Annotated in this window: 58 protein-coding genes, 1 tRNA gene and 1 other RNA gene (1 of these 60 cut by a window edge); 38 read left to right on the top strand and 22 right to left on the bottom strand. The window is 67.8% G+C overall.

The window, feature by feature from the left end:
* The 3 genes from pgm to crcB all read right to left on the bottom strand — a co-directional run.
* On the bottom strand, positions 1-291 hold the beginning of the coding sequence (pgm, locus tag AB0F41_RS21535; RefSeq protein ID WP_357426433.1) for a phosphoglucomutase (alpha-D-glucose-1,6-bisphosphate-dependent). Its footprint begins 1,350 nt before the window's first position; the window shows 291 of its 1,641 coding nt (coding positions 1-291); it begins with the start codon at positions 289-291; the stop codon falls past the left edge of the window.
* A gap of 47 nt (positions 292-338) precedes the next feature.
* Positions 339-725, bottom strand: coding sequence for a CrcB family protein (locus AB0F41_RS21530; protein ID WP_357426431.1), 387 nt, complete (start codon positions 723-725; stop codon positions 339-341).
* Between the two features lie 82 nt (positions 726-807).
* Entirely contained in the window at positions 808-1,239 is a 432-nt protein-coding gene (crcB, locus tag AB0F41_RS21525; protein WP_357426429.1) for a fluoride efflux transporter CrcB, read from the bottom strand.
* A gap of 147 nt (positions 1,240-1,386) precedes the next feature.
* On the opposite strand from crcB, the gene AB0F41_RS21520 reads away from it, so the two are divergent.
* Complete coding sequence (locus tag AB0F41_RS21520) at positions 1,387-2,079, top strand: helix-turn-helix domain-containing protein (RefSeq protein ID WP_357426427.1); 693 nt, start codon at positions 1,387-1,389, stop codon at positions 2,077-2,079.
* Positions 2,080-2,136: 57 nt separating this feature from the next.
* On the top strand, positions 2,137-3,465 hold the full coding sequence (locus AB0F41_RS21515; RefSeq protein ID WP_357426425.1) for a D-arabinono-1,4-lactone oxidase: 1,329 nt from the start codon (positions 2,137-2,139) through the stop codon (positions 3,463-3,465).
* Here AB0F41_RS21515 and AB0F41_RS21510 read toward each other — a convergent pair.
* Positions 3,430-4,173, bottom strand: coding sequence for a Sir2 family NAD-dependent protein deacetylase (locus AB0F41_RS21510; protein WP_357426423.1), 744 nt, complete (start codon positions 4,171-4,173; stop codon positions 3,430-3,432). The two genes, AB0F41_RS21515 and AB0F41_RS21510, sit on opposite strands and share 36 nt — an antisense overlap.
* A 518-nt stretch (positions 4,174-4,691) precedes the next feature.
* Here AB0F41_RS21510 and AB0F41_RS21505 point away from each other — a divergent pair.
* From AB0F41_RS21505 to ssrA, 4 genes are all read left to right on the top strand, one after another.
* Positions 4,692-4,889 (top strand): hypothetical protein, encoded by a 198-nt coding sequence (locus AB0F41_RS21505; protein WP_357426422.1) that lies wholly within the window; start codon positions 4,692-4,694, stop codon positions 4,887-4,889.
* A 73-nt stretch (positions 4,890-4,962) separates the two neighbouring features.
* Positions 4,963-5,199, top strand: a complete 237-nt coding sequence (locus AB0F41_RS21500; RefSeq protein WP_357426420.1) for a hypothetical protein — start codon at positions 4,963-4,965, stop codon at positions 5,197-5,199.
* Positions 5,200-5,248: 49 nt separating this feature from the next.
* A complete protein-coding gene (gene smpB / locus AB0F41_RS21495; RefSeq protein WP_357426418.1) occupies positions 5,249-5,722 on the top strand; it encodes an SsrA-binding protein SmpB in 474 nt (157 codons plus the stop codon).
* Between the two features lie 108 nt (positions 5,723-5,830).
* Positions 5,831-6,199, top strand: a transfer-messenger RNA (tmRNA) gene (ssrA, locus tag AB0F41_RS21490).
* A gap of 135 nt (positions 6,200-6,334) precedes the next feature.
* On the opposite strand, the gene AB0F41_RS21485 is transcribed toward ssrA, so the two are convergent.
* Both AB0F41_RS21485 and AB0F41_RS21480 read right to left on the bottom strand, forming a co-directional pair.
* Positions 6,335-6,676 carry a helix-turn-helix transcriptional regulator gene (locus tag AB0F41_RS21485; protein WP_357426416.1) on the bottom strand — a complete coding sequence of 114 codons (342 nt, stop codon included), beginning with the start codon at positions 6,674-6,676 and terminating at the stop codon, positions 6,335-6,337.
* Positions 6,673-7,056 carry a type II toxin-antitoxin system RelE/ParE family toxin gene (locus tag AB0F41_RS21480; protein ID WP_357426414.1) on the bottom strand — a complete coding sequence of 128 codons (384 nt, stop codon included), beginning with the start codon at positions 7,054-7,056 and terminating at the stop codon, positions 6,673-6,675. Before AB0F41_RS21480 ends, AB0F41_RS21485 begins: the two co-directional genes overlap by 4 nt.
* Positions 7,057-7,193: 137 nt before the next feature.
* On the opposite strand from AB0F41_RS21480, the gene AB0F41_RS21475 reads away from it, so the two are divergent.
* The 4 genes from AB0F41_RS21475 to AB0F41_RS21460 all read left to right on the top strand — a co-directional run bounded on the left by AB0F41_RS21475 (position 7,194) and on the right by AB0F41_RS21460 (position 11,560).
* Positions 7,194-8,366: a hypothetical protein gene (locus AB0F41_RS21475; protein WP_357426412.1), complete on the top strand. Its 1,173-nt coding sequence runs from the start codon at positions 7,194-7,196 to the stop codon at positions 8,364-8,366.
* 119 nt (positions 8,367-8,485) lie between these two features.
* Positions 8,486-9,388, top strand: a complete 903-nt coding sequence (locus AB0F41_RS21470; protein WP_357426410.1) for a metal-dependent hydrolase — start codon at positions 8,486-8,488, stop codon at positions 9,386-9,388.
* 77 nt (positions 9,389-9,465) lie between these two features.
* A complete protein-coding gene (locus tag AB0F41_RS21465) occupies positions 9,466-10,500 on the top strand; it encodes a PDR/VanB family oxidoreductase (RefSeq protein ID WP_357426445.1) in 1,035 nt (344 codons plus the stop codon).
* Positions 10,501-10,558: 58 nt separating this feature from the next.
* Positions 10,559-11,560 carry an alpha/beta fold hydrolase gene (locus AB0F41_RS21460; protein ID WP_357426408.1) on the top strand — a complete coding sequence of 334 codons (1,002 nt, stop codon included), beginning with the start codon at positions 10,559-10,561 and terminating at the stop codon, positions 11,558-11,560.
* A gap of 67 nt (positions 11,561-11,627) precedes the next feature.
* Here the strand turns inward: AB0F41_RS21460 and AB0F41_RS21455 are convergent, their stop codons facing one another.
* From AB0F41_RS21455 to recQ, 3 genes are all read right to left on the bottom strand, one after another.
* Positions 11,628-12,611: a YafY family protein gene (locus AB0F41_RS21455; RefSeq protein ID WP_357426406.1), complete on the bottom strand. Its 984-nt coding sequence runs from the start codon at positions 12,609-12,611 to the stop codon at positions 11,628-11,630.
* A 57-nt stretch (positions 12,612-12,668) separates the two neighbouring features.
* Positions 12,669-13,541 (bottom strand): hypothetical protein, encoded by an 873-nt coding sequence (locus tag AB0F41_RS21450; protein ID WP_357426404.1) that lies wholly within the window; start codon positions 13,539-13,541, stop codon positions 12,669-12,671.
* 104 nt (positions 13,542-13,645) lie between these two features.
* Positions 13,646-15,493, bottom strand: coding sequence for a DNA helicase RecQ (gene recQ / locus AB0F41_RS21445; RefSeq protein ID WP_357426443.1), 1,848 nt, complete (start codon positions 15,491-15,493; stop codon positions 13,646-13,648).
* A gap of 171 nt (positions 15,494-15,664) precedes the next feature.
* Between recQ and AB0F41_RS21440 the strand changes: the two genes are divergently transcribed.
* Together AB0F41_RS21440 and AB0F41_RS21435 are read left to right on the top strand one after the other, a co-directional pair.
* The gene (locus AB0F41_RS21440; RefSeq protein WP_357426402.1) at positions 15,665-16,639 is read left to right on the top strand and encodes an SMP-30/gluconolactonase/LRE family protein; all 975 of its coding nucleotides are present in this window, start codon (positions 15,665-15,667) and stop codon (positions 16,637-16,639) included.
* A gap of 235 nt (positions 16,640-16,874) precedes the next feature.
* A complete protein-coding gene (locus AB0F41_RS21435) occupies positions 16,875-17,423 on the top strand; it encodes a DinB family protein (protein ID WP_357426400.1) in 549 nt (182 codons plus the stop codon).
* 104 nt (positions 17,424-17,527) lie between these two features.
* On the opposite strand, the gene hisN is transcribed toward AB0F41_RS21435, so the two are convergent.
* Positions 17,528-18,310, bottom strand: a complete 783-nt coding sequence (hisN, locus tag AB0F41_RS21430; RefSeq protein WP_357426397.1) for a histidinol-phosphatase — start codon at positions 18,308-18,310, stop codon at positions 17,528-17,530.
* 70 nt (positions 18,311-18,380) lie between these two features.
* On the bottom strand, positions 18,381-18,971 hold the full coding sequence (locus AB0F41_RS21425; protein ID WP_357426395.1) for an NAD(P)H-dependent oxidoreductase: 591 nt from the start codon (positions 18,969-18,971) through the stop codon (positions 18,381-18,383).
* A gap of 142 nt (positions 18,972-19,113) precedes the next feature.
* On the opposite strand from AB0F41_RS21425, the gene AB0F41_RS21420 reads away from it, so the two are divergent.
* The 8 genes from AB0F41_RS21420 to AB0F41_RS21385 all read left to right on the top strand — a co-directional run bounded on the left by AB0F41_RS21420 (position 19,114) and on the right by AB0F41_RS21385 (position 26,831).
* Positions 19,114-19,968 (top strand): helix-turn-helix domain-containing protein, encoded by an 855-nt coding sequence (locus tag AB0F41_RS21420; protein WP_357426394.1) that lies wholly within the window; start codon positions 19,114-19,116, stop codon positions 19,966-19,968.
* Between the two features lie 87 nt (positions 19,969-20,055).
* Complete coding sequence (gene prfB / locus AB0F41_RS21415; RefSeq protein WP_357426392.1) at positions 20,056-21,177, top strand: peptide chain release factor 2; 1,122 nt, start codon at positions 20,056-20,058, stop codon at positions 21,175-21,177.
* Positions 21,178-21,238: 61 nt separating this feature from the next.
* Complete coding sequence (locus AB0F41_RS21410; RefSeq protein WP_357426390.1) at positions 21,239-22,117, top strand: mechanosensitive ion channel family protein; 879 nt, start codon at positions 21,239-21,241, stop codon at positions 22,115-22,117.
* A complete protein-coding gene (locus tag AB0F41_RS21405; RefSeq protein WP_357426388.1) occupies positions 22,104-22,268 on the top strand; it encodes a hypothetical protein in 165 nt (54 codons plus the stop codon). Before AB0F41_RS21410 ends, AB0F41_RS21405 begins: the two co-directional genes overlap by 14 nt.
* 56 nt (positions 22,269-22,324) lie before the next feature.
* Positions 22,325-23,014: a cell division ATP-binding protein FtsE gene (gene ftsE / locus AB0F41_RS21400; protein ID WP_357426386.1), complete on the top strand. Its 690-nt coding sequence runs from the start codon at positions 22,325-22,327 to the stop codon at positions 23,012-23,014.
* Positions 23,014-23,919 (top strand): permease-like cell division protein FtsX, encoded by a 906-nt coding sequence (gene ftsX / locus AB0F41_RS21395; protein WP_357426384.1) that lies wholly within the window; start codon positions 23,014-23,016, stop codon positions 23,917-23,919. Before ftsE ends, ftsX begins: the two co-directional genes overlap by 1 nt.
* A gap of 220 nt (positions 23,920-24,139) precedes the next feature.
* Positions 24,140-25,543, top strand: a complete 1,404-nt coding sequence (locus AB0F41_RS21390; RefSeq protein WP_357426382.1) for an acyl-CoA dehydrogenase family protein — start codon at positions 24,140-24,142, stop codon at positions 25,541-25,543.
* 67 nt (positions 25,544-25,610) lie between these two features.
* Positions 25,611-26,831, top strand: a complete 1,221-nt coding sequence (locus AB0F41_RS21385; protein WP_357426380.1) for an acyl-CoA dehydrogenase family protein — start codon at positions 25,611-25,613, stop codon at positions 26,829-26,831.
* 281 nt (positions 26,832-27,112) lie between these two features.
* Here the strand turns inward: AB0F41_RS21385 and AB0F41_RS21380 are convergent, their stop codons facing one another.
* On the bottom strand, positions 27,113-27,244 hold the full coding sequence (locus AB0F41_RS21380) for a hypothetical protein (protein ID WP_357426378.1): 132 nt from the start codon (positions 27,242-27,244) through the stop codon (positions 27,113-27,115).
* 442 nt (positions 27,245-27,686) lie between these two features.
* On the opposite strand from AB0F41_RS21380, the gene AB0F41_RS21375 reads away from it, so the two are divergent.
* The 8 genes from AB0F41_RS21375 to AB0F41_RS21340 all read left to right on the top strand — a co-directional run bounded on the left by AB0F41_RS21375 (position 27,687) and on the right by AB0F41_RS21340 (position 35,889).
* Positions 27,687-28,037 (top strand): ADP-ribosylation/crystallin J1, encoded by a 351-nt coding sequence (locus tag AB0F41_RS21375; protein WP_357426376.1) that lies wholly within the window; start codon positions 27,687-27,689, stop codon positions 28,035-28,037.
* Positions 28,038-28,099: 62 nt separating this feature from the next.
* Positions 28,100-28,462, top strand: coding sequence for a VOC family protein (locus tag AB0F41_RS21370; RefSeq protein ID WP_357426374.1), 363 nt, complete (start codon positions 28,100-28,102; stop codon positions 28,460-28,462).
* Between the two features lie 50 nt (positions 28,463-28,512).
* On the top strand, positions 28,513-28,992 hold the full coding sequence (locus tag AB0F41_RS21365) for an NUDIX hydrolase (RefSeq protein WP_357426372.1): 480 nt from the start codon (positions 28,513-28,515) through the stop codon (positions 28,990-28,992).
* A 272-nt stretch (positions 28,993-29,264) separates the two neighbouring features.
* Positions 29,265-29,900: a hypothetical protein gene (locus tag AB0F41_RS21360; protein WP_357426370.1), complete on the top strand. Its 636-nt coding sequence runs from the start codon at positions 29,265-29,267 to the stop codon at positions 29,898-29,900.
* A 208-nt stretch (positions 29,901-30,108) separates the two neighbouring features.
* Positions 30,109-31,728, top strand: coding sequence for an acyl-CoA synthetase (locus AB0F41_RS21355; protein WP_357426368.1), 1,620 nt, complete (start codon positions 30,109-30,111; stop codon positions 31,726-31,728).
* A gap of 173 nt (positions 31,729-31,901) precedes the next feature.
* A complete protein-coding gene (locus AB0F41_RS21350) occupies positions 31,902-33,548 on the top strand; it encodes an acyl-CoA synthetase (protein WP_357426366.1) in 1,647 nt (548 codons plus the stop codon).
* A 155-nt stretch (positions 33,549-33,703) separates the two neighbouring features.
* The gene (locus AB0F41_RS21345) at positions 33,704-34,267 is read left to right on the top strand and encodes a hypothetical protein (RefSeq protein WP_357426364.1); all 564 of its coding nucleotides are present in this window, start codon (positions 33,704-33,706) and stop codon (positions 34,265-34,267) included.
* 212 nt (positions 34,268-34,479) lie between these two features.
* On the top strand, positions 34,480-35,889 hold the full coding sequence (locus tag AB0F41_RS21340) for a PepSY domain-containing protein (protein ID WP_357426441.1): 1,410 nt from the start codon (positions 34,480-34,482) through the stop codon (positions 35,887-35,889).
* A 77-nt stretch (positions 35,890-35,966) separates the two neighbouring features.
* On the opposite strand, the gene galK is transcribed toward AB0F41_RS21340, so the two are convergent.
* Positions 35,967-37,112, bottom strand: coding sequence for a galactokinase (galK, locus tag AB0F41_RS21335; RefSeq protein ID WP_357426362.1), 1,146 nt, complete (start codon positions 37,110-37,112; stop codon positions 35,967-35,969).
* Between the two features lie 389 nt (positions 37,113-37,501).
* Between galK and AB0F41_RS21330 the strand changes: the two genes are divergently transcribed.
* Positions 37,502-38,929 (top strand): GGDEF domain-containing protein, encoded by a 1,428-nt coding sequence (locus AB0F41_RS21330; protein WP_357426360.1) that lies wholly within the window; start codon positions 37,502-37,504, stop codon positions 38,927-38,929.
* 8 nt (positions 38,930-38,937) lie between these two features.
* Here AB0F41_RS21330 and AB0F41_RS21325 read toward each other — a convergent pair whose 3' ends face one another.
* Positions 38,938-39,696, bottom strand: a complete 759-nt coding sequence (locus tag AB0F41_RS21325) for a DUF6319 family protein (RefSeq protein WP_357426358.1) — start codon at positions 39,694-39,696, stop codon at positions 38,938-38,940.
* 162 nt (positions 39,697-39,858) lie between these two features.
* On the opposite strand from AB0F41_RS21325, the gene AB0F41_RS21320 reads away from it, so the two are divergent.
* Both AB0F41_RS21320 and AB0F41_RS21315 read left to right on the top strand, forming a co-directional pair.
* Positions 39,859-40,671 (top strand): nuclear transport factor 2 family protein, encoded by an 813-nt coding sequence (locus AB0F41_RS21320; RefSeq protein WP_357426357.1) that lies wholly within the window; start codon positions 39,859-39,861, stop codon positions 40,669-40,671.
* Between the two features lie 198 nt (positions 40,672-40,869).
* Positions 40,870-41,871, top strand: coding sequence for a diiron oxygenase (locus AB0F41_RS21315; protein WP_357426355.1), 1,002 nt, complete (start codon positions 40,870-40,872; stop codon positions 41,869-41,871).
* 51 nt (positions 41,872-41,922) lie between these two features.
* On the opposite strand, the gene AB0F41_RS21310 is transcribed toward AB0F41_RS21315, so the two are convergent.
* The gene (locus AB0F41_RS21310) at positions 41,923-42,651 is read right to left on the bottom strand and encodes a TetR/AcrR family transcriptional regulator (RefSeq protein ID WP_357426353.1); all 729 of its coding nucleotides are present in this window, start codon (positions 42,649-42,651) and stop codon (positions 41,923-41,925) included.
* A gap of 488 nt (positions 42,652-43,139) precedes the next feature.
* Between AB0F41_RS21310 and AB0F41_RS21305 the strand changes: the two genes are divergently transcribed.
* The gene (locus tag AB0F41_RS21305; protein WP_357426352.1) at positions 43,140-43,313 is read left to right on the top strand and encodes a hypothetical protein; all 174 of its coding nucleotides are present in this window, start codon (positions 43,140-43,142) and stop codon (positions 43,311-43,313) included.
* 127 nt (positions 43,314-43,440) lie between these two features.
* Here AB0F41_RS21305 and AB0F41_RS21300 read toward each other — a convergent pair whose 3' ends face one another.
* Together AB0F41_RS21300 and AB0F41_RS21295 are read right to left on the bottom strand one after the other, a co-directional pair.
* The gene (locus tag AB0F41_RS21300) at positions 43,441-43,869 is read right to left on the bottom strand and encodes a nitroreductase/quinone reductase family protein (RefSeq protein WP_357426350.1); all 429 of its coding nucleotides are present in this window, start codon (positions 43,867-43,869) and stop codon (positions 43,441-43,443) included.
* A gap of 718 nt (positions 43,870-44,587) precedes the next feature.
* Positions 44,588-44,661, bottom strand: a tRNA-Met gene (locus AB0F41_RS21295).
* A 551-nt stretch (positions 44,662-45,212) separates the two neighbouring features.
* Here AB0F41_RS21295 and AB0F41_RS21290 point away from each other — a divergent pair.
* Positions 45,213-45,548 (top strand): transglycosylase family protein, encoded by a 336-nt coding sequence (locus tag AB0F41_RS21290; protein WP_357426348.1) that lies wholly within the window; start codon positions 45,213-45,215, stop codon positions 45,546-45,548.
* A gap of 167 nt (positions 45,549-45,715) precedes the next feature.
* On the opposite strand, the gene AB0F41_RS21285 is transcribed toward AB0F41_RS21290, so the two are convergent.
* Positions 45,716-48,706, bottom strand: coding sequence for a UPF0182 family protein (locus AB0F41_RS21285; RefSeq protein WP_357426346.1), 2,991 nt, complete (start codon positions 48,704-48,706; stop codon positions 45,716-45,718).
* Positions 48,707-48,889: 183 nt separating this feature from the next.
* Between AB0F41_RS21285 and AB0F41_RS21280 the strand changes: the two genes are divergently transcribed.
* On the top strand, positions 48,890-49,480 hold the full coding sequence (locus AB0F41_RS21280; protein ID WP_357426344.1) for a PPA1309 family protein: 591 nt from the start codon (positions 48,890-48,892) through the stop codon (positions 49,478-49,480).
* Between the two features lie 36 nt (positions 49,481-49,516).
* Here AB0F41_RS21280 and AB0F41_RS21275 read toward each other — a convergent pair whose 3' ends face one another.
* Together AB0F41_RS21275 and AB0F41_RS21270 are read right to left on the bottom strand one after the other, a co-directional pair.
* The gene (locus AB0F41_RS21275) at positions 49,517-50,542 is read right to left on the bottom strand and encodes a PDZ domain-containing protein (RefSeq protein ID WP_357426342.1); all 1,026 of its coding nucleotides are present in this window, start codon (positions 50,540-50,542) and stop codon (positions 49,517-49,519) included.
* Between the two features lie 138 nt (positions 50,543-50,680).
* On the bottom strand, positions 50,681-50,911 hold the full coding sequence (locus tag AB0F41_RS21270; RefSeq protein WP_357426439.1) for a mycoredoxin: 231 nt from the start codon (positions 50,909-50,911) through the stop codon (positions 50,681-50,683).
* Between the two features lie 156 nt (positions 50,912-51,067).
* Between AB0F41_RS21270 and AB0F41_RS21265 the strand changes: the two genes are divergently transcribed.
* The 3 genes from AB0F41_RS21265 (at position 51,068) to AB0F41_RS21255 (ending at position 54,146) form a co-directional block, all read left to right on the top strand.
* Positions 51,068-53,203, top strand: coding sequence for an ATP-dependent DNA helicase UvrD2 (locus tag AB0F41_RS21265; protein ID WP_357426340.1), 2,136 nt, complete (start codon positions 51,068-51,070; stop codon positions 53,201-53,203).
* A gap of 153 nt (positions 53,204-53,356) precedes the next feature.
* Positions 53,357-53,689, top strand: a complete 333-nt coding sequence (locus AB0F41_RS21260) for a hypothetical protein (RefSeq protein WP_357426338.1) — start codon at positions 53,357-53,359, stop codon at positions 53,687-53,689.
* Positions 53,690-53,864: 175 nt separating this feature from the next.
* The gene (locus tag AB0F41_RS21255) at positions 53,865-54,146 is read left to right on the top strand and encodes a WhiB family transcriptional regulator (protein ID WP_357426437.1); all 282 of its coding nucleotides are present in this window, start codon (positions 53,865-53,867) and stop codon (positions 54,144-54,146) included.
* A gap of 153 nt (positions 54,147-54,299) precedes the next feature.
* On the opposite strand, the gene AB0F41_RS21250 is transcribed toward AB0F41_RS21255, so the two are convergent.
* Together AB0F41_RS21250 and AB0F41_RS21245 are read right to left on the bottom strand one after the other, a co-directional pair.
* A complete protein-coding gene (locus AB0F41_RS21250) occupies positions 54,300-55,619 on the bottom strand; it encodes an AarF/UbiB family protein (RefSeq protein WP_357426435.1) in 1,320 nt (439 codons plus the stop codon).
* Between the two features lie 107 nt (positions 55,620-55,726).
* A complete protein-coding gene (locus AB0F41_RS21245) occupies positions 55,727-56,590 on the bottom strand; it encodes a TOMM precursor leader peptide-binding protein (protein WP_357426336.1) in 864 nt (287 codons plus the stop codon).
* Positions 56,591-56,640: 50 nt separating this feature from the next.
* Here AB0F41_RS21245 and AB0F41_RS21240 point away from each other — a divergent pair.
* Positions 56,641-56,833: hypothetical protein (locus tag AB0F41_RS21240; protein WP_357426334.1), on the top strand; the 193-nt coding region annotated here is incomplete at its 3' end.

The following is a 56,833-nucleotide window of genomic DNA, read 5'->3' as shown; positions in this document are numbered from 1 at the left end:
CACCGTGGTCCAGGCGGGTTCGGAGAGGGCGTGGGTGTCACGGGCCAGATAGACCGGCCCGGTGATCCCGCGGCGGGTCCGGTATTCGACGATCGCCTGGGTGATCGCCAGGATATGGGCTTCGTTGAAGGAGGCGTCCAGGCTGGAGCCGCGGTGACCGGACGTTCCGAAAACCACCCGCTGTCCGGGTTCGCCGGGATCGGGAACGCGGCTGTAGTACGCGGTCACCAGTCCCGGAACATCCACCAGATCGTCGGGGCGGGCGGGCCGTCCGGCTCGGTTGTGGGCCATGTTCGGATCTCCCTTCGTGGTCGGCCGCACGCGGCTGGTCATCATGATCATCCGAACAGTCCCGCGATCGTGGCGGCGAGATAGACCGCGACGAGGCAGATCCCGGCATTGAGGACGATATTGGCGAGCGCGTACGCGTACGCGCCGCGGGTGGCGAGCACGACCGTCTCGTGACCGAAAGTGCTGAAGGTGGTGAGTGCACCGCAGAATCCGATACCCGCAGCCGTCCCCAGTACTCCGCCCGCGCCGACACCGATCAACGCGCCCAACAGCGCCGAGCCCACAATATTAACCGTCAGCGTGCCCAGCGGCAGCAGGGATTCCGAACGCAGGGTCACCGCATGGTTCAGCAGGTATCGGGCTGTCGCGCCCAGCATTCCGCCGAAGATCACCCAGGCGGCCGTCACCGGGCGCGCTCTCGCGAGAACGACCACCGGCGAACCGGACTCACCGCCACCACCATGACACCGACCTCTTTCGCTGGTACCGCCCTACGTTGTGCGTTCGTTCGCCGTACTACGTTGTTCCGTCCCGCCTGCCGGTGATACGACGGGTGAGCCCCATCCCGGCGACCACCGCGCCGAGGCAGACCACCACGGTTCCCACCAGGTATCCGAATGCCACGGCGGTGGTACCCGATTCGAGCAGTGTACGAACCTCGGCGCTGTAACTGGAAAAGGTGGTGAAGCCGCCGAGCACCCCCACGCCGAGAAACGGTCGGATCAGCCGATGCGGCGATCGCCACACCTCGGTGATCAGCACCATGAGAACACCGATCGCCAGGCAGCCGGTGACATTGGCGAGAAAGGTTCCCCACGGCACGGATTCGGGCCGGTGCGGCAGCCATACCGCGAGCCCGTATCGCGCGACCGCGCCGATCCCACCGCCCACCGCCACGACCGCCACGACGCGGGCGTCGATCGGCGCGGGCCGGGCGAATTCGGTCACTGGGCATCTCCGGAGCGGGTCACGGCGCGTCGGGGACCGGCGTCCACCACCGCGCCTGGGGGATCACCGACACCGTAACCGCAGGCCGTATCGGCTTTTCCCGCGGCCCGATCGAAACGATTCGACCTTAATTCGTAACTTGCTACCATGCCGGATGTGAATCTCGCCACCACTGCGGTCCGGACTCGGCGGCTCCGGGTCGACGCGGCGCGCAATCAACAGCGGATCGTCGACGCCGCCCGGGAATTGTTCGCCGATCGCGGTCTGGAGATCACGCTCGACGAGGTGGCCGATCACGCGGGGGTCGGCGTGGGCACGGTGTATCGCCGTTTCGCCAACAAACGGGAACTCGTCGCCGCGGTCTTCGCCGTTCATATCGAGGAATTCACCAGGGCCGCGGAGGACGCGCTCGGGGCGGACGATCCCTGGGAGGGACTGGTGCGCCTGTTCGAGTACGCGTGCCGGCATATGGCGACCAACCGCGGCTTCAGCGAGGTCATGCTCGAACTGCGCGACGATCCGATCCGCCTGGGCTGCGGACAGGATCGGGTCGGCCCGGCCGTGGCCGCGGTGATGGAGCGCGCGCGGGTGGCCGGAGTGGTGCAGCCGGAGATCGAGGCCACCGATCTCTTCGCACTGATCTACATGGTCGATTCACTCGCCGAGTTCGCCCGCCCGGTGGATCCCGATATCTGGCGCCGGTACATGGCGATCACCCTCAACGGCATCCGGGCCGATACCTCGTCGCGGCAGGCGCTGCCGGTGAACGCGCTCACCCTGGCCGAGGTGGAGCAGGCCAAGGCCGCCAAACCGGGCCCCTTTCCGGCCCGTCGCCGCTGACCACTCGGGTGCGCCGTTCCCCGGCGCGGCGGCCGCCGATCACCTAGAGTTGGACGTGTGACCAAGTTATGGGTGAACTGGGCCGGCGATCAACAGTGCGCGCCGTCCCGGCTGGCCGCACCGCGCGATCACGCCGAACTGGCCGCCGAGCTCGGACGCGCCGCCGAGGAGGGGCAGCACGTCCGGGTCGCGGGAGCCGGGCATTCGTTCACCGACACCTGCCTCACCGACGGCGTGCTGCTCGACCTGTCCCGGATGAACCACATCCTGGACGTCGACCGCGATACCGGCCGGGCCCGGGTCCAGGCAGGTATGACCCTCGCGGCGCTCAACGCCCAGCTGGACCGGCACGGCCTGGCGTTCCCCAACCTCGGCGATATCGATGTACAGACCATCGCGGGCGCCACGGCCACCGGCACCCACGGCACCGGGGGCCGCCTGCCGAATATTTCCGCCGCCCTGCACTCGGTGGAGCTAATGACCGCCGACGGCCGGATCGCCGAACTCTCGGAGGAGTCCGATCCGCGGGCCTGGCGCGCGGCACGGGTAGGCCTCGGGGCCCTGGGTGTGGTGACGGCGTTCACGGTCCAGCTCGTCGAATCCTTCGTCCTGGAGGGAATCGAGCGGCCGGTACCGGTCGAGGACGTGCTCACGGAACTGGACTCCTATATCGACCACAACGACCATTTCGAGTTCTACATGTTCGCGCACAGCCCGATCGCGATGACCAAACGCAACAACCGCGTCGAGTTGCCCGCCGCACCACGCGGCGAGTTGGTGGACTGGTTCGCCGATGTCCTGTTGTCCAACCACGCCTTCGACGCGCTGTGCCGGGTGGCCCGGCGGCGTCCGGCCCTGATCCCGTGGATTCATCGCGGCGCGGCCTACGCGGGTAGCTACCGGCGTCAGGTCGATCGCTCCTACCGGGTGTTCACCAGCCCCCGGCTGTTCCGGTTCACCGAGATGGAATACGCCGTCCCGCGCGAGCATTCGGTCGCCGCGATCCGCGAGATCAAGGAGACCGCCAAGCGGTTCGACAGTCCGATGCCCATCGAGGTGCGCTGGGTGGCCGGCGACGACGCGTTCCTCTCCCCCGCGGGCGGCCGCGCGACCTGCTATATCGCGGTGCACCAGTACCAGGGCATGGAGTACGAGCCGTTCTTCCGCGCCTGCGAAGCGGTTTTCGATCGCTTCGACGGCCGGCCGCACTGGGGCAAACGCCATTTCCAGACGGCGAGCACCCTCCGCGAGCGCTACCCGGATTGGGACCGGTTCGCCGAGGTGCGCCACCGTTTCGACCCGGAGGGCAGGTTCGCCAACGCCTATCTCGATCGGGTCCTGGGCCCGGTCTCAGCGACCCAGGATCAGATCGACCAATCGAGGTAGCGCGGTGCCGATGGGTTCGCGTACGACCTCGGTCGCCAGCGAATCGTACGGTGTGGGTTCGGCATTCACGATGATCAACGACGCCCCCGCGGCCACCGCCCGCCCGCACAGCGACGCCGCCGGCTCGACCTGCAGCGAGGTGCCGATGGCGAGGAAGATCTCCGCCGTCTCCGCCGCCAGCGCGGCCTTCATCAGCGTGCGCTGATCCAGCGCCTGGCCGAACATGATGACATCGGCCTTGAGGATGCCGCCGCACTCCGGACAGGGCGGATCGGATTCACCCGCGGCGACGCGTTCGAGCGCGGCCGCCATGCTCGCGGTGTAGGCGCAGCCCACACACACCACATCGAACATGTTCCCGTGGATCTCGACGACCCGCTGCGGAGCCGATCCGGCCTGCTGATGCAGCCGGTCGATGTTCTGGGTGATGATCGTGACCCCGCGCCCGGAGCGCTCCAGCTCGACCAGCGCGCGGTGGGCGTCGTTGGGCCGCGCTCCCCACGCCGGATTGTCCCGGCGGGCCAGCCACGACCGTTCCCGCAGACCGGAGTCGGCCAGGTAGTTGTCGTAGGTCGACAGCAGCTCCGCTATCGGATCTTCGGTCCACACTCCTCGCGGGCCGCGGAAATCGGGGATTCCACTGTCGGTGGAGATTCCGGCGCCCGTGAGTACCGCGATACGACCGGTGCGCTCGTACCACTCGGTCACCGGCGCACCCCGCGCACCGCGGTTCCCGCACGGAATGGCAGACGGCGGCGAGATGCCCGGAGGTCTGAAATCGGCATGCCCACCAGCTTAGGCAACCCGTGATCGCCGCATCCCTTATCACAGCCCGGGATGATGCCGGGCAAATATTTAGCAATCGATTTACCGACTTCCGGTCTGTTATTCAACCGTTTCGGAAACCTACGGTCCCGTACCGTCCCATACGGCCGTGCAGGTCCCCGCCAACTGCCGATTTACCCTGCCAGATCACGCCCAGATCGCGGTAACAGACCGCCCATCGGCGCTAGTTGTGACCCTTTTCTCCAGATTTGCTGCGCGGTATCCAGACAGAGATTTGTCCGTTACGCTGAACACAGTTGCCGCACCGACACCGAGACGGAGGTCACGCCATGGCCAGCCATTACGCACCTCGCACGGCAGACCTGCGGGTCGGTTCCCGGCCTGCGGAGAACTACGGCAGTAACGGTTTGATAACCAATCCCGTGGGGTACCCGGAACCAATGGCAGCCCTGCGCAATCGACCCGCCCGGATCGCCGGCATGGAATGGGGTACGGCGCTGCTGGCTCTGGCCACGTGCCTGATCTTCAGCACCGGAATCGCCGCCCTCACCCAATCGCTGGGCACCGCCCTGATCGCCACTGTTTCGATTCTGGCCGGTCTCGGGGTCGCCCTGCGCATCCTCAGATCTCCACGCTGAGGGGTCTGCGCGCCGATCCGGTCACCAGCGCGCATCACCCCCGAATTCCTCGTGACGGGGTTACTCTGCGTGCATGCCACCCGGGGATGACTCCGATCAAGCGACCGGCTCGGAAATCGGTGGGCCCACTGCCGGCGAACCCGCCGATGCCGCTCCCGCACGCGGGCCACATATCGATCCCGCTGTCGAGATCGGCTGGCTGGGCCGGCGGATACCCCGCCCCCGGCGCCGCCCCAGACCGACCACGGTACTGCTGGTCGTCGCTTTCACCGCGGTGCTCGTTCTCTATCTCATCCTGCAACCCGCCTGAGTGACGACCGGGAATAATCCGGTTGCCGCTGCGCTTTAAGGTTGTCGATATGAAGGAGAAAGGGCGCAAGGTCATCGCGACCAACCGCCGGGCACGGCACAACTACACGATCCTGGACGTCTACGAGGCCGGGATCGCGTTGGTCGGTACCGAGGTCAAGAGTCTGCGCGAGGGTAAGGCCTCACTCGTGGACGCCTTCGCGACCGTGGACAACGGCGAGGTCTGGCTGCGTGGCCTGCACATCCCGGAGTTCGGTTACGGCACCTGGACCAACCACTCCCCGCGCCGGGTCCGCAAACTGCTGCTGCACAAACGGGAGATCGAACGCCTGGTCGGCAAATCCCGTGAGGGCAACCAGACACTGGTACCGCTGTCGATGTACTTCTCCGACGGCAAGGTGAAGGTCGAACTGGCCCTGGCCAGAGGTAAGCAGGACTACGACAAACGCCAGGACCTCGCGCGGCGCACCGCCGAACGCGAGGTCACCCGCGAGGTCGGGCGCCGGATCAAAGGCATGCGCTGACCCGCCACCCGGGACGGTGCGCCGATGGTCCGGCCGCCTGGAAAACGGGAATGAACGACACTGTCCGAAGTGTTAGCATGACAAGCCCGGCAAGGTGCCGGGACGTACGGGGCTGAACGGTTTCGACTGCGTACGTTGATTCAGGGGAAGCGTGTCGGTGCAGGCAAGAGACCACCGTAAGCGTCGTTGCAACCAATTAAGCGCCGATTCCAATCAGCGCGAGTACGCTCTCGCTGCCTAAGCGATAGCGTCTCTGTCGGCCCGAGGTTCGCCCTCGGCTTCGGTGCCGGCATCAGCTAGAGGGCTCACCGTGCGGCTCGGTCGCGGAGTCGTACGGGACATCTCACAGCGACTGGGATCGTCATCCCGGCTTGTTCGCGAGACCGGGAGATCCGAGTAGAGGCACAGCGAACTGCACACGGAGAAGCCCTGGTGACGCGGCGGAGGACCCGGGTTCGATTCCCGGCAGCTCCACGAGACTCCCCATCTGTTTCGGCAGGTGGGGAGTTTTTTGTCCCGTGCTTCCAGGCTCAGCGCGAAACCACCGCCGAGCTTGACCGGCCCGCCCGAGGCGGCCACGAGGCCGACGGCCGTTCGGGTCGAACGACCGGTTCAGGCGGCATCGCTGTGGTGGCCGGTGAAAGTCACTCGGGTGTCCTCGACATCGAGGGCGATGTTGAGAGTTGCGTCGAGCGCGTCTGCGAGCTTGGCGAGCAGAGGAAGTGTCGGCACTGTGTCGGATCCTTCGATACGCGAGACTTTCGCCTGGGTCAGCCCGGCTCGTTCGGCCAAGTCGGCTTGAGTGAGTCCGAGTTCGGTGCGGCGGTCGTAGACAGCTTTGGCCAGTGCCATGGACAGCCGGATCTCGCGGCGAGCCTCGGCGACATCACTATGTTCGGTATACCCCTCAGTGAGGCTACGTTCCTGGCGGGTCTTCCAGCGTGCGTGGCTCATCGGTCCAGTTCTCCCTTCTCTACCGTGCGGCAGAATTCACGGTGGGCAGGCTCATGTTCGGCCTGGCAGGTCTGCTGGGCGAGCTTCGCACGTTTAACCTGGGCGTCTTCTCGCATGCGAGTCTTCCGGAACACAGTCAGCAGGATGGCTCGTTTGCCGGGTGCAAGCCAGTAGGTGATGCGCATGGCGGCACCGTCCAACGTCGGACGCAGCTCGCGTACTCCGTCGCCGAGATATCGCGTGTAAGGCTCACCCAACAACTCTGCCTGTTCAGCGAGCAGCCCGACGTACTCGTCGATCTTGAGGAAGTGTCTCGCCGGCAACGACTGGAGCCAGTCTTGGACTTCGGGCTCAATTTCGATGGTGAACAGTTCACCCACGGCGCCCAGAATATATGTCGTAACCGACATATAGCAAGGGTGTGCGGGCAGTATCCCTGACATCCGTCAACGGATAGCCGGCCCGGCCTGGCGAAATCGGCTTGTCCCGTCGCTGGAGCCGCCGCATCATCAGTAGGGTGAGTAACCCGCCCGAGGATGGACGTACCCGGATCATCGAAGGCCTGTTGAACTGTGACGGTGGATTCATCGCCGCACCAGAGTGTCTCGGCGCGACCTTCGATACCCTAGTCGGCGGTCGTGAAGTGACTTTCGAAGCGCCCGGACTGGTGTCCGAGACGATCCTGAACTCCGACCCGCCGGAACAGTTGCTTTTCATAGCCGAACCCCGCTGGCGGTCATTCAACGCTGCCGAGCTGGACGAAAGGCGGCCATGGGACTACTTCGATCACCGGGGGCGGGTTCACGACAAGTACAACAGTTGGGGGACAGTCACCGTTTCGAAAATTGGTGCAGATGGTACGACGACCGCCGAATCGGTCTTGATCAGGAGATTTCGTTACTACGCCGAAGTTCGCGGCGGACCCGATGATCTTCAGATCGCCGTCCGCGGTATCGGCGAAGAGATTATGGGGTGGTGGTCCCTGTTACGCGCGTGGCTCGAGATAACGACCACTCAAGACCTGTCGCGAACGCCGCTGTCGATCTTCGACCCGCATGCCGTGTTCTTCGAGAAGATGTGGACAGCGGCCAGTGATGGTTCTGTGGAGATAATTCCCTTTGACGAGGGTCGTTTCGAGGTCAATTATCCTTACCCAGCTCGTGCGGTGGACAACAACCTGCTGCGTTGGTGCGCCGAGCAGGCCGCCAACGGGCAGCGGCCACCGCTGGAGTGGCAGCTCATACGCGACGCTCGACGCTCCCTCCAGCACAACGAACTGCGCAGATCAGTGATCGATGCGGGCACGGCCGCCGAACTCGCGCTTACCCGGCTACTCGACAGATCCCTCCACCAACTACCCGAGAGTGTGGTTGACGCACTGCTCAGCAAATACCAGATGCTCGGGCAGAAGACCCAGCTGTATCGAAAGTTCGGCGGCACTCTGCCGTCGAACTTTCAGCAGCTGCTCATCGAACCGCGCAATCGGGCGGCCCACACCGGAGCGGAACCCTCACACGCTGACGCAGAGCAAGCACTGACGGCCGCGACCGAAATTGTCACACAAGCCAGTCCGCTGCCCCGCCAGCGCGGCGCCGATGAGGGCTATCGCCGTTTGCCATCTCATGCCGATCTGAACGATCATCCCGGGCCTGCTGGACCTGGTGGCGACCTGGAACCATCCGCCGGATAGGACAAATGCGGAACTATATGTAACCCATCGTCGCACTTATGGGTATGATCGCAGCACCGGGGCAATCTCCGGTCGCGACCTCGGTCACGGCCGGTGCTGGTGACGATCGAGGAGGATCGATGGGAGTGTTCGGCCATCCCGCGCGGCGGCAGGTGACTGATCCGGGCGAGGTAGCGCTCAACGCCCGCAATGTCAGTTTCGACTGGACCGCCGTTCCACTGCACTGGATGCGCACCGAGCCCGTCGCCTCCCATGTCCTGAACTCGCTGAACCTGCTCCTGCCCGAGGGCGAACGCAACTTCCTGGTGACCTTCGGGGAAGCGCTGCCCTTCGTCCGGGACGAGAAGCTGCGCGAGGATATGCTCGGATTCATCGGGCAGGAATCGATGCACGCCGAAACCCATGCCGATTCGCACGAATCACTGCTCATCGCCAACGGAATCGATCCGCGGCCGTTCATCCGGCAGACCGAGCACCTGTTCCGCACCACCATCGGACCGCGCCGCAGCACCACCACCCGCGCCGGCCGCCAGCAACTGGTGGACCGGCTCGCCGTCATCGCCTCCCTCGAGCATTTCTTCGCCTTCCTGGGCGACTGGGTGCTCAACAGCGAGTTGGAGAGGTTCGAGGCCGATCCGCGCATGCTCGATCTCTTCCGCTGGCACGGCGCCGAAGAGGTCGAACACCGCAATGTGGCCCACGACGTGGCCGAATACTTCGGTGTCGGCTACTTCCGGCGCGGGGCACTGATGCTGCTGGTCTTCCCCACCTTCCTGGTCCTGCTCGTCCGTGGCACCAAATTCCTGGCGCGTCAGGACCCGGCTCTGCCCGACCTCGGATACCCGCGGTTGCTGCTGCGCATTCTGGGCGCGATGCGCCGGGGGGCGCTGCCGGGAATTCCGTCGCTGCTGATCAGCGCACTGTCGACGTTCAAGCCCGGCTACACCCCGGAGACGGTCGGATCCACCGCGCAGGCCATCGCCTATCTCGCGAAATCCCCGGCGGCACGGGCGGCGTCGTGACTGTCACCGATTCCGGGCGGCCGGTCCCGCCCGTACCACCGGCCGATCTGTACGGCAGGCGCCGGGGTGATCGCACGATGCGGCTGCTGGACGCGGTCGTCAACGCCAGGATGCGCTGGACCGCCGCGACCAATCTGCGTGATCTACGACCGCGCGTCGACGACCGCCGGATCCCGGTGATCGTCACCGAGCGACACGTCGTGGCCTCCGACCAGGATGTGGTGAGCGTGCGGCTGGCCGCACCGGGCGGTGGACCGCTGCCCGCGTGGCGGCCCGGCGCCCACCTGGACCTCGAACTGCCCTCCGGGCTGCTGCGGCAGTACTCCCTCTGCGGTGACCCCCGCGATACCCGCGGCTACCGGATCGCGGTCCGCCGCATCCCGGGCGGCGCCGGATCGGCCGAGGTACACGACGATCTCGGAGTCGGCCGGGCGCTGGCGGTACGGGGGCCGCGCAACGCCTTTCCGTTCGCCGCGCCGGGCCACGGCTCCCCGGCGGCGCGGGTGCGTTTCGTGGCCGGCGGTATCGGGATCACCCCGATACTGCCGATGATGCGTCTGGCCGATGCGCTGGGCATCGAATGGACCGCGATCTATACCGGGCGCGCCCGCGCCACCCTGCCTTTCCTCACCGAGGTGGAGGGTTTCGGCCCGCGCGCACGGGTACGCACCGACGACCGGCGCGGTCTGCCCTCCCCCGCCGAACTGCTGGACGGTGTGGGTCCCGATACCGCCGTCTACTGCTGCGGGCCGGCCCCGATGGTCGCCGGAATCGCCGCCGCGGTCCGCGGAATATCCGGCGTCGAACTGCATTCCGAACGTTTCTCCGCACCGCCCGTCGTGGACGGTATGCCCTTCGAGATCCAGCTGTCCCGCGGCGGGGAGGTGATCGGAGTACCCGCCGACCGCTCGGCGCTGGAGATGTTGCTGCGGCGCCGCCCGGATCAGCCGTACTCCTGCCGTCAGGGATTCTGCCGGACCTGCAAGGTCCGCGTTCTCGACGGCGAACCCGAGCACCGGGATTCGGTCCTGACCCCCGCCGAACGCGCGGCCGGCGATCTGCTGGTGTGCGTATCGCGCTGTGCGGGCGGCCGATTGGTTCTCGACCTGTAGATCCGGCCCGTCCGAACCCCCACCACCCGGCATGTACCGACAGCACGAGGAGTGAAGCGTGACCGCATCGAGCACCGAGATCCCCGAGACCACCCGGACGGTCCACCACCGCGGATTCGACCTCGCGGTCTTCGAATACGGCGACCCCGAGGCCGAAACCGTGGTGCTGGTGCACGGCTGGCCCGATACCCACCACCTGTGGCGCGGGGTGATTCCCCTGCTCGCCGAACGATTCCACGTGGTCGCGTATGACACCCGCGGGTATGGGGCGTCCACCCGCACCTCCCGGGTCGCCGATTTCCGGCTCGACGAGCTCGCCGCCGATTTCTACGCGGTCGCCGACGCGGTGAGTCCCGGGCGCCCCGTGCACGTGCTCGCGCACGATTGGGGTTCGGTGCAGGTCTGGGAGGCGGTCTGCGAGCCGCAGGCCATCGAACGGATCGCCTCGTTCACCTCGGTATCCGGCCCGAATCTGGACCATCTGGCCGCATGGGTACGCGCCCGGCTCGGTAGCCCGAGCCCGCGCAACCTGTGGCAGCCGTTCACCCAGCTGCTCTCCTCGGCCTACACCGGGCTCTTCATGACGCCGGTACTGCCGCGGCTGCTGTTCGGCGCCGTCGCCACCGAGGGGCGGTGGCGACGGGTGATCCAGCTGATGAACCGGACACCGGCCTCGACCATCCACTTCGGCCCGACCCTGAAACAGGATATGGTCGACGGCCTGCTCATCTACCGGGCCAACATCATCCCCCGGATGCTCAACCCACGAGAGCGGACCACCGATGTCCCGGTCCAGCTGATCGTGGCGGGCCGCGATATCGCCGTCCGCCCCGCCGGTTACGACGATTCCGCGCGATGGGTGTCGCGGCTGCGGCGCCGGGATGTGCCCGCCGGGCACTGGATGCCGTTCTCGCATCCCGAACTGCTGGCGGAGGCGACGATCGAGCTCGCCGATGAGGTCGGCCCGGAGGCGACCGATTCGGGCGCGACGGTGCGCCTGCTCCCGAGCGCCGTCAAGACCTCGCCGCGGCGCGCGAACGGGAAACGGGCTGCCCGCTGAGCAGGTCACACCGAGCAGCTGAAATCCGTCCCCGCCGGCACACCGTAGTTCTGCGTGCGGGCGGCGATCAGGACGCGGGCGCGGGATCGGCGGTAGCCGCCGCACGCGAGAAATACTGACCCCAGGAACGGATCTGGGCGACGAGCTCCGGTGGCCCGAGTACCCGGAATTCGGCGCCGAGGGATCCCAGCGCCATGGTGGGCCAGTCGAGAGAGTCGGTGCTCATCGTCACCCGGCAGCGCTGCGCCGTCACGGTTTCGACGGTGCTCCACCGCCCGATCCGGGCACGGACCTCGTCGGCGCGGGCATCGACCAGGGCTTCGATGTGGTACGGGCGGGCGATACTGTCCACGCCCGCCCGGACGAACTCCGCGGCGTCCGCCACGGGCAGATCACGCGGCCGGAACCGGGATCCGTCGCCCTCCGGCCCGGTCAGCCGGTCGATCCGGAAGCTGCGCCAATCGTGGCGGAGCAGATCGAACGCGACCAGATACCAACGCCGGCCCAGTGATACCAGCCGATGCGGTTCGACATGGCGTTCGGTGCCGCTGCCGTCGGCGGCGGTATAGGAGAAACGCAGGCGTTCACTGTCCCGGCAGGCCAGCGCCAGGGTGGTCAGTACCGCCGGGTCCGGGCCCGGGCCGGGGCGGCCGCCCCATTCGGCGGGGACGGTCATGGCCCGGATCGCCTCGACCCGGCGGCGCAATCGCGGCGGCATCACCTGGACCACTTTGGCGAGGGCGCGCACCGAGGATTCCGCGACACCCGCCACCGACCCCTGCATGGCGGTCTGCAATCCGATCACCAAGGCGACCGCTTCGTCGTCGTCGACCATCAGCGGCGGCAGCGCGGCGCCCGCCGCGAGCTGATATCCGCCGTCGACGCCGCGTTGGGCCTCCACCGGATAACCCAGGTCACGGAGCCGGTCGACATCCCGCCGCAAGGTCCGCGCCGAGACTCCGAGCCGGTCGGCCAGCTCGCCGCCCGGCCAGTATTTGTGGGTCTGCAGCAGCGACAGCAGGCGCAGGGTCCGCGTGCTCGTATTCGCCATACTCCGATTGTCCCCGCAATTGCGGTCACGTTGTGACCGCTTACCGAGCCGGACTGCCTATGCCTGCAGTGACAGGCCCGTGATCGTATCCGCGGTGATCGTCCCGTCGGCATGTCTGCGCCCGTACACCACGACCGGGGCACCGATGGTGATCCCCTCGACCCGACTGGCCATCAGGACATACAGCTTGGTGTCGCGGTCGGTGTACACCGTGATCTCCGAGCGGGTCAGTTCGCTGCTGATGGTGAGCGTCCCGCCGTCGTTGCCCCGGACCTTGCCGAAGACGAAGCCGGACCCCACATCGCGCGAGCCGGACCCCGGTGAGGTCGATTTCGACGGTGCGGGAACGGCCTGGACGGTGGCGGTCGGCGCCGAGGCCACGGTGGCCAGACCCGGCCGGCCGGCCTCGTCCGGGCCGGTCGTGCGCCCCAGATAGAAGCTGCCGGCGGCCAGCAGCACCGCCAGGCCCAGGCACAGCCCGAGCAGGGCATGTCCACCGAACGGGCCCTGCCCGGGGTGCGCACCGGCGGGCGGATGCTCGTCGGACGGATGGCCGGCGTATCGAGCGGCCGGGGCCGAATCCGCGGTACCGGTATGCCCGGCGGGCGAGGCGTCGACCGGGCCGGATTCGGCGCGGGCGGGCACCGGTGTGGCCATCGGAATGGTCGGCAGCGTGGCGACGGAGGCGCCGGAGTGCCCCGGATCCACCGAGACCGCGGAACCCAGCAGATGCGCCGACACCGTGGCATCGGCCTCGCCATCGGGCCCGGCGCCGCCCGCCGATTCACCGGCACCGGCGGGCTCGGCGGGCGGCGGAACCGAACGCCTACCGGTCGCGGCGCGGATCACCGCGGGGTCCAGGCTGCCGAACTGGGCAACCGGCCCCGTGCGGCCGGGTGACCGTGACCACGGGGCGCGCTGACTGGACATAGATCCAGGCTAGGGGGTGCTGTCCAGCCCCCTATCGTCACTGACGGGAGCAACCACCGAGTGAATCACGATGTGCGCCCGCCTGTTCCGTGTGAGCGCTCGGTTCAGCCGGCCGCCACCACCTCGAGCACCTGCTCGCCGTAGCGGGCGAGCTTGTTCTCACCGATTCCGTTCAGTGCGCCCAGGGCCGGTAGATCGGCGGGCTTGCGGGCGGCGATATCGCGCAGGGTGGCGTCGTGGAAGACGACGTAGGCCGGGACTCCCTGCTCCTTGGCGGTATCGGCACGCCACTGCCGCAGTTTCTCGAACAGGTCCACATCGGCGCCGCTGAGATCGGCGGGCGCGGACCGGGCCGCCTTGGCGCCGCGCGCGGCGCGGGAGGGGGTCGGGCGCTCGGGTTCACGGCGTAACCGGACGGTCCGTCCGTCGAAGAGAACCGCCTCGCTGGCCTCGGTGAGGGTCAGGACACCGTAATCTCCGTGCACCGCGAGCAATCCCTGCGCCAGCAGTTGCCGGGTCACCCCGCGCCATTCGGTATCCCGCAGATCATCGCCCACTCCGAAAACACTGAGTTCGTGGTGGTCGTATTGCAGGACCTTCTGATTCTGCTTGCCCAGCAGGATATCGATGAGATGCCCGGCGCCGAAGCTCTGGCCGCGTTCCCGCTTCAGGCGCAGCACCGCCGAGAGCAGTTTCTGCGCGGCGACGGTGCCGTCCCAGGATTCGGGCGGAGTCAGGCAGGTATCGCAATTTCCGCAGGGCAGCGGCGGCTGGCCGAAGTAGGCCAGCAACTGGGCCCGGCGGCAGTCGACCGTCTCGCACAGGGCCAGCATCGCGTCCAGATGCAGTTGCAGGCGGCGGCGGTGTGCGGCATCGCCCTCGGAGGATTCGATCAGCTTGCGCTGCTGCACCACATCCTGCAGGCCGTACACCATCCAGGCGGTGGACGGCAGGCCGTCACGACCGGCGCGGCCGGTCTCCTGGTAGTAGCCCTCCACGGATTTGGGCAGATCCAGATGCGCGACGAACCGGACGTCGGGTTTATCGATTCCCATCCCGAAGGCGATGGTGGCCACCACCACCAGACCCTCCTCGCGCAAGAATCTCGCCTGGTTCTCGGCGCGGGTCCGATGGTCGAGACCGGCGTGATAGGGCACGGCCCGGATACCGTTCTCGGTGAGGAAGGCGGCGGTCTTCTCCACCGAATTACGGGACAGGCAATAGACGATTCCGGCGTCGCCGGGATGTTCGGCGCGCAGGAAATCCAGCAGCTGCCGGTCGGGCCGGTTCTTGGGCTCGATCCGGTACTGGATATTGGGCCGGTCGAAGCTCGCGACGAAACGGCGCGCGCTGCCCAATTCCAGCCGGGTGACGATTTCGTCGCGGGTCTTCTCGGTGGCCGTGGCGGTGAGCGCGATCCGGGGCACCTCGGGCCAGCGTTCGTGCAGCATCGACAGCGCCAGGTAATCGGGCCGGAAATCGTGACCCCACTGCGAGACGCAGTGCGCCTCGTCGATGGCGAAGAGCGCGATCCGGCCGCGTTCGAGGAGCTGTGCGGTGGATTCCATCCGCAGGCGTTCCGGAGCCAGGTACAGCAGGTCGAGTTCACCGGACGCGAACTGCGCTTCGACCATGCGGCGTTCGTCGGGATTCTGCGTCGAGTTGAGGAAACCCGCCCGCACACCCAGCGCGCTCAGCGCGTCCACCTGATCCTGCATGAGCGCGATCAACGGGGATACGACCACTCCGGTACCCGGCCGCACCAGCGCGGGCACCTGGTAGCAGAGCGATTTACCCGCGCCGGTCGGCATGAGCACCAGCGCGTCCCCGCCGGCCACCACATGGTCGACGATCTCGGCCTGATCCCCGCGGAAACTGTCGTAACCGAACACCCGCCGTAGAACCTGTTGCGCCGCATCGGGTTCTGCGGCGGATACGCCGTTTGTCGCCATGGGGGTGTCGAGGGGGTCCACGCGGCCATCCTACGAGGGGCCTCGGACCCCCGGAGGTGCCGCGGGCGGGATATCCCGTAGTTGTCCACATGTGGACAACTACGGTCGCGGCCACCACGCCGCGGTCCGGAACCGGGCGTGACCGGCGCCCGGTGCTCTAGGTTCTCGAACATGACATCCGAGAAGAAGCGGCCCCGCGGCCGATCGGCGGTATTCGCCGCGGCGCTGATCGCCCTGGGTTTCGCCGCCGTTCCCGCACCCGAGGCCCGGGCGTTTCCGGCGCTGTGCGATGAGGGGTGGCGGATGGATACGCTCGTCGAGGGCGTCGGCAACCTGGAGAATCTGGATTCCGACGGTGCGGGCGGCTTCTATGTCACCGGGCTCCTCGACGGCTATCTGGCCCATGTCTCCGCGGACGGCCGGTTCGAGAAGGTGCTCACCGGACTCGACCACCCGGCCGGCGTACGAGTGGCGGGCCGATCGGTCTACTTCCTGACCGGCGACGATCTCACCGCCCCGCCGGGCACCCTCCAGCGCTACGATCTCGACTCCGGCGAGGTAACGGTGCTGCTCACCGGTCTCAACGGGCCGAACGGCCTATTGTTGCTCCCCGACGGTGACCTGCTGTTCAGCAATATCGGGGTGCGGGAGACCCCCGCCGGGATCTCCCGGTTCCGGCCCTCGACCGGCGAGTTCATCCGGACCTGGTCGCCGGTACCGCTGCCCAACGGGCTGGCCCTGGCCGCCGACGGGCGGTCCATCTACGCGAGCAGCCTCACCCTCCAGATCTTCCGGATACCGCTGGACGCTCCGGCCGCGGCGACGGTGGTCGCGGGGATCCCGGGCCTGCCCTCCCTGCCCGACGATATGGAGGCCACCGCGGCCGGCGATCTCTTCGTCGCAGACCACGGCGTGGGCGCGATCTACCGGGTCGACACGGCCACCGGGCAGGGCTGCGCGGTGGTCACCGGTCTGATCAAACCGCCCGCTCCGGTGCGCGTACCGCCCGACGGCACCACATCGGTACGTATCGCCCGGGACGGCGACGGCTGGGCGCTGTATGTCACCGGAATGGACGGAGCCCTGCGCCGGCTGCGCCCGCCCGCCGATGTCGACCTGACCCCCGCTGATCCCACCCACCGCTGAACACGCGGCCCCGCGGTCCCGGTTCGCGCCACAGGGGGAGCGGGACCGTCCGATCCCGGTTGCCGCCGCCCGGGAACCCTGAGCGGAAACGACGTGGTGGGGCGGCCTTTCCGCGACCGGCGGAAAGTTTTTCCGGACCGGGTGTTATTGAGGTCAGAAAGTGGCCGCTATAGGTCATACCGTTGTTTGCGACGACGGAACCAGCCCCTCTCAGACCCGGCGAAAGGCGAAGACCATGACCGAGACCTCCACCCTCAGCGATCCCGCCACCAGCACCCCCCTCTCCGGCGAACGCGCCGATATCCTCACGCAGCTGGGGACCGTGCGGCACTTCCTGCGCTTCACCACCCACGGCCTCACCGACGAGCAGGCCGCGGCGAGCCCGACCCCGAGCGAACTGTGCCTCGGCGGACTGATCAAGCACGTCACCGGCGTCGAACGCGGCTGGGTGGATTTCATCGTCGACGGCACCTCGGCGATGAAGGATTTCGACGATCTGACCGCGGAGGACTTCGCGGCCCGCGAACACGAGTTCCGGCTGCTGCCAGAGGAGACCCTCGCCGGGGTGCTCGCGGCCTACGACGAGGTGGCCCGCCGGACCGATGAGCTGGTCGCGACCCTGGATCTGGACTCGGCGTGGCCGCTGCCCAAGGCGCCCTGGTTCCAGGAGGGCCAGTGGTCGGCCCGCCGGGTGCTGCTGCACATCATCGCCGAGACCGCCCAGCACGCCGGGCACGCCGACATCATCCGTGAGGCCATCGACGGCCAGAAGACCATGGGCTGAATCAGCTCTCCGCGTCCGAGCCGGCCGGATACCTCGGCCGAAGCCGGGCCCCAGGAGCTCCGCGCCGTTGCGGCGCGGGGCTCCGGGCCGAGGATGTACGGGCGCTAGCCGAGGCGGTCGAGTACCTGCCGCTGCAGGAGACCGTTGGTCGCCACCGCGTCACCGCCGTGTGGACCGGGGCGGCCGTCCAGCGAGGTGAAGGTACCCCCGGCCTCCCGGACCAGGATGTCCAGCGCGGCCAGATCCCACAGCGAGACCTCCGGTTCGGTCGCGATATCCACCGCGCCCTCGGCTACCAGGCAGTAGTTGAGGAAATCGCCGTAACCGCGGACCCGCCAGACCTCGTCGGTGAGGTCGATGAACCGCTCCCGCAGTCCTCGATCGCGCCAGCCGGACAGGCTGGAGAAGGCGAGACTGGCCGCGCCCAGGTCGCCGACCGCGGAGACCGAGAGCGGCTGGGGCGCGCCGGGATGGAAACTCGACCACGCGCCCTGCCCGGCGGCCGCCCACCAGCGCCGGGCCAGCGCCGGCGCGCTCACCACTCCCACCACGGGGACACCGTCCTCCAGCAGCGCGATGAGCGAGGCCCACACCGGGACACCGCGCACGAAATTCTTGGTGCCGTCGATGGGGTCGACCACCCACTGCCGGCCGCTGAATTCGGCGGTACCGCCGAATTCCTCGCCCAGCACCGAATCCTCGGGGCGCCCGTGCCGCAGCATCCGCCGGATCGCCTCCTCCACGGCGAGGTCGGCATCGGATACCGGGGTCAGATCGGGTTTGGCGTCGACCTTCAGGTCCAGTGCGCCGAACCGTTCCCGGGTGATCGCGTCCGCCTCGTCGGCCAGGCGCAGCGCGAGTTCGAGGTCAGAGGAGTGAGCAGCCACACCCGAACACTATCGAGTCGGTTCGGACGCGGCCGCGCGCCGTGCCGCCACGCGGCGGGCACGCCCCCACTCAGGCCGCGAGCGCACGCGCGGCGACCAGCGCCTCCGCCCACCAGTGCAACCGGTCCAGCATCACCTGGGCCGCGGCCGCGGGCTCCTCGGGTGCGAGCAGCTGCCCGTCCTCCCCGAACAGCAGGTAGTAGCGGGGGAACGACACATATTCGCGCACCGTGTGCGCGTCGAGTTCGTTGAACACCTGGCGCAGCTGTTCGATGGCCAGCAGACCACCGCTGGCCCCGCTGTATCCGACGAACGCGACGGCCTTGCCCTGCCACTGGGTGAAATGCCAGTCGATGACGGCCTTCAGTGCAGCCGGGAAACTGCGGTTGTAGTCGGGGGTCACGACGATGAACGCGTCGGCGGCCGCGAGCCGTTCGGTCAGATCGAGCATCCCGGCGGGACGCGGCGGATCCGGTTCCAGCGCCGGCGGAACCGCGGGCAGTGCCAGGGGGATCTCGGCTTCGGCCAGGTCGATCACGTCGATCTCGAACCGATCGTGGCGCGCGGCCTGCGCGGTGATCCACGACGCGACAACCGGCCCGAAGCGGCCTTCGCGGACACTGCCGATGATCACCGCGAGACGCAGTGGGGTGCTGGACATACTGTGCTCTCCTTCGCCGGGCGGCCCCGCGGCCGCCGCTTCCTCTCGAATCTGCCGGGGCGGGCGGGCCGCGGGAAGACCGTGCCGAGAGTGGTACTGCCACGGCCACCCTGGACCGGGCGCCGCGCCGTACCGTGGGACGGTGAGCGAGAACGAGATGGGACTGTTCCTGCGCAGCAGGCGCGACGCGGTGACGCCGGCCCAGGTGGGATTGCCCACCACCGCCCGCCGCCGGGCGCCCGGGCTGCGCCGCTCGGAGCTGGCCACGCTGGCGGGGGTGAGCGTCGAATACATCACTCGTCTCGAACAGGGCCGCGATCGCAATCCCTCACCCCAGGTCCTCGCCGCGCTGGCCGACGCGCTGGCGCTCACCTCGGCGGAACGGGTCCACCTGTACCGCCTGACCAAGGCCGATACCGGCTTCAACTGTATGGGCCGGGCCCGGCCCGGCCGCGAGATCCGGCCGACGATCCGGGCTCTGCTCGATCAGCTCGAACCCGCGGCGGCGGTCGTGGTCAACCGGCTCACCGAGGTCTTGGCCTGCACCGACGGTTACCGGCGGCTGATGGAACCGACCGGCGCGCTGGACGGGGACCATTTCGCCAACCTCGCCCATTTCGCCTTCACCGATCCGCGGGCCCGCGAGGTGTACCCGGACTGGGATCAGCTGGCCGACCAGCTGGTGGCCACCCTCAAACAGGGTCCCTTCCGCGCCGACCCGGAGATCGCGGCCCTGGCCGACCAGCTCACCATCACCGCGGGCGCCGCGTTCACCGACCGCGTCGCCACCGTGCCCAACCTGCCCGCGGCCACCGGCGTGACCCGGATGGCGCATCCGGCGGCCGGAACCCTGCGGCTGGCCTACGAGACCCTCGATCTGTTCGCCGACGACGATCAGCAGCTGATCGTCCACCTGCCCGCGGATCCGGCGACCGCCGATGCGCTGGGCCGGCTGGCCGGCCACCGGCCCGGCAACCTGCGCGCCGTCCCGAGCTGAGCCGGGCCCCCGCCCGCGGCTACCGCCGCGCGCGGTACCGGACATACCGTTTCACCGCGCCGGACGCTCCGAGTAGCCTTGAAAACCGTGCATCCAGACGTAACCGCCGACCTCGCCGAACTCGACGCGACCCTCAAGACCGTCGAATCGGTCCTCGATATCGAGGAACTACGCCGTCGCATAGACGAGCTGGAGCACCAGGCCGCCGACCCCGAGCTCTGGAACGACCAGGATCACGCCCAGCGGGTCACCAGCGAACTCTCGCACGCCCAGGGTGAACTGCGCCGCGTCGAGGAGTTACGGCAGCGTCTCGAGGATCTGCCGGTGCTCTACGAGCTGGCCGAGGAGGAAGAGGGCGAGGCGATGACCAGCGCGCTGGCCGACGCCGACGCCGAACGCGCGGCCCTGCACACCGACGTGGAAGCCCTCGAGGTCCGCACCCTGCTGTCGGGTGAATACGACAAGCGTGACGCCCTGGTGAACATCCGGTCCGGCGCGGGCGGGGTGGACGCCGCCGACTGGGCCGAAATGCTCATGCGCATGTACATCCGCTGGGCGGACCGGCACAAGTACTCGGTCGAGGTCTACGACACCTCCTACGCCGAGGAAGCCGGGATCAAGAGCGCCACCTTCGCGGTGAAGACGCCCTACGCCTACGGCACTCTCTCGGTGGAGATGGGGACGCACCGGCTGGTGCGGATCAGCCCGTTCGACAACCAGGGCCGTCGCCAGACCTCTTTCGCCGAGGTCGAAGTGCTGCCGGTGGTGGAGACCACCGACCATATCGACGTCCCGGAAACCGATATCCGGGTCGATGTCTACCGGTCCTCCGGCCCGGGCGGCCAGAGCGTCAACACCACCGACTCGGCGGTGCGGATCACCCATATCCCGACCGGCATCGTGGTGACCTGTCAGAACGAGAAATCGCAGCTGCAGAACAAGGTGTCGGCCATGCGGGTGCTGCAGGCCAAACTGCTCGAGCGTAAACGTCAGGAAGAGCGCGCCCAGATGGACGCCCTCAAGACCAACGAGGGCGCCTCCTGGGGCAACCAGATGCGCTCGTATGTGCTGCACCCGTACCAGATGGTCAAGGACCTGCGCACCAACCACGAGGTCAACAACCCGTCCGCAGTGCTCGACGGCGATATCGACGGTTTCATCGAATCCGGAATCCGCTGGCGGATGAGTACAGTTCTGCAGGAGAGCTAGCGGCTCCCGGGATCCGGGGCGCAGCAGGCCATCCGGCGCGAGTGGAAGAGCAGGTTGTCCCATGTATTCGGAGGGGACCCGGACACTGACCGTGGCGCTGCCCGCGTTGTCGTCGGACGTCACGTCCTGGCTACGGTCGTCCGGACTGGAAATCGTGCTGCTGGTGCTGGGCGCCATGCTCTTCGCGCGCTTCGCCACCTATCTCCGCGACCGGATCACCCAGCGCATCGATTCCGGATTCCGCGGCGGCGACGCACTGGTGCGGTCCGAGGAGGCCAAACACCGGCACGCCCTCGCCCAGGTCTTGACCTGGGTCGTACTGACCGTGGGCTATGTGCTGGTGGCCATGGAGGTGCTGCAGCGGCTCGGTTTCTCGATGTCGGGGCTGGTGGCGCCCGCCGCGGTGCTCGGCGCCGCGCTCGGTTTCGGGGCGCAGCGCATCGTCCAGGACATTCTGGCCGGATTCTTCCTGATCACCGAACGCCAGTACGGGTTCGGCGATGTGGTGCGGATCGCGGTGACCGGTGTCGCCGACCCGGCCGAGGGTACGGTCGAGGACGTCACGCTGCGGGTCACCAAACTGCGCAACTCCGACGGCGAGGTGATCACGGTCCCGAACGGTCAGATCGTGAAGGTCACCAACCTGTCCAAGGATTGGGCCCGGGCCGCGATCGATGTGCCGGTCGCGGCCAGCGCCGATATTCTGCGGATCAACGAGGTTCTGCACGAGGTGGGCGGTCAGGCCTATCGCGATCCCCGGCTCGAGCCGTTGCTGCTCGACGAGCCGACGGTGATGGGCGTGGAGGATCTGACCGTCGATCAGATGAACATCCGTATGGTCGCCCGGACACTTCCGGGCAAACAGTTCGAGGTGGGACGTGAACTTCGGGTCCGGGTTGCGGCGGCTATGCGCCGAGAAGGTCTCAATGCCCGCACGTAGATCGACACTGATGCTGGCCGCCGGCTGGGTCGTGACCTTCGTGCTCTATCTGTTCGTCAAACCCGACGACATCACCCCGGTGAAGACGACACCCGCACCCGCCGCGCCGGCCGTCCACCAGGTTCCCGCGCTCGTTCCACCGGCCCCCTGAGCCCTGGGAAGCGGTCGCGCGGCGCCTTCGTTATCGAATGGTTACACTGACTCCTCGTGATCACCCTGCGCGACGTCAGCAAGTCGTATCCGACCTCGACGCGACCAGCACTGGAACACGTCACCGTGCACGTCGACAAGGGTGAGTTCGTCTTCCTCATCGGTCCGTCCGGTTCCGGGAAATCGACCTTCATGCGATTGCTGCTCAAAGAGGAGATCCCGACCACCGGGGAGATCTCGGTCGCGGATTTCCGGGTGGACCGGCTGCCGGGGCGCAGGGTGCCGAAATTGCGGCAGCGGATCGGCTGCGTTTTCCAGGATTTCCGGTTGCTGCAGCAGCGCACCGTCGCCCAGAATGTCGCGTTCGCGCTGGAAGTAATCGGTAAACGCCGGCAGTTCATCGATCGGACCGTGCCGGAGGTGCTGGAACTGGTCGGGCTCAGCGGTAAGGCCGACCGGCTGCCCAGCGAACTGTCCGGCGGCGAACAGCAGCGGGTGGCCATCGCCCGGGCGTTCGTGAACCGGCCGCTGGTCCTGCTGGCCGACGAACCCACCGGCAACCTCGACCCCGAGACGAGTTACGAGATCATGCTGTTGCTCGAGCACATCAACCGGATGGGCACCACGGTGCTCATGGCCACCCACGATCCACTGATCGTGGACGGGATGCGACGGCGGGTGGTCGAGCTGTACGAGGGCCGGCTGGTCCGCGATCAGGCGACCGGCGGCTACGAGGTGGGCCGGTAATGCGCGCGGGATTCCTGCTGGGCGAGGTCTCCGAGGGCCTACGCCGCAACGTCACCATGACGATCGCGATGATTCTGACGACCGCGGTGTCACTGACCATGCTCGGCGGCGGCATCCTCGCCATCCAGATCGCCGACAAGACCGAACAGTACTTCCTGGATCGGCTCGAGGTCCGCCTCTATCTCACCGAGGACATCTCCGCGACGGACCCCGACTGCGCCGGCGAGACCTGCCATACGCTGATGGCGGATCTGCGCTCGGTCGACGGCGTGGAGAGCGTGCAGTACCTCAACCGCGACGCGGCCATCCGCGAGGCCAAGGAGCAGACCTTCAAGGACCAGCCGGAGCTGGCCGAATATGTGAGCGAAACCCCGCTGCCCGCCTCCCTGCGCGTGAAGATGGGCGACGCCTCGCTGTATCCGGGCATCTACGAGCAGTTCTACGAACGTCCGGGCGTCGGCATGGTGCGCAACGACAAGGACACCGTCGACCGGCTGGTCAGCCTGTTCGACGGATTGCGCAACGCGGCGTTCGGTATGGCCCTGCTCCAGGCCGTGGCGGCCCTGTTGCTGATCGCGAACATGGTGCAGATCGCGGCGTTCACCCGCCGCACCGAGGTGAGCATCATGCGCCTGGTCGGCGCGACCCGCTGGTACACCCAGCTGCCGTTCCTGCTGGAGGCCGTGGTCGCCGCGCTGGCCGGCGGGCTGGTGGCGACGGTGGGCCTGTTCGCCGCCCGGCCGCTGGTGATCGACCGGGCCCTGGGCGATCTGTTCGCGAGCAATGTCTTCCCGGCGGTCACCTTCGACGACATCTTCACCACCGCGCTCACGGTGGTGCCGGTGGGCGTGGTGTTCGCCGGTCTCACCGCCTACGCGACTTTGCGCTGGTACGTGCGGGAGTAACGAACCCGCACGGTCGCCACGGCAACCGACGCCCGCCCGCTCACGGCACCGTCCGGGGGCGGGCGGTCGCGTTCTCGTCCCCCCACGCCGCCCGCGGTGTGTCCGCTCACCAGGACGGGAGACGCCCTCGACGCCGTTCTTACTCCGCAGTAAGATAGCCTTACTCCGCAGTAAGATAGCTGGGGACAGACCTTCACCCCGCGCGAGGAAACAGGTGACGATGAGCATTCGAGACAGCGCTACCAAGCGGCGTCCTGATACGGGAGTCCGCCAGGAGAACGGGGTGGGCCTGCACCAACCCAAACGGGACTGGATGGGCGCCGCCATGCGGGTCATGTCGACGATCACCGGCTCGGAGCTCGCCGAGAAGTACAACCTGCGCAAACAGATCGACCGGGTCACCTACGAAAGCACCAAGACGGGCTTCCGGACCCTCGGCGCGGCCACCCGGGCGTTCAACAAGGTCGCCGGCGGCGGCACCCCCAAACGGCTGCCCGACAACGAGTCGAAGACCAAGGACTACTTCGACCTCACCCCCACCGACGAACAGCAGATGATCGTCGAGACGGTGCGCGAGTTCGCCGCCGAAATCCTGCGCCCGGCCGCGCACGACGCCGACGAGGCCGCCGCGGCCCCGAAGGATCTGCTGGGCCGCGCCGCGGAACTGGGCATCACCCTCATCAACGTCCCCGAGGAGCTCGAGGGCGCGGCGACCGAACGCGGCGCCGTCACCAACGCGTTGGTGGCCGAGGCACTCGCGCACGGCGATATGGGTCTGGCCCTGCCGCTGCTGGCGCCCAGCGGTGTCGCCGTCGCCCTCTCTCAGTGGGGCACCGACGCCCAGCAGCAGACCTACCTGCCCGCCTTCACCGGCGAGAACGTCCCCCAGGCGTCCGTGGTGATCAGCGAACCGCGCGCGCTGTTCGACCCCTTCAGTCTCCAGACCAAGGCGGTGCGCTCCCCCAGCGGCTATCGGCTCAACGGCGTGAAGAGCCTGGTCCCGGCCGCCGCCGATGCCGAGATCTTCATCGTCGGCGCCGAACTCGACGGTCGCCCGGCGCTGTTCGTGGTCGAATCCGATGCCAAGGGCCTGTCGGTGGAAGCCGATCCGAGCATGGGCCTGCGGGCCGCGGGCCTGGGCCGGCTGGTCCTGGACAACGTCGCCGTCGGTATCGACGCGATCCTCGGCGAAGGCGACGCCAAACAGCATGCCGCCGACTACCGCGACGCCGTGCAGCTGGCGCGCCTGGGCTGGGCCGCGCTGGCCACCGGCACCGGGCAGGCCGTACTCGACTACGTGATCCCCTACGTCAACGAGCGGGAGGCGTTCGGCGAACCGATCAGCCACCGTCAGGCCGTGGCCTTCATGGTCGCCGATATCGCGATCGAACTGGACGGCCTGCGCCTGGTGACCCTGCGTGGGGCCGCCCGCGCCGAACAGGGCCTGACCTTCGCCCGGGAGGCGGCGCTGGCCAAGAAACTCGCCACCGACAAGGGCATGAAGTTCGGATTGGACGGCGTGCAGCTGCTCGGCGGACACGGTTTCACCAAGGAACACCCGGTCGAACGCTGGTACCGCGACCTGCGCGGTATCGCCATCGCCGAAGGCATTGTGCTCGTGTAGTCGGCGCCGCCTCCGGCGGCGCGGGTAGTCACCACAGAGCGATGAAGTCCTTATCAGGAGACTTTCCATGATCAATCTCGAACTTCCCAAGAAGCTGCGGGCCAGCGCCAATCAGGCGCATCAGGTGGCCGCGCAGATCTTCCGGCCCATCTCCCGCAAATACGATCTGGCCGAGCACGAGTATCCCGTGGAGCTCGACACCATGGCCGCCATGGTCGACGGGCTCAGCGATTCCGGCACACAGAAGATCAGCGGCGCCAGCGGTGGCCGTTCCGACGACGAGGCGCCCAGCACCGCCGTGCTCCTCAACGCCAACGGCGGCAATATGTCGGCGCTGCTCAACGCCCTGGAAACCTCCTGGGGCGACGTCGGGCTGATGCTCTCGATCCCGTACCAGGGCCTGGGCAATGCCGCGATCGCCGCGGTCGCCACCGATGAGCAGCTGGAACGGTTCGGCAAGGTCTGGGCCTCGATGGCCATCACCGAGCCGAGCTTCGGCTCCGATTCCGCCGCCGTCACCACCACCGCCGTACTCGACGGCGACGAATGGGTGCTCAACGGCGAGAAGATCTTCGTCACCGCCGGTGAGCGCTCCACCCATATCGTGGTGTGGGCGTCGGTGGACCGCAGCCTCGGCCGCGCCGCCATCAAATCGTTCGTGGTCCCGCGCGACGCACCGGGCCTGTCGGTGGCCCGACTCGAGCACAAGCTCGGTATCAAGGCCTCCGATACCGCCGTACTGCTGCTGCAGGACTGCCGGATCCCGAAGGACAATATCCTCGGCAACCCGGAAGTGAACGTGGAGAAGGGTTTCGCCGGGGTCATGCAGACCTTCGACAACACCCGTCCCATGGTCGCCGCCATGGCCATCGGCGTAACCCGCGCGGCGCTCGAGGAACTGCGCACCATCCTCACCGACGCGGGTATCGAGATCTCCTACGACACCCCGGCCAACAGCCAGCACGCCGCGGCGGCCGAATTCCTGCGGATGGAGGCCGACTACGAGTCCGCCTATCTGCTGGCCCTGCGGGCGGCGTGGATGGCCGACAACAAGAAACCGAACTCGCTCGAGGCCTCGATGTCCAAGGCCAAAGCGGGCCGCACCGGCACCGATGTCACATTGAAGTCGGTGGAGCTGGCCGGCGCGATCGGCTACTCGCAGCGGCTGCTGCTGGAGAAGTGGGGCCGCGACTCCAAGATCCTCGACATCTTCGAGGGCACCCAGCAGATCCAGCAGCTCATCGTCGCCCGCCGGGTCCTGAACAAGACCAGCGCCGAACTGAAGTAGCCAGGTCGGACAGCAGAAACCGGTGTGATCCGCAGAGGGGACCACACCGGTTTCGTGCATTCGACGGGGAGCGTTCGTCGCCTTCATCAGCTCTCAGGCCGCCTGTAGGCCGTCATCGGCGTGTATGTGCGCAACCTCCAGCCGCGTGGCCCTGCTGACTGGTGGCCTGCATTGTGTTCCCGCGCCCCTCCACAGTCCAGGGCGCCCAGGGGCGTCAGCTTCGCTGATGGCATTCGCCACCCTTGACCGCGCGGACGATCGACCTCTTCGGCCAACGGTCTTCACCACATCAGAAAGATCGCCTCCAGGCCCACGACGTAGCCGATAACCGCCGCGGCCGCACCACCGAGCAGCACCACGAGCCAGGACTTGCCGCGCCACCGAAGTGTCACCACCACGAGGGTGGTGAGCACGAGAACTCCGATGAGCAAAGCTATGGCAGGTGCTTGATCAGCGTACATCGGGTAGCTATCTGCGTGATTGGAGTCCACTGTGGTCGAATCGGCTCATCGGAAGTCGATGTTTCACCGGTGCCAGGAGATAATGGCCACTCTCGTTATGCCCAGCCGAGGGGGACGTGAAGTACTGGGGCAATCCCAAGATCCACTTTGAGATCAACGACTGGTGGGGACGGAAGGATGACTTTCGCGCGAAGCCGGCTACCCAACCCGGTCCGCTGGTTCGGCCGAGGGGATCACACCGGTTTCGTGTGACGGGGATGGTTGACGTTTTGGCTCTGTTGAGGCAAGCCGTTTGCCCTGGAGAGTTCAGTAGACACTTCCGCCGCGAATAAGGGCTGGCTGTCCGAGGGCCGGAGAGGCATGATTCGCCGGACCGAGCGACCGAGGAATGGCGATGGATGAACGCGCGACACTGACCCTCTGGCGGCCCACGGGGCCGGAGGAGTTGGCGCTGGTCGAGGCGTCGGAATGGAAGGCGTGGCCGCCGCGGCTGCCCGACCAGCCGATCTTCTATCCGGTGTTGAACGAGGACTACGCCATACGTATCGCACGAGACTGGAATGTCGCGGCATCGGGCGTCGGCTACGTGACCCGGTTCGAGATCGATGCCGACTTCGCCGCCAGGTATCCCATCCGCCAGGCAGGCGGGCAGACGATCCTCGAACTGTGGGTGCCCGCCGAGGAACTCGAAGAGTTCAACCGCCACATAGTGGGACGCATCGAAGTGGTGCAGGAATTCCGGTAGCCCACCACGCAGCAGGGCCAAAAGCCGTTGAGGACGTGGATGGAGGCGTGTTGAGTGAGCGCATGGGAGTCAGACAGATCCAGGTGACCTTCGACTGCGCAGAACCCGAGCGGGCCGCCCGTTTCTGGGCCGAGGTACTGGGGTACGAACATCAGGGTTCGGCCTGCGTCGATCCCGCGGGTGTGGGCCCGCGCCTGTACTTCCAGCGCGTTCCCGAAGCCAAAGTGGTGAAGAACCGGCTGCATCTCGATGTGCGGGTCGGCACCGGGCTGGTGGGTGAAGAGCGCGTGGCCGCGCTCGAGGCCGAATGTGCCCGTCTGGTCGCGCTCGGCGCGGTACGGGTGCGACTCCTGCGTGCCGACGGCTACAACGAGTCGTGCCTCGTGATGCAGGACATCGAGGGCAACGAGTTCTGCCTCGACTGAGTGACCGCGAAGGTGCCGAGTGCGCCGGACCGCTTCCGTATGGTTGCGCAATGACCGATCCCGCCTCGGACTTCGCGACACCCCGCATGGCGGCCGGAGCGTTGTTCGCCGACGGCGCGCGGGTGCTGCTGGTCCGCAAGACCTACGGCGACCGCTGGGATATCCCCGGCGGTTACGTGGACCGGGAAGAGTCCCCGGCCCAGGCGTGCCGGCGTGAGATCCGCGAGGAACTGGGCCTGGATCGGCCGCCGGTGCGGCTGCTCGTATGCGACTGGGCGCCGCACCCGGACGAAGGCGACAAACTGCTGCATATCTTCTCCTGCGGCATATTGGGCTCCGGCGCGGCGCAGATCCGCGTGGACGGCGTGGAATTGGACCGCTGGGAGTGGGTGCCGATCGGCCGCGTGGACGACTACCTCGTGCCGCGGCTGGCCCGCCGCCTGCGTCACGCCTACCGCGCCGACGCCGAGGGAATCACGCTCTACCTGGAACACGGCGAGGTCGTACTACCCGCGGATCGTTGTCCCTGATCTGCTGAGCCTCCACGCCCCTGGAACGCGTGTTCGCCTACGACCGATCCAGAGCCGCGGTGATGGACCGACTACCGCCGCGCGGGCGGCGGTTCTGGACACCGCCCGGTCCGAGTGACACTCTGTGTTCGATCGGGCTGTTCCGATGTACGACCGGCAGCCCCCGCCACCGCCCGGCAGCAGCTGCGCCGGCGGATGTTCCACCGGCTCCACCGCACTCACCGTTCACCGAGCTGCATCCCGAAGCACCGTATCGGCAAGGAGACTGGTTTATGCGTACACAGGGCTTGGCCCGTCGGCTCCTCACCACATTCGCCGCGACGGCCGCGGCCACCGTACTGCTCACCGGGCACGCCGCCTCCGAACCCGCCCGGGTCGACTGGCCCGCGGCGGTTCAGCAGCTGCGGCAGGCCGCTATCGGCAATCTCGACGCCGAGCGGGCCGTGGATCTGCTGCTGGACGACCCCCGGGTCGAAACCGCCACGCGGGAGGCGGCGCTGCCGGCGCAGCCGTTCCAGGTTCCGGCCGAATCCACCATCGGCCGCGGCGGCGGGCCGGGGCTCTACGGTAACGGGCTGGCGCTGAGCGTCGACGGCTTCCGGTTCGCCTTTTTCGGGGGACCGGGCACGATCGCCCCCAACCAGACCGGCGCGCGGCTGGACGTGGTGTGGCTGAACCTGTCCAACGGACGCAGCGGGACCGAACAGTTCACCGAGCATATGGATGTCATCGCCGACACCACCATCCGCACCCGGGTGATCGACCCCGGTCCGGGCATGGTGGTGGCCGCAGTGTACGGCAACCTGTGGCATCGGTGGCCGGTCCCGGTGAGCCCGCAGAATCCGGACGGATTCGCCTATCAGCGCGGAGATATCACCATCCCGTCGCTGGGAGCCATCTACAACTGAGCGGACAGCACTGGTCAGAGCGGGGATGCGCGTCGAGTATTCGACACGCATCCCCGGCCGGACCGGAACCCACCGTTTCCACGATGTCTTTTTTGTCCGGAGCGTACGTTGTGAGCGGACGCACTTTCACTGCTACGGTGAGCCCCGATATGCCGTTCGGAATCGCTAGGTCGAGTGCCGACGCGAGAGTCTGTGGAGGTGTTCGAGGGTGAACCTGGCGCATACGCTGGAAGTCGTCAAGGCATACGGGCTGCTGCAGTCCAGCGGCTTCATCGATCTGAAGAATCCGCGGGAAACCCTGCGGACGCTGAAGGATTCCAAAACCTATATCCCGCAGGCCACCCTGATCATGCATTCCGCCCGGATCGCCCCCGAGGCGCCCGGACTGGTCGACGAACGCGGCGAGCTGACCTATCGCGAACTGGACGACCAGTCCACCAAGATCGCGAACGGGCTGCGCAAGGCCGGGATCACCGAGGGCACCGTGATCGGCATCCTCGCCCGCGACCACCGCGGCCTGATCCTCTCCATGGCCGCCGCCGGGAAACTCGGTGTGAAGATCGCGCTGATGAACACCGGCTTCGCCAAACCGCAGTTCGCCGAGGTCTGCGAACGGGAGAAGGTCGCGGCCGTCCTGCACGACAGCGAGTTCCTGGGCCTGCTCGACGCGCTGCCCGCGGAGCTGCCGCGCTTCCTCACCTGGGTCGACGAGGGGGCCGAGCTGCCCGACGGCGCGAAAACCCTCGACGATCTGATCGCCGAGAACGGTCTCGACGCGCTGCCCGTCCCCAGCAAACCGGGCGGATTCATCATCCTCACCAGCGGCACCACCGGCCTGCCCAAGGGTGCCCCGCGTGAGAAGGCCAGCCCGGTCGCCACCGCGCAGTTCCTGGATCGGATGCCGTTCCCCAAACGCGGCACCGTCGTCATCGTCTCCCCGATCTTCCACAGCACCGGGCTGGGCACCTGGCTGGTGAGCACCGGTCTGACCAACAAGATCGTCATGCGGCGCCGCTTCGACGCCGAGGCCACCCTGAAAATGGTCTCCGAGCACAAGGCCTCGCTGCTGGTCGCGGTGCCGACCATGCTGCACCGGATGGTGGAACTGCCCGCGGAGGTCCGCGCGAAATACGACACGTCCTCGCTGAAGGGCATCGTGCTGGCGGGTTCGGCGCTCTCGCCGGAACTGAGTATCCGGGCCGCCGAGGTGTTCGGCCCCGTCGTCTACAACCTCTACGGTTCCACCGAGGTCGCCATCGCCACCGTGGCCCAGCCCCACGAACTGGCCAAGGCTCCCGGCACCGTCGGCCGCCCGCCGCTGACCTGTGATGTGCGGCTGTACGACGACAACGACAAGCCGGTGACCGCGAAGAACGTCACCGCCCGCATCTTCGTACGCAGCGGCGCCCCCTTCGAGGGCTACACCGACGGCCGGCACAAGCAGATCATCGACGGCTACATGTCCAGCGGCGATGTCGGGCATTTCACCGAGGACGGCCTGCTCATGGTCGACGGCCGCGACGACGACATGATCGTCTCCGGCGGCGAGAACGTCTTCCCGCAGGAAGTGGAGAACCTGCTGCTGGAGCGTGACGATATCTTCGACGCGGCCGTGGTCGGCGTCGACGATGTGGAGTTCGGCAAACGTCTGCGCGCGTTCGTGGTGCCCGAACCCGGCCACAAGCCCACCGAGGACGAGATCAAAACCCACGTCAAGGAGAACCTGGCCCGCTACAAGGTGCCGCGCGAAGTGGTCTTCCTCGACGATCTGCCGCGTAACCCGACCGGCAAACTGCTGCGCCGGGTGCTCGTGGAATACGAGGTCTGACGCACGGTTCGGCTGTCGAAACCGGGATCTCTCACAGTGGAGGTCCCGGTTTCATTGCTGTCCGAGACAATGGCGGCCGTAGTCGCCCGCGGCGTTGCTAGGGTTGGCCGAGCACTGGAGTTCGAGGAGGTAGGCCGCCCGCCCAGGCGGTTCGCCGCGGAAGGTTGTCACCGATGACATTGTCGCTGCCCGGACCCGTTCGCAAAGCCGGCGATCTCGCGCTCGCCGTGAACGTGATGCGTAAACGCGGCCTCTTCGATCCGCTGCGGCTCGACCATGCCGCCCGCTCGATGATCAACGCGGGTAAGTACGGGCCGTTCGCCGGAGTCGTCATGCACGCGGCGCAGACCCGGCCGGACCTGGCCGCCGTCGTCGACGAGAAAGGCGAACTCACCTACCGCGATCTCGACCGGCTGTCCAACGCCTTCGCGCGAGGTCTGGCCGGGCGCGGGCTGCGCGGCGGCGATGTGGTGGCAGTGCTGGCCCGCGACCATCGCGGCATGGTGCTGAGCATGCTGGCCGCCGGCAAGCTCGGCGTGCGGGCGGTGCTGATGAACACCGGTTTCGCCACACCGCAATTCGCCGATGTCACCGAACGCGAGCAGGTCAAGGCGGTGCTGCACGACAGCGAGTTCTTCGATCTGATGAGCGCCGTGCCCGCGGCGATCCCGCGAATCCTCACCTGGGTCGACGAATCCGACGATGCCGATCCGGACCTCGCCACGGTCGAATCGCTGTCCGCGGGACAGTCCACCGCACCCGTGACCGCGCCCGCGAAGCCCGGCGGGATGGTCATCCTGACCAGCGGCACCACCGGAACCCCGAAGGGCGCCCCGCGCGACAAGGTCAGCCCGTTCATGTCCGCCCAGTTCGTCGACCGGGTGCCGCTGCCCGCGGAGGGCACCATGGTGATGGCCGCGCCCATTTTCCACGGCACCGGGTTGTCGCAGTTCTCGCTGGGACTGGCGCTGGGCAACCGGGTCGTGTTCCAGCAGCGCCGTTTCGATCCCGAGGGCACCCTGGCCAATATCGCCCGCTACCGGGCGGATTCGCTGGTCGTGGTACCCACTATGCTGCAGCGTCTGCTGGATCAACCGCGCGAGGTATTGGACCGCTACGACGTCTCCTCACTGAAGGTCATCTTCGCGGCGGGGTCGGCGATCCCGCCGGACGTGGTGGTGCGCACCGGGCAGTATTTCGGGGATGTGCTCTACAACCTCTACGGGTCCACGGAATGCGCGGTGATCACGGTGGCGACCCCGCAGGAGTTGCGGAAGTCCCCGACCACGGCCGGCCGCCCGCCCGTCGGCGTGCGGATCGCGCTCTACGACGAGAATCGCAAAAGGATCACCGAACCGAATGTGACCGGCACGATCTTCATCGACAATCCGCATGCCTTCAAGGGCTATACCGACGGCCGCACCAAGGAGAGCGTGGACGGAATGATGTCCAGCGGCGATGTCGGCCATCTGGACGCCGACGGGCTGTTGTTCATCGACGGCCGCGACGACGACATGATCGTCTCCGGCGGCGAGAACGTCTTCCCACAGGAAGTCGAGCACCTCATCGCCGATCGCCCCGATGTGCTGGAGGCGGCCGTGGTGGGGGTCGACGACCGGGAGTTCGGCAAACGGCTGCGGGCCGTGGTGGTGCCCGGCCCGGATTCGGCACGCGACCCACAGGAGATCAAGGATTACGTCAAAGCGAACCTGGCGCGGTACAAGGTTCCCCGCGAGGTGGTGTTCCTCGACGAACTCCCCCGCAACGCCACCGGCAAACTCCTGCGCAAACCGCTGATGGAGCTCGAACCCGAGCGCTGAGAGCGGGCCCGTTTCACGGCGGCGATCGACCCGGCGGGCACACACCCCGATCGTCCGCCGGCGCCCCGCCCGGTGTTCATCGGCGCCCTCCCTTCGCTGAACGACCTGGTCCGATACCGCTCTGAGCGGTCGTCCCGGTCGGATATCATCACCGCGTGCGTATCAGGTTCGGCTCCGCCCCCGCGGCGGATCATCGCGACGCCGCCCGCGTCCGCGGTGCGGTGGCCGGCCTGATCTCGGGAACCGTCTCGGTGGCCGCGCACGGCTGGGCCGCCCCGGCCGCGGTACCGGACAGTACGGCGATCATGCTGCTCGCCGCCGCATCCGCCGCACTCGGCGCCCTGGTCGCCGGGCTGCGCCCGCTGCGCACCGGTATCGCCGGTCTCCCCGCGGTACTGGCCGCCGGTCAGCTGCTCGGGCATATCTGCCTGGGCTGGGGCTCCGGTCATCTGCACCACGGTGATCTGCAGCTGACGCCGGGCATGATCGCGGCCCATATCCTCGTCGCCTGTGTCGCGGCCCTCATCGTGCGCGGCGCGGAAGCCGCCTATCGCAGCGCCGCCGCGGCACTCGCCCGGTTGCTGCCGATCCTGATCCGGCCGCCGGTCGTCACCGGACCGCGTCTCCTGCGCCGCACCTACCGGGCTCGGGTCGTACCCCGGATCCTCGTCCTCGGCGCCGTCGGCACCCGCGGGCCCCCGCGCACTGTCCTGATCTGATCCATCCGGCCGCCGGACGCCGACGTATTCGATACGTCGCCGTCCCGGTGCGTGCCGGAATATCCCTCACCCGGCGCCCGGTCCCGGCCGCTGCCGCGCATCGCGGCAGCGGCCCCGCGCGCCGGTTCCTCCGGCCGTACGCCGGCCCATTCAGGACGCAGGTATGACTGTTGAGCACCACCACTGATCTCTCGACGGCATCGGAACCTCCGGTGCCCGAGACACCCGCCCCACGGCAGCAGGGCAGGGGCGCCGTACGCGGCCTGGCGCTGCGGCTGCACTTCTACGCCGGTCTCTTCGTGGGACCGTTCCTGCTGATCGCGGCGCTCACCGGCGGGCTGTACGCGATAGCGCCGGCCATCGAGAATTTCGTCGACCGTGATGTGCTGTTCGTGGACTCCGAAGGCCCGGCCAAACCGCTGTCGGAACAGGTGGCCGCGGGTGTCGCCCAACGGCCCGATCTCACCTTGAACGCCGTCTCCCCCGCCCCCGCTCCGGGCGAAACCACGCGGGTCCTGTTCACCGACCCCACGCTCGGCGAATCCTTGCGACGGTCGGTGTTCGTCGACCCCGTCACCGCGCGACCGGTCGGCGAGGAAGTGGTGTACGGCAGTTCCGGCGCCCTGCCCTTCCGCACCTGGATATCCCAGCTGCACCGGCATCTGCACCTGGGTGAACCGGGCCGGCTCTACTCCGAACTGGCCGCCTCCTGGCTGTGGCTGATCGCGCTGGCCGGGCTCGTATTGTGGGTGCGGCGCGTCCGCGCGCGGCGACAGCGCGATTCGGCGCGCTGGCTGTTCGTACCGAACCTGGCACAGGGCGCCCGGGAACGGCGTCTCAACTGGCACGCCGCGGTGGGTGTATGGATCCTGCCGGCGGCGCTGATACTTTCGGCGACCGGCCTCACCTGGTCGGCCTATGCCGGCGCCAACATCGAGAAACTCCGGGAGGATCTCAGCTGGACCACCCCGGTGGTCGAAACCGCCCTGCCCGGCTCCGCCGCGGCGGAGCATTCCGGCCACGCCGGCCATCACGGCGGGGCCGTGACCACCCACACCGTTCCCGCCGAACGTATCCGGCAACTGGACGTGGTGGACGCCACGGCCGTGGAAGCGGGTGTCACGGGGCCCGCGGAGATTTCGATACCCGCCGACGACCACACCGCGTTCGTGGTGAAGGAACGCCGGCTGCCAGGGGTTCTCAGCGCGGATTCGGTCTCGGTCGACGGCGCCACCGGCGCCGTGGTCCAGCTACTCCCGTACTCGGACTGGTCGCTGATGGCCAAACTGGCCAACTGGGGGATCCAGCTCCATATGGGCCTGTTGTTCGGCCTGCTCAACCAGCTGCTGCTGCTGGCCGCCGCGATCGGGTTGGTCACCGTCATCGTCCGCGGCTATCTGATGTGGTGGCGGCGGCGACCCACCCGGGACGCCGGATGGTTCACCTTCGGTAGGCCGCCCCGCCGGGGCGCGCTGCGGCGCTCGATACCGCTGGCGGTACCGGTACTCGCGGCGGCGCTGCTGATCGGCTGGTTCGCACCGGTATTCGGAGTGAGCCTGCTGACCTTCCTGGTGGTCGATATCGCGGTCGGCCTGGTGCAGCGGGCCCGCGCTTCGGCCTGACGCCGCAGCCGCCGGCGGTCCGGCCCTGTCACCGGGGCCGGACCGACCCGTATCGCCGGGGGCCGGACCGACCCGTGTCACCGGGCCGGGCCGGCCCCCGGCGAGGCCACGGCCTCGAACGTGCGCGAATTGCCGAACCCCATGCCCGCGAGCCGTTCCCGCACCGATTCCTGCACCCGATCCGCCCCCGCCGTATCCACCAGCGCGATGATGCTGCCGCCGAAACCACCGCCCACCATCCGCGCGCCGTATGCTCCGGAGGCCTCGGCGGCCTCCACAGCCGCGTCCAGTACCGCGGTGGAGACCTCGAAATCGTCACGCAACGAAATATGTCCCGCCGAGAGCAGCGGCCCGACCGCCCGCGGATCGGCGCCGCCGCGCAGCGTCTCGGCGACGGCGCGCACCCGATCGTTCTCGGTCACGACATGACGGGCCCGCCGGTACAGCACCGGGTCGGTGAGATCGGCCAGCCCCTCCGGTGCACCGATATCGCGCAGCGATCCCACGCCCAGCGCTTCGGCGGCCGCGGCGCATTCGGCCCGCCGGGCGCCGTACCCGCCGCCGGCGTGTTCATGGGTCTGCCCGGTATCGATGACCAGCAGACGCAGCCCCGCTGCCGACAGATCGAACGGAATCTGTTCGTAGCCAACGGTTTCCGTTTCCCGAAACGCTCTGACGTCCAGGAACAGCGCGTGCCCGGCCGTGCACAGGATCGAGGCGGCGTGGTCGAGGATCCCGGTGGGGGCGCCCACATAGTCGTTCTCGGCGGCGCGGGCGATATCGATCAGTTCCCGGTCGGCGACCGACGGCGCGCACAGGTCACGGACTGCCACCGCGGTCGCGCAGCACAGCGCCGCCGACGACGACAGTCCGGCGCCGGCCGGAACGTCACCGTCGAATTCCAGCTCCAGGCCGTCGGTCCGGTGGCCACGCCGGGCGAACTCGGCCACCACCCCGAGCGGGTAACGCGCCCATCCCGGTACTAGGTCACGTTCGGCGCGCAGCGTTCCGACCGGCAACCGCACCGGTTCACCCGGACGCTGCCGGGAACTCACCCGGACCAGATCGTCGGGGTGGCGCCGCCCGGCGCAGGTGACCGCCAGCGGTATCGCGATCGGCAGGACGAAACCGTCGTTGTAGTCGGTGTGCTCACCGATCAGATTGACCCGGCCCGGCGCCGCCCAGAGTCGGCGGGAATGGATGCTCTCCTCGCGTGGTGTCACCGGACCACCGTACGAGCCGGGACCCGCCGCACCGCGCGACGCCGCCACCGGCGAGACAGCCGTTACGACGTTGTTGCGCCAAGACAGCGACAAATTCGACACTCCGTGTCATCATCGGACCAGTAGTCCAGGTTTGATGGCCGAACGTTCGCGTTCGGTTCGGACGTCCCCTCGTACAGGAAAACTCGGTTTCGTCAGCCGCCGCTCGATGGGTTGGTAGAGCACGACAGACAAGGATTCCCAGGCCTGCGACGCGGCTCGATTTCACCGGGAATGGAGCGACCAAAGGGGGGCTGATGATAATCAGCGACTCGCAGGGTGCAGGACGACAGGTTTTCCACCGGAAGTTTCTCTGTGCAGCACTTTTCACGGCCGCGGGCCTTCTGGTCGTGATTCCCCTGGTGCTCGGTTCCCCGTTGCTGTCCGTCACCGCCACTCTGCTCGCGGCGAGCGCCGCCGTGACGGTGGCCGGTTTCGGCGTGCGCCGGCACACACCGGCCCATCCCCTGCCGTGGTATCTGCTGGCGGCGGCCACTGTTCCGTACACACTCGGTACCGTCCTGCGTGAATTCGGATCGGCGCCGTCCAGCCCTCTCGACGAGATCTGCACGCTCACCGGATATATCGCCACCGGGGCGGCGGCGCTGCTGTGGCTGCGTCCGCGTCAGACCCGGGCGCACCCCGATGTCCTGCTGGATTCGGGTTTGATCGGTCTCGGCGCCCTGCTCGCCTCCTGGATCTTCCTGATCGCCCCCGTCCTGCATACCGTCGAGGGCCGGATGAACACCTTTACCGTGGTGGCGTATCCGGTCTTCGACGCGCTGCTGCTGACGCTGCTCGCCCATTCGCTCGCGACCTCGAGCCGCTCGGAAACCGCACTGCGGCTGCTGCATATCGGCCTGGCCTTCACCCTGCTGACCGAGATCGGCTTCCGGCTCACCGCGGCCGGAACGCTCACCACGGATCCGACTCTGCTGTTACTGCCGCTGCTCGGCGCGTTCGCGACGTTCGGGGCGGCGGCGCTGCATCCGACGATGGCGGCGGTGAGCGAACGGCGTCCGGTCCGGCCGCACCATTCCCGCCAGCGTGCCAGCGTGATCGCGGTGGCACTGGTGGTTTCCTCCCTGGTGCCGGTGGCACGCGCGCCGCTGAGCCAACTGGACCAGGTGGTGGTGTCCACCGTCCTGGCCCTGCTGCTCATCGGGTTGCTGATCCGCAGCGAACGCGCCATCGGCCGTAGCACTCGCAGCGAACGGCGCGCCCGGTATCAGGCCGACCACGATCCACTCACCGGCCTGCTGAACCGTTCGGCGCTGCTGCGAGTGCTGCACCGGGATCACCGCGACTGGGCCGAGCGGCCGCTCTGTCTGCTGTTCGTGGACCTCGACGAGTTCAAGGCGATCAACGACAGCTACGGCCATACGGTCGGTGACGAGCTGATCGTGCAGGCGGCGAAACGGATCCGCACCGCGGTCCGCCGCGACGACGTGGTGGCCCGGTACGGCGGTGACGAATTCATCGTGCTGGCACCGCTGGACCGGGACGAGGCGACGACCATGGCCGAGCGGCTGCTCGGGATCTTCATGAAACCGTTCCCGCTCAGCACCGGTGAGGTGCCGCTCACCGCCAGTATCGGACTGGCGTGCGGCGGCCCCCGCGATATCGACGCCACCGTCTACGATCTCATCCGCGATGCGGACGCGGCCATGTATATGGCGAAGCGCCGCGGTTTCGGCTACATGTTCCACGACACGATCCGGCATGCGCCGACCGAGCCGATCCAGCAGGGCTGGCGCCCCCGGGAAACCGCGGTCTGATCGCGATATCAGTCCGAGAGTTCCTCGAGCAGTTTCCGGGCCTGTTCCAGTTCGGCCTGTAACTGCTGGACCTTGGCTTCCTGGGCACCGCGGACCGACTCCTGCAATCCCTCGACCACCTCGGCGACCTCGGGGTGCAGCAGCTTCGCCGCCTGCGCCACCGCCGGGCCGGTGACCGGCAGGGCGCGCGTGGTGCGCTTCTTGCCGTTGGTCACATCGACGGTCCACTCGCCCTCGGCGGTGCCGTTGATGGTGACCGTGACCTCGGGGCCTTTCGGCTTGCGGGCGGCCGGAGCCTTGGCCGCCCGGGCCGCCGGGGTACGCGGCGCGGTGGCGGGTTTCGGGTCGGCGGCGGAATCCTTCGGCGCCGGGGCGGCCGGCGTCTCGGAGGCCGGCTTCTTGGCCGCGGCGGTGGACGCGGACGGGGACGCGGCGGGAGTCACGGACGTTTCCTTCTGGTCGGGCGCGGATTTGGGCGCGGGCGCAGTGCCCGCCGGCCGATCACGCGGGGGTTTGATGAGGGTGACCTCGGTGGGACCGAACGACAGTACATCCTTGGAACCGGTGGGCCGGATCTGCAGGAAATCGCCGTCCGCCGGGTCACCGAGCGATACGACCTTTCCCGACCGCCCTTCGGTGACCCCCACCGCCGCGGCCGTGAACCAGACCATCGGCGGGCGCCCCGCCGCGATCTCCGCGGCGATCTGCTCGAGGTCGTTGTCGGACAGAGGTTTCGGCTTCGCGTTCGAAGGTGTTCGCGACGGCATGGCGCACTCCGGGCAATCTCACTTGTTTCGTCGAATAGCTGCGTGCACAGATGATGCCGCACGGCACCGACATTTTCACAAGCAGGCAGGTCGGCGGGCAGCGAAGGCCGGTAGAACTTGTTCTACTATGGGCGCCGAATCCGGATACCCGAAGGAGCCACCGTGCCGTTGGACCCGACCGCCACCCAGTTGCGCGACGCCGTACTGGCCTCGCCCCGCGCGGTGGCCGCCCACGATCGGGACGCCTGGGTGGGCCTTTTCGCCCGCGCCGCGGTGGTCAACGATCCGGTCGGGTCGACGCCGCACACCGGATACGACGCGATCGCCCGCTTCTACGACACCTTCATCGCGCCGAACGAGATCGTCTTCGATGTCGCGCACGATTTCACCGGGCCCGCGACCGTTCTACGCGACCTCTCCATCACCATCACCATGGCGAGCGGAGCCCGGGTGCGGGTCCCGATGCATCTGCGTTACGAGGTCGTCGAAGAGGACGGGCAACTGCGTATCGGCCATCTGGCCGCCTACTGGGAGCTGCTGCCGATGGTCGGGCAGCTCATGGGGACGGGGCTCGCCGGGCTGCGCGCGGGCACCCGGCTCGGCGCACTGCTGCTGCGCAATCAGGGGCCGAGCGGGCTGATCGGGATGGCGCGGGCATGCACGGGTATCGGCCGCACCGGTAAGCGGATCGCGCAGCGGCTGTGCGCGGCCGCCACCGCGGGCGACCATTCGACGCTGCACACCCTGGCCGGCGGCCGCGACACGGTACTGCTGTGGTCCGGAGAAACCGTTTCCGCCACGGAGTTCACCGCTCGGGCCCGCGGCCTGCGGCAGGGGAAAACCCTGGCGGCGGGCCGTTCGGTGACGATCAGCGTCGACCTCCCGGCCGGGCCCGCGCTGCTGATCCTCGATTTCCATCCGGCCCACGACACCCTCGAGACCGTCCGAGTCCATACGAGCACCGTTTCCTCCTGATCCCGCGCTCCGGTCCACGACGAACCGGCGCGTCCTCCACCTGTCCGGCCGACCGGTTTCACCCGGTCACGGCCCGGATCGGCACGGCCGCGTACAGCACGATCAGGTGTCACCCACCCCCACGCTATTTACTGAGACCCCGAGTCCCGGTAAATTCGGAGCAGAGAGATGTACGCCATACCGCACGAGGAGGCATCGATGACGCCGTCGACTCTGCCGCGGGCTCCGAAACTGGACGCCCGGTACCGCGAGACGCTGGAAATGCTGTCGGAGGGCTCGGTGCACCGCCGCTTCGACCCCTATCTCGATATCGAGTGGGACTCTCCCGAGCTCGCCCTCGACCGGGACGATCCACGCTGGGTCCTGTCCCCCGAGTACGACCCGCTCGGCGCCACCCGCTGGTACCGCGACCTGCCGGTCGAGAAACAGATCGAGATCGGCCGCTGGCGGATCGCGAATGCCATCAAGGTGGGCGCGGCCTTCGAAACGGTCCTGATCCGCGGAATGATGCAGTACATCGCGAAACTGCCCAACGGCTCCCCGGAGTTCCGATACTGCCTGCACGAGATGACCGAAGAGTGCAATCACATCCAGATGTTCCAGGAACTGGTCAACCGCATCGGTGACGACGTCCCCGGAATGCGCCCGATCTTCCGCGCTCTTTCGCCGTTCATCGGGGTGGCCGGCGGCTACGCCCATGTCGTGCTCTTCCTCGGAATCCTGGGCGGCGAGGAGCCCATCGACCACTATCAGAAAGCGATGATCCGCGACGGCGCGAAGCTGCCGCCGCTGGTCGTGCGGACGATGGAAATCCATATCGCCGAGGAGGCCCGCCACATCTCCTTCGCGGGGGAATTCCTCCGGGCCCATATCGCCCGCCTCGGCCCGGTCTCCACCGCGGTGTGCGGAGTCACCTTCCCACTGGCGCTGCGCTGGCTGGCCGGCGAGATCATGGCGCCGCCACCGGAATTCGCGCGGCGGTTCGATATCCCGCGCGAGGTCATCCGGGAGGCCTTCTGGCGCAGCCCGCACTCGCGGCGGATCCTGGCCGGCTATTTCGGCGATATGCGCACCCTCGCCGACGAGCTCGGCCTGATGAATCCGGTCGCCCGCCGCCTGTGGAAGGCGCTCGGAATCGACGGTGACCGTTCGCGCTACCGCAGCGAACCAGAACGCCGGGTAAGACCCGCTGTGGCCTGACCCGGTACGCCGGGCCGACCGATGACGTTCGGCCCGGTCCGCACCGGCGCGTCAGGTCGCGGCGTCGAGTCCGGCGACCACCTCGGCGAGTTCCCGGTCCGGATCGACCTCCACCCCCAGAGCGCGGGCCGCGCCGTCGAGGACATACCAGGAGTAGGCGGACAGGTCCGCGATCATCTCCGCACGGGTACGGCTGTGCTCCGGCTCGGCGACCCAGGCGGACAGCACCCCCTCGACCATGGTCACCACCGCGAAGGGCACCGGTTCCAGCGCCACGGCGTCCACGCCCACGATCCGGGCGATCGTCTCGATCAATTCCCGGGACCGTTCGGTGATCCGGCCTTTGAGACTGCTGATCGCGTCGACCGAATCCGGCCCGCCGGCCGGTGGGCCGGTGCGCGCGAACGCGGTCAGGTTGGGATGGTCGCCCATCCAGTCCGCCACCGCGCGCACGGTCCGGGTGATGATCTCGCGCACGGACCCCGACGAGACGTCCAGTTGCACGTCCAGGACGGCCCCGAGGTCGTCGATCAGATACGACCGGATCCTGCGGTCCAGATCTTCCCTGCCGCTGAACTGCCGGTAGACGACCGATTTGGCGACCCCGGCGCGTTTGGCGATCTCGTGCACCGGGATATCGGCCCCCAGCGGCTTCTCCTCCAGCAGTTCGACCGCGGCCCGCAGGATGCTCAGGCGGCGCTCCGTATTGTGCTGTTCCCAGCGCGCCTCGTAGCCGTTCACCGCTCCCGGGACCCGCGACCGCGACGACGCCACCGACATGCCTGGGAGTCTACTCAGCGGCGGGAACACGGCACCGCGGCCGGCACTTCACCGAGATTTCACATGGTACCGGCCGAATGCACGAGCAAATGAAAGAACATTTACACCGGCATTAATTCAAGATTTCGCGCGCACAGTGCGTAATACCCTCGGCACATTCTACAAACCGGTCGTTTTGTCGGCACCGACCCGCGCGAGCGGCGATACGTCCCCGGAATCTGTTCTCGCACAGACTTATCCAGCATACCGTGCGGCGGGCGGCCGTCACATCGGATAAATGATCGATTTCACCGGATTACGAATCTGTGGGCAGCGCGATCGAAAAAGGCTAGAATTGCGGCAGATTGGTACCGGGCGGGTCCGGCGAACTGCTGTCACCACGTTGCTCGGTCGCGGGAATTCCCGGCGAACCGGTTTCGGGGGCGCATTCGTGGCGGCGTGCTGTGCACGCGGTGATCCACCGGTGACCACGCGTACAGGAGGCAAGGATGCCCGACAACACCGGCCCCGAGGAGAACGACGTGGAACTGAACTCCGAGCACGCCCCCGTGATCTGGCCCGAACCGAGCCGGCTGGATTCCTGGTGGCACGACATCATGGCCGACCCGGTACCGGCCGGAGAGCCCGAATCGGCTCCCCCGACCCTCACCCGCAACGCCTGACCCTCAGCCGCCCACCGGCCGGACCCGGCGACGCAGGGCGTCGAGTTACCGTGGTCACGATGCCATCCTGTCCGCCATCGGCCGGTGCTGCCATCGCGACTTCTGCCGCGGAAACCCGCGCGGCCTTCTATCGCGGAGTGAGCCGCACGAGCGGGATCTCGCGGGTGGTGCGCTCCTGGTAGCCGCCGTACACCGGATAGTCGGCGACGACGCGGGTCCACAGCGGTGCCCGCTCCTCCGAGGGCAGGACGGAGGCTGTCATCGGCATGTGGCGGCCGTCCGGGAAAGAGACCTCGACCGCGGGGTTGTCGCGCAGGTTCCAGTACCACGCGGGATGGGTCGGGTCGCCGGCGCGGGAAGCGACGATGATGTATTCGTCGCCGTCGACGATCGGCGCGGTCAGCATCACCGACCGGGGGCGGCCGGACTTGCGCCCGATCGTGGTGAGTTCGAGGGCGGGCATCCCGTAGAACTCGGTTCCCCATCTGCCGAAGCTGATCCGCAGAAGCGCCCGGTGGGCCGCGTTGGTGGCCTTCAGCGTGAAATTCGAGGGCATGACAGGCAATCCTCCCGCCCGCGGCAGGCAGTGTCCAGCGAGCCGGTTGCGGGTCAGGCGAACCGGCTCCGGTCACCGGGAGACAACTCCCGCCCAGGCGCGTGACCCCTTCGTGCCCGCCCGCGCGGCCCGACGGCCGGCACCCGAGCGCCGGACCGGAGCCCGCCTGCGACCGAAGCGCCTCCGCCCGTTGACGGTTCGCTTTCCTGCCCGGCGGTGCCGCCCACACCGTCACCTACCGCACCCGAGCATCCGAAGAATTACACCGATGCGATTTATCCGCCGGTTTATATACGGCGTCGAATTCACCTGCTCGGAGGCCTTTTCCGCACCCTCATAGTGATCACGGACCGGACCGGCCCATCACGGTGCGCTCCAATCCCTCGGATTAGCCTCATATTTGCCCCATTGGCGTGAATTCCCCTCGCCGCCTCGCCATACCACCGGCGGGTGCCGAGCTGCCCCTCCCGAGGCCCCGGTTCGCAGGAGCCGGGGTGGCCACCGTCACAGTTCGGTCCTCGGATCCGGCCCGCGCGAATCCGGGCCGACGAGGAGTCACGGGACACCGGAGACTCGAAGCGCTCGCCCATTCACGCGGAGCGGGCACGGCCGCGACGCACTGCCAGAGGTAGCGGCCCATCAGGCCGGCCACAAGAGAGAGGGGGCGTACGAGGGAAAGAGAAAGGCCCCGGAGATAATCTCCGGGGCCTTCTCGTAGTAGCGGGGACAGGATTTGAACCTGCGACCTCTGGGTTATGAGCCCAGCGAGCTACCGAGCTGCTCCACCCCGCGTTGGTGTGAGGACAACATTACACACGACCTTCGCGCAACGCCAAATCGGCCGCTCAGAGGCACTTTCTCGACCGATTCGACCCACCCGCGGGCCTCTCCGCGGACCCATTCGCGCCCCCATTCCGCGAGGACCCCGCAAACCCGTCGCGTCACCCCTGCCGCGAACAGCTTCGGAATGTTAACGAAGGGATTGCCGCGTATCTCTACCGCAATGCTCGTGACACGAATTACGAAATATCGGTGATCCCGCTCACATTTCAGTGTCATCACAGTGCGGGCTGGGTACGGAAAATCCCGGATATGACCAGCAGTTTTCCAGATATTCCCGATTCGCACCAATCGACTTATCGATAGTTATCGATACGTGATCTGACGAGATTTCTCCGTTACGGTCATTTGCAGGCCCCGACCAAACCGGGACGGGCCGGACCGAACCGGAGAACGCCGGCAACCCTGTCCCACGGTTCGGATCAAACCCCGACACATCACCTGGGGACAGGGGCACGCAAGCCTTGATCGCGCTGCCGGTGGGCACAGGGAGGGATTCGCATATGACCAAGACCCGAAAGTTCAGCACCCGCGCCCTCGGCATGACCGCGATCGCCGGAGCACTCGTTGCCGTACCGTTCGGTCTTTCCACTGCCACCGCTTCGGCCGACTCGGGCAACTGGGACGCTGTCGCCCAGTGCGAGAGCAGCGGCGACTGGTCCACCAACACCGGCAACGGCTTCTACGGCGGCCTGCAGTTCACCCAGAGCACCTGGGAGGCCAACGGCGGTAGCGGTAGCGCCGCCAACGCCAGCCGCGAGGAGCAGATCCGCGTCGCCGAGAACGTGCTCGACACCCAGGGCCCCGGCGCGTGGCCGGTGTGCGGCTCGTACCTGTGATCCGCCCCGGCGCCTGAGCGCCGGAGCGCCGCGCATACGAAGAGGCGCTGTCATCCGATGGATGACAGCGCCTCTTTCGTCGTCGTGGACGGCGAACCGCCTTCGTGGGCGGCCACTCCGTCCCGGAGACCCGAGCGGCCCGGGGAAACCCCCGGGCCGCCGAGCCGTTACCTACCGGCGTCCTGGTATGCCTTCACCGCCGCCTCGAGTTCATCGAGCGCCTGCCCGAACTCCTCGAAGTTTCCGGTGCGCATCGCAGTGCGAACCTCCTCGATCTTGCGATCGAGTTCCGCGGCCGCCGCGGCCTGCGTGGCCGATCCCGTCCCCGCGGTCGGCGGGGTGCCGCCGTTGCCCGCGGCGCCCTGGTCCTGGGGCTCGTCCGGTGCGGCCGGAGGTGGCGCGGCGCCGGGACTGGGTCTGATCGCCGGATCACCGCCGGAGGGCGTCGCCAGCGCACCCGAACCGGGCAGCACCTGGTTCAGCGCGTCGGCCAGCGTGGACCCGTACCCGACCTTCACACTGCCCGCCTGATCGCGATAGCTGACCAGCACCCGCAGCAGTTGCGGGAAGGTGGCAGTGTTCTGGCCGGTATTGCGCTCGTTGTAGAACGGTTCGACATACAGGATGCCGCCGTCGGCGACCGGCAGAGTCAGCAGATTGCCATATCTGATCTTGTTCGAGTTCGACAGCAGGGTCTTCTCCTGCGAGACCTGTGGAGCGGTCGTCATCGTGTTCTGCGTCTGCTGCGGACCCTGGGTCTGGGTATCGGTCGGTAGTTGCAGGATTCTGAACTTCCCGTACCCGTCGGGGTCGGAGCGCACCGAGATATAGGACGAGAGGAACTGCCGGTTGTAGCCGACCATGGCGCTGGTCAGGTTGAACACCGGTTTACCGCTCTCGGGATCGCCCAGCAGCACGTAGTACGGCGGCTGGCTCGCCGACACCCCTTCCACGGTGGGATCGGCGGGCACCGACCAGAACGCGTTGTTGGTGAAGAACTCGCGCGGATCGTCGACGTGATACTTGGTGAGCATCTCGCGCTGCACCTTGAACAGATCCTCCGGATACCGGAAGTGCTCACGCAGTTCGGGGCTGATCTCGCTCTCCGGGGTCACCGCGTCCGGGAATACACCCCGCCACGCCTGCAGGACCGGATCACCGGGGTCGGTCTCGTAGAGCTCAACGGCGCCGTCGTAGGCGTCCACGGTGGCTTTCACCGAGTTCCGGATGTAGCTGACCTCTTTACGCGGCAGCAACCGGCCGGTGCGCTGGTCGACACTGTCCTCCACCGCGCCGTCCAGCGAGGTGGTCTGCGCGTAGGGGTAGTTGTCCAGCGTGGTGTAGGCGTCGACGATCCACTTGATCCGGCCGTCGACGACCGCGGGGTAGGCATTGCCGTCGGTGGTGAGCCAGGGCGCGACCTTCTGCACCCGATCGCGCGGCGAACGGTTGTAGAGGATCTTCGAATCCTCGCTGATCGCCGACGAGAACAGGATGTTGCGCTCGGCGTATTTGGCCGCGAAGGCCAGCCGGTTGAACCAGTTGCCGATCGGGACGCCGCCGGTCCCGTCGTAGGTGAAGCGCGCCTGGTCGGTGTCGTACTCCCGCGGGGTCTGTCCCTCCTTCGTACCGACGATGGCGTAGTCGGGATCGGACTGCGAAATCAGCTCGCCGTAGTAGATACGCGGCTGATCCACCGGGATCCGCTGCTGGTCCTTGGGTGTGAACAGATCGCTGACCAGGAATATCGGATAGCCGGAGTCGCTGCTGCCGCCCGCGTTGGGATCCTCGGACTGCGGCCGGTTCACCCGGTTCGCCGGAGCGGCGACGAACCCGTTGCCGTGGGTGTACACGGTGTGCTTGTTGATCCAGTCGGTCTGGTTACCGCTCAGAGTGGCCGGCGACAGTTCGCGAGCCGCGACGATGTAGTCCTGGATCTGCCCGTTGAGCGAGTACCGGTCGATATCGAGGGTGTCGGGGAACCCGTAGAAGTTCTTGAGCTGACGCAGCTGGGTGAAGGTCGGGGACAGGATGTTGGGGTCCAGCAGCCGGGCGTTGGCGATGGTCGCGTGGTCGACCGGCACGTTCACCGGGTTCTTGCTGCTCTCCCCCTTGTAATCGATGTACTCGATCTTGTCGTCGGTGATCCCGTACGCGTGCCGGGTGGCGTCGATATTGCGCTCGATGTACTCGCTTTCCTTCTCCGCGGCGTTCGGCCGGACCGAGAACTGCTCGACCATCAACGGCCAGACCGCGCCGACCAGCACCGAGGAGAGCACCAGCAGGGCCGCGGCCATCGCGGGAACCCGCAGATCGCGCAGCACGATCCCGGCGAAGAACGCCAGCGCACAGATGATCGCGATCGACATCAGGATCAGCTTGGCCGGGAGCACCGCGTTGATATCGGTGAACGAACCACCGTTGAAGGTCGGTTCCTTCCGGTTGCTCATCAACAGCTGATAGCGGTCGAACCAGTACGCGATGGCCTTCAACAGCACGAACAGGCCCGCGATCACCGCCAGTTGGACCCGCGCCGGAGTGGTGAGCACACCCTCGCGTCCGGTCAGCCGCAGACCACCGAAGATGTAGTGCGTCACCAGATTCGCGAAGAACGCGATCACGATGGCGACGAACAACCAGTTCAGCACCATCCGGTAGAACGGGAGATCGAAGGCGTAGAAGCCGACGTCGAGCCCGAACTGCGGATCCGTACGGCCGAACGACCCGCCGTGCAGGAACAACTGCACCGTCACCCAGTTCGACTGGGCCACCAGGCCGGAGAGCACGCCGAGCAGCACCGGGATGCCGAGCCCGAACAGTTTCAGTTTGCCGAGCACCGTGGCCCGGTACCGGGCGATGGGATCACCGGCGCCCGAGGTCGGTATGAATACCGGCCTGGACCGGTAGGCCAGTAGTAGTGCGAGCCAGACGATCGCACCGACGACCAGCGCGATGATCGCGAAGACCGCGATCCGGGTCAGTAGCACGGTGAGATAGACGCCGCGGAAATCGACCTCCCCGAACCACAGCCAGTTCGTATAGGTGTCGACGAGCCGGGGACCTACCAACAGCAGTGCGGCCAGCACCACCGCGCCCACCAGCAGCAGACGGCTGCGCCGGGACAGCGACGGTAATCCGGCGGGGGGGCGCATGCCCACGATGCCACTCTCCAGGGTCCGGCGGCGGGCGACCCGGTAGCGAGCCACCGGCCGCTGCGCCGCAGTCCGAATTGTTGCGGTCGGGGTCCGTACGGACCCTCTGCGCCCACTTTACGGAAAACGGACATGTGCGCGACCGCAGGGTTGGGGCGGTGTCGCGGCACCGGATGCGAGGATGGTCGGGTGAGCGCCGATCTGCATGCCGAAATCGTCCTTGCCCGTTCCGTCCACGAGGTCGCGGAGTTCGTGGACTCCGAGGGCTGGGGTCGAGCTCCGCAGATGTTCGCGCTGGTCCGCACCGCCGACCTGGTGGCGGCCGAACCCGCGCTCATCGATCAGGTCGACACCGCCGACGAGCTGACCCCGATCGCTCAGGACCCGCTACCGGACGAGGTCGCCGGCGGGACGGTGGCGCTCGACGAGTTCCTGGCCACCACCAGCTGGCCGCCCACGGTGGCCGGGTGCATCCTCGTCCAGGAGATCGTGGTGCTGCCACCGGACGCCGAAGACGCGCTCGACGAGGCGCTCACCCCGCTGCTGGCCGACGCCGAGGCCGCCGACGCGGCGGGTCGCGCCGCCGCCGAAGCACATCCGGAACGCCGCGACGCCCGGCTCTTCGCCGCGGCGCTGCGCACCGGAGACACCCTGTGCCTGATGCAACTCCGGCCCGCGGACGACGAGCCGGAGGACCAGCTGGAACTGCGTACGCACCCGGATCTCGCACCGAATCTGGTGGAGGCCCTGCGGCATACCTTCGAGGATTTCGTCGACTGATCTCCGGCGGACACGGCAGCCGGGCGCGGCCGGGGGTCAGCCGCAGGCGGGCGCTTCCCGCCCGGCGCCCAGATCCTCGAGCGCCTGCACCGCGCCCGCCAAGGTCTCCACCCGGACCAGCCGCAACCCGTCGGGGATACGCTGACTCGCCTCGTTGCAGTTGCCCGCGGGCACCAGGAACGTCTCCGCGCCCGCTTCCCGGGCGGCCATCATCTTGTACTGGATACCGCCGATCGCCCCGACCTTGCCGTCCTCGTCGATACTGCCGGTGCCGGCCACGAACGAACCGCTGTCCAGCTCCCCGGGGCTGAGTTTCTCGACCAGCGCCAGGCTGAACATCAACCCGGCGGAGGGCCCGCCGATATCGGCGAGGTTGAAGGTGATCTCCATCGGCGGCGCCGCCGATTCGGTGGGAGTCAGGCCGAGGTAGCCCTTGGCCGCGTCGTCGGGGCGGGCGGCGAGGGCGATATTGGCGGTCTGCTCGGCGCCGTCGCGCCGGTACACCACCGTGACCACCGTGCCCGGCGCCCGGCTCGACACCTCGGTGACCACGTCCTGAGTGCTCGCGACCGGTTTACCGTTCACGCTGATGAGCTGATCGTCCGGGCGCAGCACATCGTGGGACGGTCCCTGGTCGGATACCTCGTGCACCAGCACCGCGGTCGGCAGGTTCAGCTGATGCATCGCCGCGACCTCGGCGTTGCTCTCGGAGTTCGCGAACTCCATCTCGTTGGACCGGTCGACTTCCTCGCGCGAGATCTCCGGCGGATAGACCTCGGCCCGGGGCACGATCCCGTGCCGGCCGCTGACCCAGAAGCCGAGCGCCTCGAAAAGGGTCAGGCCGTCGCGGACGGCGACCGTGGTCATATTGAGGTGCCCGGAGGTGCGGTCGACCTCGGCCCCGGTCACTTCGACAACGTCCTCGCCGTCGACTTCGCCCAGCGTATCGACGGTGGGCCCGGGACCGAGCGCAACGAACGGCACGGTGGCCACACTGCCGATCACACCGAACAACACCACCGGAACCAGGGCGACCAAGAGCGTGATGATCCGACGATTCACCCGGTCAACACTAGCCATCCGGACCCGCGTGATGCGGGACAGGGAGGCGCGGGGCGCGCCGCGGTGTCCTCCGATGCCCGGCGGCGCGGTGCCGGATCGAATCCGGTCCCGGGTCCGGCCGATCCGGATCCCGCCGGCTCAGCCCAGCCGGGCGAGGACCTTTTTCACCTCGGCCAGGGACGGATTGGTCGCGGTCGAACCGTCGGCGAACTTCAGGGTCGGCACCACGTGGTTGCCGTTGTTCACGCTGCCGACGAACTCGGCCGAGTCGGGATCGTCCTCGATATCGATCTCCACGTAGGTGATCCCGGCCTCCTTCAGCTGTGTCTTCAGCCGGCGGCAATAGCCGCACCAGGTGGTCGAGTACATGGTCAGATCCGGTGTCGCTTCAGTCACGCAGAGAGCAACGCATCCGCCCCCGCGGGTGTTCCGGGCACGCGCTGCCCGATGAAGCGTGCCGCACGCCGTGCCCGAAGAAGCGCGGGGCACGCCGTGCCCGAAGACCGGTCGGGCACGCTGTGCACAATGGACCGCGTGGCCGCACTCGATCTCTCCGCGCTGGATCCCGAGCAGGCCGCCGCCGTCCGCGCTCCCCGCGGACCGGTCTGTGTGCTCGCCGGGGCGGGCACCGGGAAAACGCGCACCATCACCTACCGCATCGCCCACCTGGTCGCGGCCGGTCAGGTACGCGCCGATCAAGTGCTGGCGGTGACCTTCACCGCCCGGGCGGCGGGCGAGCTGCGCGGCCGCCTGCGCGCCCTCGGCCTGGGTGGCGCGGCGTCGGCCGTGCAGGCCCGCACCTTCCACGCCGCGGCCCTCCGGCAGTTGCGGTATTTCTGGCCGCAGGTGGTCGGCGAGGTGCCGTGGCGGATGCTGGACGGCAAGTTCCCGGTGGTGACCCGAGCCGCCCAGCGGGTGGGACTGGCCTCGGGGACCGATAGCGTGAAAGACCTTCTGAGCGAAATCGAATGGGCCAAATCCTCGCTGATCGCGCCCGAGGACTACGCGACCGCGGCGGCCGGCCACCGGCGCGACACACCCTTCCCCGCCGCCCGGATCGGAGAGGTCTACGCGGCCTACGAGTCACTCAAGACCACCCCCGAGGGCCTGCTGCTGGACTTCGACGATCTACTGCTGCACACCGCCGCCGCGCTGGAGGACTATCCGGCGGTGGCCGACGTGTTCCGCGAACGCTACCGCTGCTTCGTCGTCGACGAGTACCAGGACGTCACCCCGCTGCAGCAGCGCGTACTCGACGCCTGGCTGGGTGATCGCGACGATCTCACCGTCGTCGGCGACGCCAACCAGACCATCTACTCGTTCACCGGTGCGAGTCCCGCCCACCTGCTGGATTTCTCACGACGATTCCCGGACGCCACCGTGGTGCGGCTGGAACGCGACTACCGGTCCACACCGCAGATCGTCGGTCTCGCCAACCGGGTGATCGGGATGGCACACGGCCGTATCGCCGGCACCCGCCTGCAACTGGTCGGGCAGCGCCCGGACGGTCCGGAACCCGGGTTCGCCGAGTACGGACAAGTCGCCGAGGAAGCGGCCGACGTCGCACGGCGTATCGAGCGGCTGATGAAGGACGGCACCCCGGCCGCCGAGATCGCGGTGCTGTACCGGATCAACGCGCATTCCGAGGCCTACGAGCAGGCGCTGACCGAGCACGGTATCGCCTACCAGGTCCGCGGTGGCGAGGGTTTCTTCCAGCGGCCGGAGGTGCGCCAGGCGGTGCAGGAACTGCGCAAGGCCACCGCCCGCGACGATCTACCCGATCCGTCCCGCGCGGGTACGCACCTGGTCACCCTGGTCCGGGCCGCCCTCGCCTCGGTCGGTCTCACCAACTCGGCGCCGGCCGGAGCGCAGGCCCGGCAACGCTGGGAATCCCTGGTCGCGCTCGTCCGGCTCACCGAGGAACTGGTGGAGCACGAACCGGCGCTGGATCTACCCGGGCTCCTGCGCGAACTCGCGGCGCGGGCCGAGTCGCGCCACCCTCCCATCGTCCAGGGGGTGACCCTGGCCTCGTTGCACGCCGCCAAGGGACTGGAATGGGACGCGGTCTTCCTGGTGGGGCTCACCGACGGCGCGCTGCCGATCTCCTATGCCCTCAACGGCGACGGTTCGGTCGCCGACCCGGCCGCGCTGGAGGAGGAGCGCCGACTGCTCTACGTCGGCGTGACCCGGGCCCGGGTACATCTGCTGCTGTCCTGGGCCCTGTCCCGCGGTGACGGGGATCGCCGCGCGCGGCGGCGCTCGCGATTTCTGGGTGGACTGGTCCCCGAGGACTCCCCCGCGTCCCAGGTCACGACCACCGCGACACCGGCCGACAAAAGCCGCCCGGTGTGCCGGGTCTGCGGACGGGCGCTGCTCGAACCGGAGACGCTGCTGCTGCGGCGCTGTAAAGGCTGTGCGGGACAACCGGATACGGAACTGCTCGGCGCGCTGCAGGATTGGCGCCGGGAGAAAGCGGCGGAACTCGCCGTGGATCCTCGGGGCATCCTCGGTGTGAACACACTCACCGCCATCGCCGAACAGCTCCCCGAGGACGAGGCCGGGCTCACCGCGCTCGGGGTCACCGAGAGCAAGATCCGGCAGTACGGCGCGGAGGTTTTGGCGATCATCCGGTCCCGCCGCCGCGCGACTTCCGGGCGGTAGCGGCACACCGTTGTCGAGATCGGCGCAAAACCGCAGGTAGAAAATAGGTTGTCGACTCCGGCGAGATTGCTTAAGGTGGTAATCGCGCTCGGGAGGGTTATCGACGCGCACTGTTGGAATTCGGATCACGACTACATGGAGGGAGGCAGACAGATGAACGGCATCACCAATCGCGGCACTCGTGCCGTGGCGCTGAATACGCGGTTGTCGGCTGCTTCCCGGGGGTTCCTCGCTATGCAGGGGACCGGCCGGTCCTGCACCGATGGTTTCGGTGCGCAACCGCGCATTCGCCGTTCGAATCTGAACGTCATCGAACCGCAGGACCAGTCCTTCGCGATCTGGCATCCGGCCGCCGCACCCGTGGCAGCCGGCCCGCTCGCCATCGATCCCGTCGCAGCATATGAGGCGGCCGATAAGCGCGCGGAAGGCCTCCGCAAAGGACACCCAGCGACCGTGAACAGGCGGCCACAGAGCCGACCGAGGTAGGGCACCACTCCCGCCTTCTGGCCACGGATCGCAGACGCGAGACCGTGGCCATATTTTTTGGCTTCAGCTCACAAGGCATCGGTCTCGCGACAGCAACACCGAACCGCTGCACAACAAGCTGAAGGAGAACGACGTGGTCACCACCACCCAGAGCTGGCCGCCGGCCACCACTGATGTGGCGTGTAGCACCCTGGCAACCGAAACCGTGGACCCGCGGCTGCCCGCTCTGCCGTGCCGGGCGGGGGATCCGGACCTCTGGTTCGCCGAAAGCCCGAACCAGCTGGAAGAGGCCAAGTCGCTCTGCGCGGCCTGCCCGATCCGGCAGGGCTGCCTGACCGCCGCCATCGATCGCCGGGAACCGTGGGGTGTCTGGGGCGGTGAGATCTTCGATCAGGGGGTCGTCATCGCTCGCAAGCGCCCGCGGGGCCGGCCGCGCAAGGTCGCCAGCTGTGTCTGACGGGGATTGCGCCGCAATCCCGCCGGACGCGCACCGCCTGAGGAAACGAGCCGCTCATCGCTTCGCCGGTGAGCGGCTCGTTCGCGTCCGGGGTCACGATAACGACGGAGGGCAGTGCAGCGCGGCCACCGCACCGTTGTCCGGAAAGAACTTTCAGGCGCTATCGCGTTCGTCGCGGAAACCGGGCAGCCAGGTCGCGGCCAGCCCCATGAACGGCACCTCGGCATCGAGCTGGGCGCAGATCCCGATCGATCCGCCGAGAACCCGGAAGATCATGACGTATTCGCCCGGCAGCATCATCGCGCGGGCCGTCTTCATCTCCGGCGAGGAGTAGTCGGTCGCCTTTCCCGCCACGCGTTGCATCCAGCGCCGGGTGAAATGGAACGATTCGGAGCGGATCGGATCGGTGAACGGCCGCAGGTAGTCCTCGATCTCCTGCTCGGTGAGGGTCCGGCCCGGCAGCACCCAGCCGTTGGCGTGCAGCAGTTCGGTGAGCTCGCCGTATTCCTCGGCGACCGCGAGAGCCAGAATGCGGCCCAGCAGTTCCGGGAACCCACCCGGCAGTGGCGCGCAGGCACCGTAGTCGATCACCGCCAGTTTGCCTTCCGGGGTGATCATGAAATTGCCGGGATGCGGGTCGGCGTGCAGCAGGCCGGCGGTATCCGGAGCCGAGAAATGGAACCTGCCAAGCAGTCCCGCGACCCGGTTGCGCAATACCCGGGTGCCTTCGGGATCCGCCTGACCCGCGGCGATGATGGCGGAAACCGATGTGCCCTCCAGCCATTCGCTGACGATCACCTTCGGCGCGCTGGCCACGACCTTGGGGACCACGAATTCCGGATGGCCGTCGTAGGCCTTGCTGAAGGCACGCTGGTTGGCGGCCTCGTTGCGGTAGTCCAGCTCTTCCTCGGTGCGTTCGGTGATCTCGGCGAGCAGAGGTTTCACATCGGCGCCGGGGATGACCTTGGCGAACAACCCGGTCATCCGGTTGAGCGTGCGCAGGTCGGCGCGCAGTGCCTCGTCCGCGCCGGGGTACTGGACTTTCACCGCGACGGGGCGGCCATCGGACCACACCGCCTTGTGCACCTGACCGATACTCGCCGACGCGGCGGGCGTGTCGTCGAAGGATTCGAAACGTTTGCGCCAATCGGTGCCGAGCTGCTGATCGAGGACCCGGTGCACGGTGGCCGCGGGCATCGGCGGCGCCGCCGCCTGCAATTTTGTGAGCGCCTCGCGGTAATGCTCGCCGAACTCCTCGGGTACGGCGGCCTCCATCACGCTCAGTGCCTGGCCGAACTTCATGGCGCCGCCCTTGAGCTCACCCAGTACGGTGAACAGCTGCTCGGCCGCCTTCTGATTCAGCTCGGTGCTGATTTCCTTGCGATCGCCTCCGGCGAGCTTCTTTCCGAAGCCCACCGCCGCGCGGCCGGCCACCCCCAGCGGAATCTTGGCCAACTTCGCATTGCGGGACATGGGCCGACGCACGATCTCAGACACTCCCCCATCATGGCCGACGGAGCGGCGGATCTGCCACGGAAAAGCGAAGAGAATTACCACCACCGCGATAAGTGTGAGTGTCATCACAGGCGCTCCGCCGCCGCGTTCGCCAGGCATCCGCAGCGGATGTGCGGGAGCCAGGACCGGCGGCTCAGGTGGCGGGAATCCAGATCGAGTTCGAGCGTCCGGTTCAGCGTTTCGGGCGGACGACCGGGTTCACAGGCGATGATGGTCTCCAGTTCGCCCAGTGCCAGCGCGGCCACGGCGGCGATCCCCGCCGGACTGGCATGGCCCATCCGGCCCAGTAACTGCGCGGCCAGCCGCGGCCATTCGGCATCGTGATCGCAGCGAGTGAGATCGGCGCAGCGCAGGCAACTGGTGCGGCCCGGCAGTACCAGCGGCCCGACCAACCCTTTCCCGTCCCGCAAACGGACGACCAGGTGGGCGGTACCCGCATGAGACAGTTCCCGGACCAACCGCGGATCCGGAATGAAGGCGTCCGCCAGCACCACCAGGTCGGCGGATCCGGCAGCGACCTCGCGCTCCCCTCGATGGCCGCGTGAGCGGGCCGGACGGATACCGAGTTCGCGCATTCCGGCGGCTATCGCTTCGGCCAGGGGGCCCACCCCGTGCACTCGGATGGATCGCACCCGCCCGGCCGGAGCCGGTGGATGGACCACCAGGCCCGCCGCATCGATCACCTCGAACAGGGCCGTGGCCTGCTGCGGTTCCAGGCCCAGCACCCGGGCCTGCCAAATCACCTGGGGCCGGCTGTTGAGGCCGTCGAGTAGTCGCAGGAATCCGAGTACCTGCCGGGTCTCGAGGCCGGGCGTCTCGCACAGCACCGCACTGTCCGGATCCCAGCCGAGCTGCACCTGACCGGTGGAACGCACCAGAATCGGTACCCGGGGGTGCAGGAGTGGCCCGCGTGGCCGAAGCGTCGTCATAGGGGCAGTATGCGAGCGTCACCGGCCGGTGACGGCCCCCCGCAACCGAGTTGTCCACAGGTCCGCTCACCAAATATCTCGACCAGTATCGCGCCCAGGGCGCCACCGCGGTCGCCACCGACGCGGTGGACGCGCTGACGGTCCTGTGCAGCGCCAGCGCGCCGCCACCGGTCCCCTGGCCGAGCAGTACCGAAACAGTGGGGGTGTCCAGGGTCACCAGATCGGCCAGGCAGCGGGCGATCT

Source organism: Nocardia sp. NPDC024068, assembly GCF_040638875.1.
Lineage (GTDB): Bacteria > Actinomycetota > Actinomycetes > Mycobacteriales > Mycobacteriaceae > Nocardia.
The sequence above is the reverse complement of the archived record's forward strand: the minus strand, read 5'-3'. Positions and strand labels throughout refer to the sequence as shown.

Coding starts and splice junctions, on each gene's coding strand:
- AB0F41_RS21315 (WP_357426355.1), top strand. CDS start 40,870: ATGACGCCGTCGACTCTGCCGCGGGCTCCGAAACTGGACGCCCGGTAC.
- AB0F41_RS21465 (WP_357426445.1), top strand. CDS start 9,466: ATGCGGCTGCTGGACGCGGTCGTCAACGCCAGGATGCGCTGGACCGCC.
- AB0F41_RS21250 (WP_357426435.1), bottom strand. CDS start 55,619: ATGTCCCGCAATGCGAAGTTGGCCAAGATTCCGCTGGGGGTGGCCGGC.
- AB0F41_RS21265 (WP_357426340.1), top strand. CDS start 51,068: ATGGACCGCGTGGCCGCACTCGATCTCTCCGCGCTGGATCCCGAGCAG.
- AB0F41_RS21405 (WP_357426388.1), top strand. CDS start 22,104: ATGCCCGCACGTAGATCGACACTGATGCTGGCCGCCGGCTGGGTCGTG.
- AB0F41_RS21455 (WP_357426406.1), bottom strand. CDS start 12,611: ATGGCGAATACGAGCACGCGGACCCTGCGCCTGCTGTCGCTGCTGCAG.
- AB0F41_RS21485 (WP_357426416.1), bottom strand. CDS start 6,676: ATGAGCCACGCACGCTGGAAGACCCGCCAGGAACGTAGCCTCACTGAG.
- AB0F41_RS21385 (WP_357426380.1), top strand. CDS start 25,611: ATGATCAATCTCGAACTTCCCAAGAAGCTGCGGGCCAGCGCCAATCAG.
- recQ (WP_357426443.1), bottom strand. CDS start 15,493: ATGGCGACAAACGGCGTATCCGCCGCAGAACCCGATGCGGCGCAACAG.
- AB0F41_RS21290 (WP_357426348.1), top strand. CDS start 45,213: ATGACCAAGACCCGAAAGTTCAGCACCCGCGCCCTCGGCATGACCGCG.
- AB0F41_RS21370 (WP_357426374.1), top strand. CDS start 28,100: ATGGGAGTCAGACAGATCCAGGTGACCTTCGACTGCGCAGAACCCGAG.
- ftsX (WP_357426384.1), top strand. CDS start 23,014: ATGCGCGCGGGATTCCTGCTGGGCGAGGTCTCCGAGGGCCTACGCCGC.
- AB0F41_RS21310 (WP_357426353.1), bottom strand. CDS start 42,651: ATGTCGGTGGCGTCGTCGCGGTCGCGGGTCCCGGGAGCGGTGAACGGC.
- AB0F41_RS21390 (WP_357426382.1), top strand. CDS start 24,140: ATGAGCATTCGAGACAGCGCTACCAAGCGGCGTCCTGATACGGGAGTC.
- AB0F41_RS21305 (WP_357426352.1), top strand. CDS start 43,140: ATGCCCGACAACACCGGCCCCGAGGAGAACGACGTGGAACTGAACTCC.
- AB0F41_RS21470 (WP_357426410.1), top strand. CDS start 8,486: ATGGGAGTGTTCGGCCATCCCGCGCGGCGGCAGGTGACTGATCCGGGC.
- AB0F41_RS21300 (WP_357426350.1), bottom strand. CDS start 43,869: ATGCCCTCGAATTTCACGCTGAAGGCCACCAACGCGGCCCACCGGGCG.
- AB0F41_RS21425 (WP_357426395.1), bottom strand. CDS start 18,971: ATGTCCAGCACCCCACTGCGTCTCGCGGTGATCATCGGCAGTGTCCGC.
- AB0F41_RS21505 (WP_357426422.1), top strand. CDS start 4,692: ATGGCAGCCCTGCGCAATCGACCCGCCCGGATCGCCGGCATGGAATGG.
- smpB (WP_357426418.1), top strand. CDS start 5,249: ATGAAGGAGAAAGGGCGCAAGGTCATCGCGACCAACCGCCGGGCACGG.
- AB0F41_RS21365 (WP_357426372.1), top strand. CDS start 28,513: ATGACCGATCCCGCCTCGGACTTCGCGACACCCCGCATGGCGGCCGGA.
- AB0F41_RS21500 (WP_357426420.1), top strand. CDS start 4,963: ATGCCACCCGGGGATGACTCCGATCAAGCGACCGGCTCGGAAATCGGT.
- AB0F41_RS21520 (WP_357426427.1), top strand. CDS start 1,387: ATGCCGGATGTGAATCTCGCCACCACTGCGGTCCGGACTCGGCGGCTC.
- AB0F41_RS21440 (WP_357426402.1), top strand. CDS start 15,665: ATGACATCCGAGAAGAAGCGGCCCCGCGGCCGATCGGCGGTATTCGCC.
- AB0F41_RS21270 (WP_357426439.1), bottom strand. CDS start 50,911: ATGTACTCGACCACCTGGTGCGGCTATTGCCGCCGGCTGAAGACACAG.
- AB0F41_RS21450 (WP_357426404.1), bottom strand. CDS start 13,541: ATGTCCAGTCAGCGCGCCCCGTGGTCACGGTCACCCGGCCGCACGGGG.
- AB0F41_RS21260 (WP_357426338.1), top strand. CDS start 53,357: ATGAACGGCATCACCAATCGCGGCACTCGTGCCGTGGCGCTGAATACG.
- AB0F41_RS21245 (WP_357426336.1), bottom strand. CDS start 56,590: ATGACGACGCTTCGGCCACGCGGGCCACTCCTGCACCCCCGGGTACCG.
- AB0F41_RS21435 (WP_357426400.1), top strand. CDS start 16,875: ATGACCGAGACCTCCACCCTCAGCGATCCCGCCACCAGCACCCCCCTC.
- AB0F41_RS21375 (WP_357426376.1), top strand. CDS start 27,687: ATGGATGAACGCGCGACACTGACCCTCTGGCGGCCCACGGGGCCGGAG.
- AB0F41_RS21350 (WP_357426366.1), top strand. CDS start 31,902: ATGACATTGTCGCTGCCCGGACCCGTTCGCAAAGCCGGCGATCTCGCG.
- AB0F41_RS21410 (WP_357426390.1), top strand. CDS start 21,239: ATGTATTCGGAGGGGACCCGGACACTGACCGTGGCGCTGCCCGCGTTG.
- AB0F41_RS21360 (WP_357426370.1), top strand. CDS start 29,265: ATGCGTACACAGGGCTTGGCCCGTCGGCTCCTCACCACATTCGCCGCG.
- AB0F41_RS21325 (WP_357426358.1), bottom strand. CDS start 39,696: ATGCCGTCGCGAACACCTTCGAACGCGAAGCCGAAACCTCTGTCCGAC.